This is a genomic window from Aeromonas sp. QDB11 (assembly GCF_027705265.1).
Lineage (GTDB): Bacteria > Pseudomonadota > Gammaproteobacteria > Enterobacterales > Aeromonadaceae > Aeromonas > Aeromonas allosaccharophila.
Genome location: NZ_JAPDBM010000003.1, coordinates 1 through 55,656, shown reverse-complemented (window position 1 = coordinate 55,656; position 55,656 = coordinate 1). Strand labels below are relative to the sequence as shown.

Below are 55,656 nucleotides of genomic sequence, written 5' to 3'. Positions count from 1 at the left end.
TCATTCAAGGAGAGTCTGAGCGCCATGGCGGTGGCTGATGCCATCGAGGCCGGTTTCAAGCAGGTGCTGCCGAACGCCACCTACGTCAAATTACCGATGGCCGATGGCGGCGAAGGCACGGTGCAATCGCTGGTCGATGCCACCGGTGGCCGCATCCTGCCGGTCGAAGTGACCGCCCCGCTCGGCAACAAGGTGCAGGGCTTCGTCGGCCTGCTGGGTGATGGCGAGCGTGCCGTCATCGAGATGGCCGCCGCCTCCGGCATCCATCTGGTGGCGCCCGAGCAGCGCAATCCGCTGCTCACTTCCAGCTTCGGGACCGGTGAGCTGATCCTGGCCGCGCTGGAGATGGGAGTGAAGCACCTGATCCTCGGTATTGGCGGCAGCGCCACCAATGACGGCGGTGCCGGCATGATCCAGGCGCTCGGCGGCAAGCTGCTCAAAGCCGATGGCTCTGCCATCGAGCTGGGCGGTGGTGGTCTCGCAGAGCTCGCGATTATCGATCTGAGCGGTCTGGATCCGCGCCTGAGCGATCTGGTTATCGAGGTGGCGTGCGATGTGAACAACCCGCTGTGCGGCCCGAAAGGTGCATCTGCGGTGTTTGGCCCGCAAAAAGGGGCTACTCCCGAGATGGTGGCACAGCTCGATGCCAACCTCTCCCGTTACGCTGACTGCATCGAGCAGGCGCTCGGCAAACAGGTGAAGGATATTCCGGGGGCGGGCGCCGCCGGTGGCATGGGCGCCGCGCTGGTTGGCCTGCTTGGTGCCGAGCTCAAGCCCGGTATCCAGATCGTCATCGAAGCCCTGAAACTGGCCGAGGAAGTGGCCGATGCGGATCTGGTCATCACCGGTGAAGGGCGCATCGACAGCCAGACCATCCACGGCAAGACGCCAATCGGTGTCGCACGCTGTGCCAAGCAGTTCGGCAAGCCGGTGATCGGCATCTCCGGCTGTCTGACCGACGATTGCGGTGTGGTACACGAGCACGGGCTGGACGCGGTATTCGCCGTGGTCAACCGCGCCATGTCCCTGCCGGAGGCGTTGGCCACCGCCAGCATCAATATCGAGCTGACCGCGCGCAACGTGGCCGCGCTCTATCGGTTGCCCCGCTGATATTTGGGTCGATGCCTGCTACCCGGGCATCGACCATCCCTTGCCCCGTGAGGGGGCCTTTCTCATCAGATGAGAAATCCGGTTGCCCTTAGCACTTTTCGCCGACCCTTCGAGGTCGGCTTTTTTGTCTCCTTCGCGTTCCCCGTATCCTGCCCTGTCACTGGTTTCTATAGGCGCATCTCTCCCTTTACGGCATAGTGGTCGTACCAAGTACAAGGAGAGACGCATGTTCCTGCTGACCCTGGGGGTTGCGCTGTTTACCCTGATCCATCTCTACCCCTGTTTTGCCGTGGCCCATCGGGCACGGCTGCGCGAGCGGCTGGGTGAGAATCGCTACAAGGGGCTCTTCTCCCTGCTGGTGTTTGTCGCCATCGCCTGCATCATCGCCGGCTGGCGGTCGGCCAGCGCCTTACCGCTCTACTTCCTGCCGGATTGGGGGCCGATGACCATGACGGTGATGATGCCCTTTGCGCTGATCCTCTTCTTCTCCGGTCAGGGGTCCAACCATCTGCGCCGTTGGCTGGTGCATCCCCAGCTGCTCGGCACCCTGCTGTGGGCGGTGGCTCATCTGCTGGTCAACAGCGAGGCGCGATCCTTGGTGCTGTTTGGCGGCATCGGGCTCTGGGCGCTGGTGAGCATCGTCTGGATTTCGGTGCGGGAGTGGCAACAAGCACCGCGCCCGGCGGCGAACTGGACGGGCACCGGCATCAGCGTCGGGGCGGGCCTGGTGGCCACCGCGCTGCTGGTCTTCTGGGGCCACGGCTGGTTGACCGGCATTCCCCTGCATTGAGCGTGAACTGCAGGCTTGGTAACCGCGTATGATGGATAAAACAAAAGGAGTCTTGGCGATGAAATGGTTCACTCTGTTGCTGTTATTGGGTGCCGGTGCGGCCTCTGCGGCGTGCCCCGATTATTTCAATGTGGAGATGCGGGAGCTTAACAACTCTCAACGCCACAACCTCTGTCAGCTGACCGAGGGCAAGGTGGTGCTGGTGGTCAATACCGCCTCCTACTGTGGTTACAGCGGCCAGTTCCGCGATCTGGAGAAGCTCTACCAGAGCTACAAAGATAAAGGGCTGATTATTCTGGGTTTCCCCTCCAACGACTTCTGGCAGGAGGCGGGTAATGAGACCAAGACCGCCGAGGTATGTCGCCGCGACTATGGCGTCACCTTCCCGATGTTCAATCGGGTGGCGGTACGCGGCTCCGATGCGGTGCCGCTGTTCAAGGGGCTGGCGGCGGCCGCTGACGGGGATGAGCCGAACTGGAACTTCCACAAGTATCTGGTGGGGCGCGATGGCAAGCTGATCGCCAGCTACGGCGCCAACCAGAATCCGGCTGACGATCCCCTCAAACTGCAGATCACCCGGGCGCTGGGGCTCTGACCCTACCCCTTGGCGGGCGGCTCTGGAATAATGGGCGCCCGCCACTCACTCTGGTTATCTTGTGCTGCAACGTCTTCCCCAAATGGTCATTTTCGATGCGCTGGTGCGCGAGCAGGGGATCTCTGCTGCCGCCCGTCGTCTCGGGGTCTCCAAGTCCCATATCAGCAAGCAGTTGGCGCTGCTGGAGACCACCCTCGGCGCCCAGCTGGTGCAGCGTACCACCCGCCGCTTCGCCCTGACCGAGCTGGGGCAGGAGTATGCCCGTCATTGCCATGCGCTGGTGGCGGTGGCGCAGGAGGCGGACTCCATGATCGCCGAGCGGCGTGGCAAGGTGAGCGGTGTGCTCCATCTCGGGGTAGGCCAATCCTTCGGTCGTTTGCACGTCATTCCCCATCTCAAGGCGTTTCAGGACTGCTATCCCGAGCTGGAGCTGGAGGTCTAGCTGTTTGACCACAGAACCAGTCTGGTGGATGAGGGGCTGGATCTCTGGATCACCACATACGAAGACAAGCCGGAAGGACTGGTGGGGCAGCGGCTGGCCGACATCGGCTTCGTACTGGCGGCCTCGCCGGATTACCTGCTGAGCCACGGCACGCCGCTCCATCCGAAGGATCTGGCCCAGCACAACTGCATCACCTACCAGAGCCGGGAGCGCCGCTATCATCAGTGGGCGTTTCGTCAGGGCAAGGAGCGCCAGACGGTGCAGGTGGCGGGCAACTATCGGGTGGATATGGCGGAAGCGGTGCGGGATGCGGCGCTGGCCGGTCTCGGCATCGCCTATATCGCCAACTACCTGTTGGACAAGGAGCTGCAGAGCGGTCAGCTGATCCCGCTGTTGCCCCAGTGGCGGCCAAATCAGCAGATGGCGGTCCACGCCGTTTACGCCCGGCGCGAACATCTGGATCCCAAGATCCGTCTCTTCATCGATTTCCTCAAGGCTCGCTTTGGTCCAGAGCCCTATTGGGAGCAGCGGTTGACCCCCTGGCTCGGCGGTAAATTGTCCGGCAGTGAGGAATGATCGTTTCCATATAAAAACACTGGCTTTCGCGTGATACTAAAATTGAACCAAATCAGCCAGTTGGCGTAACCGATATCGTGAAAACGTTTTTTCTAACAGAGCTGTAACCAAGCAGACTTGCAGTGATGGGGGGAGAGGCGCAGAATCCGCGCCCATCTTTTGCCCCACCTGATGGAGTCCCTATGATTGCCCTGCTCGGCATCCTGAGTATCCTGGCGCTTGCCGTGATCTGCTCTGATAATCGTCGTCGTATCCCGCTGCGAACAGTTGGCCTTGCCCTCTGCCTGCAAGTCATGTTTGCCGGTCTGGTGCTCTGGCTGCCTGCCGGTCAGCACGTGCTGAACGGGGTCAGCGAAAGCGTCAGCAGCGTGATCGGTTATGGTCAGGAGGGGATTGCCTTCCTGTTCGGTGATCTGGCCAAGTTCAAACTGGGCTTCATCTTTGCCTTCAACGTATTGCCGGTCATCATCTTCTTCTCTGCGGTGATCGCCATCCTGTATCACATCGGCATCATGCCGCGGGTGATCGCCCTGCTGGGCGGTGGTCTGCAAAAGCTGCTGGGTACCGGTCGTGCCGAGAGTCTCTCCGCCACTGCCAACATCTTCGTCGGCATGGTGGAAGCGCCGCTGGTGGTCAAACCCTACCTCTCCAAGATGTCAGATTCCCAGTTCTTCGCGGTGATGAGCTGCGGCCTCGCCTCGGTCGCCGGCGGCACCCTGGTGGGCTATGCCAGTATCGGGGTTGAGCTGAAATACCTGATCGCCGCCGCCTTCATGTCGGCCCCTGCCGGTCTGGCGATGGCCAAGATTCTGGTGCCGCCTGAGGCTGAAGAAGTTGACCACTGTCAGGATGTAGAGATCCCCCGCGCCACCAACGTGATCGAAGCGGCGGCCGATGGTGCCATGTCCGGCCTCAATATTGCGGTGGCAGTCGGTGCGACCCTGCTGGCCTTCGTCGGCGTGATCGCCATGCTCAATGGCCTGCTCGGTTGGGCTGGCGGTCTGGTGGGGCTGGATCTGAGCTTCCAGATCATTCTGGGCTGGCTGTTTGCCCCCGTCTCCTGGCTGATCGGTGTGCCCTGGGAGCAGGCGCAGGCCGCTGGCGCCCTGATCGGCACCAAGATCGTGGTCAACGAGTTCGTCGCCTTTATCGGTCTGGTACAGGATCAGACCCTGAGCGAGTCGAGCAAGGCCATCGTGACCTTCGCCCTGTGCGGTTTCGCCAACATCTCCTCCATGGCGATCCTGATCGGCGGTCTCGGTTCCATGGTACCGGAGCGCAAATCCTTCATTGCCCGTTACGGCATGCGCGCCATTCTCTCCGGCGTGCTGGCGAACCTGATGAGCGCCTGTCTGGCCGGTCTGTTCCTCGCCCTGTAACGGACGGCGGCGCGGACTGGATGCAACAAGGGCGCCGCGATGGCGCCCTTGTCATATGGTTCAAAAGAAGCCCCTACCAAGGTCGGGGCTTCTTGTTGCTGCTCAGTCGACGTAGAAGGTCTGCTGGAAGGTGAGGTTCTGCTGCTGCCCACCGCCCATGATCTTCAGGGTGAACTGATAGGTATCTTCGTTGCGGTAGGGGAGGGTCGCCAGATAGTAGATGGCATCCCCCTCTTTTACCTCCTGAAAGCTCAGGGTGCGGATGGTGCCGGTCAGGTTCTTGGCCTCACCGGTGATCCCCACGGCTTGCGCCACTTTCTGCTTGTCCTGTACCGCGATATTGATGATGGCGTTGTAGCGGCTGCGCTCCAGTCCATACGCTTTGGCGACCTCGGGGGTGAGGAAGCTGGAGTTGAAGGCGTTGTAGTGCACCAGCCAGGGCCCCAGCTCCTTCATCTGTTCTGCCTTGAGCGGCAGGGTCATCAGCAGTGCCAGCAGGCCACTCATCCAGGCTGTTTTCATCTGTCATCCCTCTCATATCTACGGTTGGCGCGGGCCGAGTCATTCAGTCTTGCGCGTCATTCAGCAGTGCGCTCACTTCTTGCGGCAACTGTTTGGGGCTGTCGATGGCAACGGTTTTGTGCCGCCCCAGCTCGCCCCGCACTATGGTGACCTGTCCCTTGGCCACTTTGAACTGCTTGGCCAGAAACTTGATCAGATGGCTGTTTGCCTGGCCATCGACCGGCGGCGCCGTGATGGCCACTTTCAGCTCTTCGCCATGCAATCCGATGATCTGATCCCGACTCGCCTTGGGCTGGATCACCAGATGCAGTACCAGTTCATCCCCTTGTTGCAGGACGGCTGGCATCAAATCATCCACCACAGCTGGCCGAACAGGTCACCCAGCAGGTAGTTGATGGCTTGCAGGCCGATAAAGGCGACCAGTACCGAGAGATCCAGCCCGCCCAGTGCCGGCAGTACACGGCGGATAGGGGCGAGGAACGGCTCGGTCAGCTGGTGCATCACATATTCGATGGGGTTGCGGCCCTGGCTGACCCAGCTCAGGATGGCGCGGATCAGCAGTACCCAGAAGATCATCGAACCCGCTTTCTTCAGCACGGTCAGTGCGGCAAACAGGCTGATGCTGAGCCAGTCCGCCAGCAGCACGTTCATGCTCTTGAGCAGGGCCAGCTTGGCAAAGGCGATGACCAGCGCCAGCACCACGGAGGCGAGATCGATACCGCCAAAGCCCGGGATAACTCGACGCAGCGGGATCACCAGCGGATTGGTCAGCTTGACCACCATCTGGCTCATCGGGTTGTAGAAGTCGGCGCGGGCCCACTGCAGCCAGACGCGCAGCAGGATCACCATCAGGTAGAGATCGAAAACGGTGTTAATCAGAAAGTAAGCAGTATTCATCTGGGCTCCTGTTAGAAGAGGGTTTCCATTTCGGTGGCGCGAGCGACGGCCGCCTGCATGGCTTGCGCAGTCAGCGGCATCAGCCCCTGCTGCTGGAAGGTGTTGATGGCTTCGGCAGTGGTGCCGCCCTTGCTGGTCACCTGCTCACGCAGGGTTTGCAGCGCCAGCTCGGGGTTCTGCTCCACCATGGCGGCAGCGCCCAGCGCGGTCTGCTGCACCAGCAGGCGTGCCTGCTCGGGCGAGAAGCCCATCGCTTCGGCCTCTTCGGCGATGGCCTGCATAAAGAGGAAGAAGTAGGCCGGAGCACTGCCCGCCGCGGCGATGACGCCGTTGATGCCGGACTCCTGCTCCACCCAGAGGGTCTTGCCGACCGCCTGCATCATCTGCTCGGCAAACTCGCGATCGCGGGCTCTAATATGCTCGGGCGCATAGAGGCCGGTCATGCCAAGACCCAGCAGGGCAGGGGTATTGGGCATGGTGCGGATGATGCGGTCGTGGCCACCGGCCATCTCGCCAAGGCGCGCCACCTTGATACCGGCAGCGATGGAGATGAGCAACTTGCCCTCAAGGGAGCCCAGCTCGGCAACCAGCGCCGCCAGCATGCCAGCCATCAGCTGTGGTTTGACTGCCAGCACGATCACTTCGGCATCGCGGGCCGCCTCGGCATTACTCTGGGTGATGCGAATGCCGTGTTCGCTCGCCAGCGCCTCCAGCTTGGGGCGGCTGGGGTTGGCGGCCGTGATCTGTCCGGCGGGATAGCCCGCCTTGACCAGTCCGGCAATGATGCTGCGGCTCATGTTGCCCGCGCCGATAAAGGCCAGCGTTCTATGCTGCATCAGATGCTCCTGTAGCACATGGGTCGCGGTGAGGTGGGTGCTGCCTGCACCACCTGACGCCAGAATTCGGTGTTCCATCAAACGCTCCTGTTGATGAAGTCGTGGCAAGAGGCGGAGCTATCGGTTATCCGCTGGCCTTGCCTATGAGTAGTCACGGGCGCCGAAGATGGCGGTGCCGACCCGCACCATGGTACTGCCATGGGCAATGGCCAGCTCGAGATCTTCGGTCATGCCCATCGAGAGGGTATCGACGCTCGGGTATTGTCGCGCAAGCTCGGTGAACAGAGTCTGCATGCGGGTCATTTGGGCGGCCAGGACGGTCTCGTCACTGGTGTGTTCGGGAATGGCCATCAGCCCCCGCAGCACCAGTCGGTCACTGTGGGAGACCAGCTCGGCAAGGCGGAAAATCTCTTGTTCCGACGTTCCGGATTTACTGCTCTCTCCGCTAATATTGATTTGCAGACAAACATTTAGCGGTGCCATGCTGGCGGGACGCTGGTTGTTGAGGCGGTCGATCAACTTGTCCCGATCCACGCTCTGCACCCAGTCGAACCGTTCGGCGACCAGTTTGGATTTGTTCGATTGCAAAGGGCCGATAAAGTGCCACTCTATGTCGCAATATTCCGGCTGCTGGCGCAAGGTATCGATCTTGGTCGCCGCTTCCTGGGCGTAGGACTCGCCAAAGCAGCGCTGACCTGCGGCATGGGCGGCCATGACGGCCTCGACGGGCTTGGTCTTGCTCACGGCCAGCAGGCGGATCTGCTGCAGGTTGCGGCTCGCCCGTTCGGCGGCCTGGGCAATACGTTCCTTTACCTGAAACAGGTGCTGGGCAATCTGGTTCATATTTCGTTAGTGATCTTGTGATGGGAGAATGACAAGTCTATGGATATCACAGAGTTATTGGCTTTCAGTGTAAAGCATAAAGCCTCGGATCTACACCTCTCGGCCGGGGTTCCCCCGATGATCAGGGTTGATGGTGAGGTTCGCAAGATCAATTTGCCCGCCCTGGAACACCGGGAAGTGCATGCCCTCATTTATGACATCATGAACGACCATCAGCGCAAGGAGCTGGAGGAGAACTTCGAGGTCGACTTCTCGTTCGAGGTGCCCAATCTGGCCCGTTTCCGGGTTAACGCCTTCCAGCAGGCGCGCGGTTCCGGCGCGGTATTTCGTACCATCCCCAGCACGGTCTTGAGCCTCGAGGATCTTGATGCACCGGAGATCTTTCGCAAGATCTCCGAATACCCGCGCGGTCTGGTGCTGGTGACCGGCCCGACCGGTTCCGGCAAATCGACCACCCTGGCGGCCATGGTCAACTACATCAACGAGAACTTCCATCACCACATTCTCACCATCGAAGACCCCATCGAATTCGTCCATGAGAACAAGCGCTGTCTGGTGAACCAGCGGGAAGTACACCGCGATACCAAGAGCTTCAGCAACGCCCTGCGCTCGGCACTGCGGGAAGACCCGGACATCATTCTGGTGGGCGAGATGCGTGACCTCGAGACCATTCGTCTGGCCATGACCGCCGCCGAAACCGGCCACCTGGTGTTTGGCACCCTGCACACCTCGTCGGCAGCCAAGACCATCGACCGTATCATCGACGTCTTCCCCGGTGCGGAGAAGGACATGGTGCGTTCCATGCTTTCCGAATCCCTGCGGGCGGTTATCTCCCAGACCCTGCTCAAGCGTATTGGTGGCGGCCGGGTGGCGGCACACGAGATCATGATGGGCATTCCGGCGGTGCGTAACCTCATCCGTGAGGACAAGATCGCCCAGCTCTACTCGGTGATCCAGACCGGGATGACCCACGGCATGCAGACCATGGATCAGAGCCTCAAGCAGCTGGTGAGCCGCGGCGTGGTGGCATCCCTCGATGCCAAGGCCAAGGCCGTCGATCCCAACAGCGTTTAAGAGCGTCGAACCCAGGGAGGGATAAATGATGAATCTGGATGAATTGCTGACCGAACTGGTCGAACGAAAGGGCTCGGATCTGTTTGTGACGGTGGGCTCGCCGCCTACTCTCAAGGTCAATGGCCATCTGGTGTCGCTGGGGGGCGAGGCGCTCGACAAGAAGGGGGCGCTGACGCTGGTCAGGGATACCCTCAGCAACGATCACTTCGAGCGCTATATCCGCACCAAGGAGGCCAACTACGCCATCTATCGCGAGGCGCTTGGCCGTTTTCGGGTCAGCGCCTTCTGGCAGCAGGAGCTGCCCGGCATGGTGATACGTCGCATTGAGACCCGCATCCCCACCTTTGAAGATCTGCAACTGCCCAACATCTTGCAGGAGGTCGCAATGGCCAAGCGGGGGTTGGTGCTGTTTGTTGGGGCCACCGGGGCGGGTAAGTCAACCACTCAGGCGGCGATGATTGGCTATCGCAACCAGCATGCTGATGGCCACATTCTGACGGTGGAAGACCCGGTGGAGTTCGTCCATCAGCATGGCCGCAGTCTGGTGACCCAGCGTGAAGTGGGGATCGATACCGAGTCGTTCGATGTGGCGCTGAAGAGCTCGCTGCGTCAGGCGCCGGACGTGATCCTGATCGGCGAGATCCGAAGTACAGATACCATGGAGTTTGCCCTGCAGTTCGCCGAGACCGGTCACCTTTGCCTCGCCACTCTGCATGCCAACAACGCCAACCAGGCGCTGGATCGGATCCTCCATCTGGTGCCGCAAGACAAACACCGTCAGTTCCTGTTCGATCTTTCCTTCAACCTGAAAGCCATCGTTGCCCAGCAACTGGTGCCAAGCATGGATGGCAAGCGGCGTTTTGCCGCGTTCGAGGTGCTGCTCAATACCCCGCTTATCACCGACATCATCCGCAAGGGTGAGATGCACCGCCTCAAGGAGGTGATGACCAAATCCACCGAGCTGGGCATGCAGACCTTCGATCAGGCGCTGTTCAGCCTGTTCTGTGCCGGTCAGATTGGCTACAGTGAGGCCCTAGCTCACGCCGACTCGGCTAATGATTTGCGTCTGCAAATCAAGCTCTCTGGTCAGGATACGCTTGGCTCCGGTACGCTGGAGAATGTGACGCTGGATGAATGAATCATGGGGCCGACCTGCTGTTCGGCCCCTCGCCATAAAGGAACGTTATGCTGATTGTGGTTTCCCCGGCCAAGACGCTGGATTACGAGTCACCGCTGGTGACCCCCCGTTTCACCCAACCCGAGCTGCTGGATCACTCCGCCGAGCTGATTAGCCGGGCCCGCCAACTGAGCCCGGCTCAGATTGCTAGCCTGATGAAGATCAGCGACAAGCTGGCGGGCCTCAACGCCGCCCGGTTTGCGCAGTGGCAGCCAGATTTTACCTCTGCCAATGCCCGTCAGGCGCTGCTGGCCTTCAAGGGAGATGTCTACACCGGATTGGCAGTGGAGGATTTCAGCGAGGCCGATTTTGACTTCGCTCAGGCACACCTGCGGATGCTCTCCGGCCTCTACGGCGTGCTGCGCCCCCTCGATCTGATGATGCCCTACCGGCTGGAGATGGGGACCAGGCTCGACAATAGCCGTGGCAAGGATCTCTACCAGTTCTGGGGCGAGGTGATCACTCACCATCTCAATGAGGCGTTGGCCGCGCAGGGGGATGAGGTGCTGATCAATCTGGCCTCCGACGAGTATTTCAAGTCGGTACGGCCCAAGAGCCTGAAAGGGCGGATCGTCACCCCGGTGTTCAAGGATGAGAAGAACGGCCAGTTCAAGATCATCAGCTTCTACGCCAAGAAGGCGCGCGGCATGATGGCCCGCCACATCATCAAGCACCGTCTGACCGAGGTGGAGCAACTGACCGGTTTCAACGCCGATGGTTACTATTTCGTGCCGGAAGAGTCGGACGCCAGCACCCTGATGTTTAAACGCGCCGAAAATTAATTACAAAAAGAGGGAACCAATCTTTCGACCCGCGGGTCTGAATATGTGAATCCTCTGTTGTAAGCACTTTTTATTCGCCGACGTTTGATACGTCGGCTTTTTTATTGCCGTTTTTATTGTCCATCGATTGCCTTCGCCGGGCCTATGTGGTTCAGATAGACTCAAGACAGGGAGTGAGTTGTCGCGAGGTGAATATGGAACAGAAAAATGCCATTCGGCAGCTTGCCGTACCTTGGGCTCCGTCCCGCCAGCTACCGCCCGGTCTGGTTGTGGCAGAGCTGCATCAGGATCTCTGGAGTGACTCCCTGACCATCATGCTGGGACGGGCACGCAGTATCGATCTGCCCCCGCAAATCCTCTGTCGGGTCTATTTTCGTCACATCTATGCCCTGCGGGTGATCGAGGATTGCGATCTGGCCGAGGGGAAGGATAGCCATGCCATCGAAGAGCAGATCCAGCTCATTACCCCATCCCGTTTTGCCAGCTGGTTTCATCAGGAGTCGGACGGTCTGCATCTGGACGAAGATCTGCAGCACTATCGCATCTCGACCTGGGATTATTGCGCCGATGTGCTGACCTCCTCGGCGCCGGAACTGCAGTTCCTGCCCCAGAGCGAGTAGCCAGCGGTCACGCTAGAGGCGAAGGGGGATCCTTCGCCTCTTGTGTTTGTGGAGGTGTAGATCGTGCGATGCTCAGGTCACTCAGCCAGAGGGGGGGCCTGTTGCGTTGGCACAAAAAAAGCGCCTCAGAGGAGGCGCGGGGAAAAAGACAGATTGGAAGCGTCACATGGGTGCTACTTGAATCAGCGAATGAGCCGTGCCATTCAAGTATGAAGCCATCATGCCAAGCTCAATCTGAAGGTGTTCTGAGGCGATTCTTCATTTTATGTTCATCTTGTCAGTAAACACCGACCACTGGCTGAAAGCCTTTTCATTGCTGCGGCCAGAGGATGTGCAACTGGAGCATGAACCACACACAGGTTTACGGTGCCAGCTCGAATGCTGTGCCGGTCTGTTCCAGAGCCAGCAACCAGCGCTTGATGGGAATGCCGCCTGCATAGCCGGTCAGATCGCCGCGGCGTCCGATCACCCGATGGCAGGGCACTATGATGCTGAGCGGATTGCGCCCGTTGGCAGCGCCCACCGCTCGCACCGCCTTGGGATTGCCGATAGCCTGGGCAATCTCGAGGTAGCTGACGGTTTCGCCATAGGGGATATCGCACAAAGCGTTCCATACCGTTTGCTGGAACGGGGTGCCCCGAGCGGCCATGGGCAGGTCGAAGAGCTGCAACTTCCCGGCGAAATAGGCGTTGAACTGGGCAAGATAGGGTGCCAGCGCCTTGTCATCCTTTTGCCAGTCAGCTTGCGGCATGACGGGCCGCTCCCCGTGCATAAACTCGACGTGGCGCAGGCCATCCTGATCGATGGCGACCAGCAGGGGGCCGCGGGCGCTGTCGCAAAAACTGTATCTCATCGGCTGATATCCTTTGGAGGCTGGAGGCTCAGTCCAGAACCGGCTTGCCGCGGGCGGATTTGATATCCCCCTTGCGCTTTTTGGCATCGACTCGCTTGCGCTGGGAGCTTCGGGTCGGCTTGGTGGCATGACGAGCCTTGGGGCGCCAGGCTGCTTTCTTCAGCAACTCCACCAGACGGCTCATCGCCTCCTTGCGGTTCATGTCCTGGCTGCGATGGCTCTCGACCCGGATCATGATAAAGCCGTCGTGTACCCGGCTGTCGCTCAGCTTGTCGAGACCTTCTTTGTATAGCGGCGTCAGGCTGGGAGAGCTGCGGTAATCGAAGCGCAACCAGACGGCGGAGTCGGTCTTGTTGACGTGCTGTCCGCCGTTGCCCTGTGCCCGCATGGTCTGGAATTGCAGCTCATGCCAGGGAATCGTGACGCTGTTGGAGATAACTAACATGCTGTTTTGCTCTTGTTTGGTGCATACCCGCTGGCCGCTGCAGCATGGTGCCTCATTATGGGGCGCACTGGCCGGTTATGGGGATGTGCCTGGCGAATGGCGCTGGCATTAAACTCTATCTATATGAAATAAAACAATAAAAATACTTGGCATAAGAATTGAAACCCGATTCATGACACACCATGGATTGGGAGCAACCAGATGAAGCTGATTAGTGCGATTATCAAACCGTTCAAGTTGGACGATGTCCGCGAGGCTATTGCCAACCTGGGGGTGGAAGGGCTGACCGTGTCCGAGGTCAAGGGATTTGGCCGCCAGAAGGGACACACCGAATTATACCGGGGAGCAGAGTATCAGGTCGACTTCCTGCCCAAGGTGAAGCTGGAGATTGCCACCGCCGATGATAACGTGGAAGGGGTGATCGAGGCGATCTGCAAGGCCGCCTATACCGGCAAGATCGGCGACGGCAAGATTTTTGTCTACGACTTGCTGCAGGCGGTGCGCATCCGCACCGGCGAGAGTGACGACGAGGCGCTGTGATGAATTGCATCCGTGACGTGCAGATCTGCTGACCTTCCGACCTTGGGGAATCCCGATGGGGTGAGCGCTTATTGAAGCCTGATTAACAGGATGTGCTGGTCAGAAGAGGCCGGATGGGATTCCATCCGGCCTCTTTAATTTTATTGACGATTAAATATGTGAAGTACGATGGCGAGCGTTCTTGATCCGCTCATAAGATGTATGCAGAATGCAGAATGCAAACGGCAATCGTTATCACTCTGTATAGCTAATCAAGGAATGGATGATGAAAATGAAGATGTTGGCACTGGCTTTCTCTGCGTTGGCAGCTCAGTCGGCATTGGCGGCCGGGGAAGTGAATGTCTACTCCAACCGGCAGGATGAGCTGATCAAGCCCATCATCCAGCAGTTCGAGAAGGAATCGGGCATCAAGGTGAACGTGGTGTTCGCCAAAGAGGGGTTGAACGAGCGTCTGGAGCGGGAAGGTAAGCTCTCTCCGGCCGACCTGATGCTGACCGTCGATATCAGCCGTCTGACCGATCTGGTGGACAAGGGGCTGGTGCAGCCGGTGGATAGCAAGATCCTGCAGGAGAACATCCCTGCCATCTATCGTGATCCGGAGAACCGCTGGTTCGCCCTGACCACCCGGGTACGCGCCATCTACTCCAGCAAGGATCGTCTCGGCAAGCTCGACACTATCAGCTACGAAGATCTGGCCAAGCCTGAATTCAAAGGGAAAATCTGCACCCGCAGCGGCAAGCATGAGTACAATGTGGCGCTGGTCTCCTCGATGATTGCCCATCACGGCATGGCCGAGACCAAAACCTGGCTGGAAGGGGTCAAGGCCAACCTGGCGCGCAAGCCGCAGGGCAACGACCGGGATCAGGTCAAGGCGATCAAGGATGGTATCTGTGACGTGTCACTCGGCAACAGCTACTATCTGGGCGCCATGTTGAAGGATCCGGCGCAGAAGTCCTGGGCGGATGCGGTCTATATCAACTTCCCGAATCAGGCTGACCGCGGTGCCCACGTCAACGTGAGTGGCGTGGCCATGACCAAGTATGCCAAGAACAAGGCCGAGGCTCAGAAGCTGATGGAGTTTCTGGCAGGTGACACCGCCCAGCACATGTATGCGGACTTGAATGCCGAGTATCCGGTCAAGGCCGGGGTCGAGCCTTCCGCCATGGTCAAGTCCTGGGGCAGTTTCAAGTCTGACGCACTACCGGTCAGCGATTACGCCAAGCACCGCAAGGACGCCTTGCAGTTGCTGGATGAAGTGAAGTTCGACTTGTAATCAGATGGGGCCAACGGCCCCATCAACCTCTGTGGTCTCATGAAAAATTTTGGATGGATGACCGGCAGCTGGGCCATCGCCCTGCTGCTGGGTTTACCGGTTATTGCCCTGCTTTTCTCAGCCTTTTCGGCTGAGGGAGATCTCTTTCGCCACCTCGCCGATACCGTGCTACTCGACTATCTGGCCAATACCCTTGGGCTGGTGGTCGGCGTGGTGCTGCTCAGCCTGCTGTTTGGCGTGCCTACCGCCTGGCTGGTGGCCATGTGTCAGGTGCCGGGGCGCCGTGCCCTGCAGTGGGCCTTGATGCTGCCAATGGCCATGCCCTCCTATATCGTTGCCTACGTCTATACCGACCTGCTCGACTACTCGGGCCCGCTACAGGCCGGGTTGCGCGCACTCTTTAGCTGGAACAGTCCTACCGATTACTGGTTTCCTGCCATTCGCTCCCTCGGCGGCGCCGCCTGGGTGCTGGCGCTGGTGCTGTTTCCCTATGTCTATCTGCTGACCCGCGCCTCCTTTCTGGAGCAGTCGGTCAGCCTGATCCACTCCAGCCGCTTGCTCGGTTGTACCCCCTGGCAGAGCTTTCGCCGCCTCAGCCTGCCGCTGGCGCGCCCCGCCATCATGGTGGCGGTATCGCTGGTGGCGATGGAGACGTTGGCTGACTTCGCCACCGTTCACTTCTTTGCCATCAACACCCTGACCACAGCGGTCTACGACACCTGGCTCGGCTATGGCAGTCTGGCCACCGCGGCCAAACTCTCCTGTCTGATGCTGCTGGCGGTGGTGTTGTTGATCGCGCTGGAGCGCCGCTCGCGCAGTCGGCAGCAGGTGTTCCAGAAGTCCATGGGCCATGAGCAGCCGCTGCGCTATCCGCTCAAGGGGATTCGCCGCGCTCTGGCCGGTCTCTGGTGCTGGGGGCTGGTGCTGGCCGGTTTCGCTCTGCCGTTCGTCATCCTGCTTGACTACGGTGTGCGCTACTTCGAGTTGTCGTGGACGCCGGAGTTTGTTCGCTTTGCGGGTAACAGTCTGCTCATCTCGGCGCTGACCGCGCTATTGGCGATGGGGATCGCCCTGCTACTCGGTTTCTTCCGCCGCCTCGATGGCGGGATCAAGAGTCTGCTGCCTCTGCGCATCGCCGCCATGGGTTATGCCATGCCGGGCACCGTGCTGGCCATCGGGGTGCTGGTGCCGCTTACCGCCCTCGATTTTTCCATCAACGATCTGGCCGAGTGGCTGGGGCGTCAGGGACCGGGGTTGCTGCTGACCGGCACCATCACCGCTATCGTGTTTGGCTATCTGGTGCGCTTTGTGGCCATCGCCATCGGCTCGGTAGAGAGCAGCATGGGCAAGATCTCCCCCAGTCTCGACATGGCGGCCCGATCCCTGGGGCAGGGAGATGGCGGCATGCTGCGGCGGGTTCATCTGCCGCTGGTGCGCCGTGGTCTGTTTGCCGGTGCCATGCTGGTGTTCATCGAATCCATGAAGGAGCTGCCCGCGGCGCTGCTGCTGCGGCCGTTCAACTTCGATACCCTGGCGACCCACGTCTACCAGTTTGTCTCGGACGAGATGCTGGAGCGCGGCGCGCTGGGGGCCATCGTCATCGTGCTGGTGGGGCTGTTGCCGCTGATCTGGGTCAACCGCAGTCTGGACAGTCCGGGCCACTGAGTCGCCACGTCGGCCAATGAAATTGCATGCGGTGTGCTGATCCGAAAGGGTGCGCACCGCCAGAAACGAGAGGAAGTCAGCCTTGTCCTGTTTGCAGGTTGAAAATGTCAGTTGCCGTTACAACGGTCGCAATGTGCTGGAGCAGCTGTCCCTGACGGTGGCAGACAACGAGATCGTCTGTTTGTTGGGGGCGAGCGGCTGCGGCAAAACCACGCTGCTCAAGGCCATCGCCGGGCTACTGCCGCTGGCTGATGGCACTATTCGCCTCGGCGATACTCTGCTCGACGGGCCGGGTGCCAGCGTGCCGCCCGAGGCGCGCAATATCGGGATGATCTTTCAGGATTACGCCCTCTTCCCCCACCTGACGGTGGCCGACAACGTCGGCTTCGGTCTGACCCGGCTCGATCGCAGTGCCCGCCAGCAGCAGGTGGACGAGGCGCTGGCGCTGGTCAATCTGCAGGGGCTCGGGGATCGCTATCCGCACCAGCTCTCCGGCGGTCAGCAGCAGCGGGTGGCCATCGCCCGGGCGCTGGTCTGCAAGCCGCGGCTGATGCTGCTGGATGAGCCCTTCTCCAACATCGATACCCAGGTGCGGATGAAGCTGATCCTCGAGATCCGCGCCCTGCTCAAGCAGCAGGGGATCGGCGCCATCTTCGTCAGCCACAGCAAGGAGGAGGCGTTCGCCTTCGCCGATCGGCTGGCGCTGTTTCGCGCCGGTCACATCGAGCAGGTGGGTCAGCCGGAGCAGCTCTATCGCCGCCCGCAAAACCGCTTCGTGGCGGAGTTTCTCGGCGGGGTCAACTATCTGGCCGCCGAGGTGGTGGATAGCCACTGTGTGCAGACGGCGCTCGGGGTCATCTGTGGCAGCGAACCCCACGGCCGGGCGATGGGCGAGCAGTTGCAACTGATGCTCAGACCCCAGCAACTGCTGCTGGAGAGCGCCGCAGAGGGCGAGCTCAAGGTGGTGGAGCAGCAGTTCCTCGGCCACCATTGCCGGGTGCTGTTCGAGTGTGGCGATCTGCAGCTGGAGGCGAGCATTGGCGAGCCCCTTGAAGGGATGCGGGCACGGATCAAGGTCGCCCCTCATGGACTGGTGTTGTTTGACCCTTTGCCCTGAACGCGTGATATCGTCGTGAAATCAAAGAACTGGAACAACTCTGGTTTATAATCGCGCAACGCAAATAGCCCGTAACGCTAACGCCTACTCAGGGGAGAGATATATGAAAGCCCAAGCCGGGATCTGCGCAGAGCCGAATCTGCACGCCCTCTATCTGATGTTCAATCGCACCGGCGATGCCGCCGAACTGGTCGGCCGTCTGGCCAAACTGCCCGCCCTGTGGCAGGCGGTCGCCGCCGATTTCCCCGATGCCGGTTTCAGCGGTCTGGTTGCCGTTGGCGCCGATGCCTGGGATGGTCTCTACCCTGCCGCCCGTCCGCCCCAGTTCCGCAGCTTTATGGCGCAATCCGCCAACGGTCAGGAAGCGCCCAACACCCCGTTTGATCTCTTTATTCAGCTGCGCGCCGATCGGGTGGATGTACTGCACCACGCCGGTCACCGCGTGATGGCGCTGCTGGCTGGACTGGTCGAGCTGGCCGAAGAGGTGCGCGGTTTCCGCAATCTGGATTTCCGTGACCTGACCGGTTTCGTTGACGGCACCGAGAACCCGCAGGATGAGCACCGTGCCGAAGTGGCGCTGCTGGCCGAGGGCGAGTTTGCCGGTGGCTCCTACATCCACGTTCAGCGCTGGGTACACGCCATGAGTGACTGGGAGAAGCTGGCGCAGAAAGAGCAGGAAGACATTATCGGTCGTACCAAGCCCGACAACATCGAGTATGAGTCTGCCGCCAAACCGCTGACCGCCCACATCAAGCGGGTCAACCTCAAGACGCCGAAAGGGGAGTCCATGGAGATCCTGCGCCAGAGCATGCCCTGGGGCACCATGACCGAGCAGGGGCTCTACTTCATCTCCTGCTGCCGCACTCCGCAGCACTTCAACGCCATGCTGGCCAGCATGTACAAGGGGGAGGGTAGCCACTTCGACCACCTGCTGCGCTTCACCAAGGCGGTGACCGGTGCCGCTTTCTTCGCCCCATCGGAGGGTTTTCTGATGGCGCAGGGCAAATAAGCCCGCCTGACGAAGCTGCAGAAAACAAAAATCCCGGCCTTGGCCGGGATTTTTCGTTCTGGCTTGACCGCTATGACGCGGTAGCGGCCATTATGGCGTCTGTTCGAACAGCTCGAGGGCGGAGAGGTAGAGTTCTTCGATATCGGTGTCGCTGGTCGGGGTGATGAAGATGGTGTCATCACCGGCGATGGTGCCGAGGATCCCCTCTGCCTTGCCGAGGGAGTCGAGCAGGCGGGCGATCAGCTGGGCTGCTCCCGGGCTGGTGTGGATCACCACCAGTGCGCCGTTGTGATCGACGTCCAGCACCAGATTCTTGAGCGGGCTGGAGGTGGTGGGCACGCCCAGTTCCACTGGCAGGCAGTAGACCATCTCCATCTTGGCATTGCGAGTGCGAACGGCGCCGAAGCGGCTCAGCATGCGCGATACCTTGGACTGGTTGATGTTCTCGAAGCCCAGCTCTTGCAGGGCGGTGACGATTTCTGCCTGGGAGCCAAAGCGCTCTTCTTTCAGCAAGGCTTTAAAGGCCTTGGCCAGTTTTTCTTGCTTGTCGTTGTGTTTCATCTTGGTCTCACGAATGAGGAGGTGTGGCGGCCTGTGCGATACAGGCGGCAGATACGAACAGCGGGGCCATTTTGCATTCATATGCCGTTTTTTGCAAGGAAGCGGCGCTTGTTCTGCATATTGATTCAAAAATGGCTTGCATCAACCTTTATTAGGGATAGAATCGGGATGAAATTTTGAAAACTTATTCAATTTGGCTGTATGGGTATTGAATTAATAGGTATCGAGAAGTCCTGGCACAAGGTGCCGGTTCTGCAACAGGTCAGCTTTCGGACATCCCCCGGTGAAACCTTGGTGTTGCTGGGCCCGAGCGGTGCTGGTAAGAGTTCCCTGCTACGGATGATGAACCTGCTGGATACCCCGGATGCGGGTGTTCTGCGGATTGGCGAAAGTGAATTTTCTTTCCCGAACTCCCTCTCTGCTGCCGAATTCAACCGCCAGTCCCAACTGCTGCGTCGCAAGGTGGGGATGGTGTTCCAGCAGTACAATCTCTGGCCACATCTCACTGTGATGGAGAATCTGATTGAAGCGCCGGTCAAGGTGCTCGGCATGAGCAAGGAGGCCGCCATCGAGAAGGGGGCCTACCTGCTGGCCCAGCTGCAACTGGCCGACAAGCGCGATGCCTGGCCTGCCCGTCTCTCCGGCGGTCAGCAGCAGCGGGTGGCCATTGCCCGTACCCTGATGATGGACCCGGAAGTGCTGCTGTTTGACGAGCCGACAGCTGCCCTCGATCCCGAGATCACCAAGGAGGTGGCCGAGATCATCCGCAACCTGAGCCAGACCGGCATTACCCAGGTGGTGGTGACCCACGAGGTCGACTTTGCCCGCAAGGTGGCCAGCCAGGTGATTTATCTGGAGAAGGGGCGGATCATCGAATCCGGCACCGCTGCCATTTTCCAATCCCCGCAAACCAGCCGGTTTGCCGAATTCTTGATGCATTGATATTGAATCGATAAGGAAGCTGTCATGAAAAAGAGTCTGTTGTTGGTTGCTGCCATGGGCCTGTTGAGTACCTCCGTCATGGCCAAAGAGATCAAGTTCGCCACCGAGGCCACCTACGCGCCGTTCGAATACCTGGATGACAAGAACGAGTTTCAGGGTTTTGACATCGATCTGGCCCGTGCCATCTGCGAGCAGGCCAAGCTGGAGTGCAGCTTCCACAACCAGGCCTTTGACAGCCTGATCCCCAGCCTCAAATTCCGTCGCTATGATGCCGCCATTGCCGCCATGGACGTAACCCCTGAGCGCTCCGCGCAGGTCGATTTCTCTGACATCTACTACGAGAACTCGGCAGTATTCGTCGCCAAGAAAGGGGCCTTCAAGGGGCCGGAAGAGATGGTAGACAAGACAGTCGGCGTGCAGAACGGTACCTCTCACCAGTCCTATCTGGTGGATAACTGGGTGAGCAAGGGCCTGCTGACCGTGCCGTACGCCAGCTACCAGAGCGCCTTCCTCGACATGATGAATGGTCGTACCGACGGTGTGTTTGCCGATACCGCCGTTGCTGCCGATTGGCTGAAGCAGCACAAGGAGTATGCGGTGGTGGGTGCGCCAGTGACCGATGCCAAGTACTTCGGTACCGGCTTTGGCATCGCGGTCGCCAAGGGCAATCAGGAGCTGCTGACCCAGCTGAACAAGGGGCTGGCCGAGATCAAGGCCAACGGCACCTATCAGAAAATCTTCGACAAATACTTCGCGCAGTAAGCCATGTTGAGCCTGTTGTTGGATGCAGCCTGGATGACCCTCGGGCTGGCCTTGGCATCACTGGTCGGGGGCATGGTGTTGGCACTGGCGTTCAGTGCCGCCGAGCTCAGCAAGCAGCGTGCGCTGGTGTGGCCGGTGGCCACCCTGACCACGCTGATCCGTGGCCTGCCCGAGTTGCTGGTGGTGCTGTTCATCTACTTCGGCTCGACCCAGGTGCTGTTCCTCATCACCGGCGAGTATGTGGAGTTCAGCCCGTTCGCCTGCGGCGTGCTGGCGCTCTCCCTGCTGTTTGCCAGCTATGCGACCCAGACCCTGCGGGCGGCGCTCAATGCGGTGCCTGCCGGGCAGCGGTTGGCGGCGATGGCGCTCGGTCTTGGCAAGGGCCACATCTTCTTTCGTATCGTGCTGCCGCAGGCGTGGCGTCACGCCCTGCCGGGCCTCGGCAACCAGTGGCTGGTATTGCTGAAAGATACCGCGCTGGTGTCGCTGATCGGGGTGAACGAGATGATGCGTCAGGCGCAGATGGCCTCGGCCAGTACCTATCAGCCCTTCACCTGGTATGCCGCTGCGGCCCTCATCTATCTGGCTATCAGTCTGGTGAGCGAGTACGGCCTCGGGCTCGCTGCCCGCTACACCCGCCGCTACGGAGGCTAACCGATGCAAGAGTATCTCGTCACTTTGCTGGGCGGTCTGGTCACCACGCTGGAGCTGACCCTGTTCAGCCTGCTGCTGGGGATAGCTCTGGCGGCCCTGATGACCTGGGTGCTGGAGTTGCGCCTGCCGGTGGCGACCCAGCTGGTACAGTTGTGGGTGCTGATCTTTACCGGTACGCCGCTACTCATTCAGATCTTCCTGATTTACTACGGGCCGGGGCAGTTCGAGTGGCTGAAAGCCAGCCCGCTCTGGCCGCTGCTCAAGCAGCCCTGGTTCTGCGCCGTGCTGGCGCTGGGTCTCAACACGGCGGCCTACTCCACCCGGTTGTTCAAGGGGGCGCTCGATGCCATCCCGGCCGGTGAGGTGGAAGCGTGCCGGGCGCTGGGTTTCTCCTCCGGGCAAACCCTCTGGATGAAGGTGCGCCACGCGGCCCGTCATCTGGTGCCTGCCTACTCCAACGAGGTGATCCTGGTGCTCAAGGGGAGTTCCCTCGCCAGTACCATCACCATCATGGACATCATGGGGCTGGCGCAGGGGTTGAATGCCCAGACCTACGATACCCTGGCGGTGTTCGGGGTGGCTGGCGGGCTTTATCTGGCGATGAACGGATTGTTAACAATTGGTTTTCGCTGGTGTGAAAAACGGGCGTTGGCATTTCAATCCTGAAACCTTCATAACTACCTCTTTATGGTAAGGAGAAGTGCAGAAAAACTGTGCTTCTCCTCCAACTTTTTGTATTTCCCTCCAATTTTTGCTCCCGCGTGTTTCGTGGCTCACAGAACCCGTGACTGCAACTGTTATCAGATTGTTTTTTATGGGGGGATCCATTAAGGTTGGGCGCACAACAAGAAACAACCTTAAACCTACGCTTAAACATGGAGTTGATCATGAAAGTTGCCGTTCTGGGTGCCGCTGGTGGCATCGGTCAAGCCCTCGCTCTGCTGTTGAAAAACCGTCTGCCGGCTGGCTCCGAGCTGAGCCTGTATGACATCGCCCCGGTCACCCCGGGTGTGGCCGTTGACCTCAGTCATATTCCTACCGACGTCGCCATCAAGGGCTTCTGCGGTGAAGATCCGACTCCTGCGCTGGTTGGGGCCGATGTGGTGCTGATCTCCGCCGGTGTGGCACGCAAGCCGGGGATGGATCGCTCCGACCTGTTCAACATCAACGCCGGTATCGTCAAGAATCTGGTCGAGAAGTGTGCGGCCACTTGCCCGAAAGCACTGATCGGCATCATCACCAACCCGGTCAACACCACTGTGGCCATCGCCGCCGAAGTGCTGAAGAAAGCCGGTGTCTATGACAAGCGTCGTCTGTTCGGTGTCACCACCCTGGACGTGATCCGCGCCGAGACCTTCGTGGCCGCCGCCAAAGGGCTGAACATCGACAAGGTACGCGTCAACGTGATCGGTGGTCACAGTGGCGTGACCATTCTGCCGCTGCTCTCCCAGATTGAAGGAGCCTCCTTCACTGCTGAAGAAGTAGCTGCCATGACCAAGCGCATCCAGAATGCCGGTACCGAAGTGGTGGAAGCCAAAGCCGGTGGCGGTTCTGCGACCCTATCCATGGGTCAGGCGGCTTGCCGCTTCGGTCTCTCCCTCATCAAGGGTCTGCAGGGCGAAGCCAACGTCATCGAGTGTGCCTACGTGGAAGGCAACGGCGAGCACGCCACCTTCTTCGCGCAGCCGGTACTGCTGGGCAAGAACGGCGTCGAAACCGTACTGGATTACGGCAAGCTGAGCGCGTTCGAGCAGGAAGCGATGGAAGGCATGCTGGCTACCCTGAAAGCCGATATCCAGCTGGGTGTCGATTTCGTCAAGTAAGCGGGTCAACCGTGCCAACAAGGGAGCTTCGGCTCCCTTTTGTATTGATGAGATCCGCCCGGCAGGCTAAGGGGATGGGGGTTGGTGCCGATAACAGAGTGCAGCAGGAGATCCTTATGATGAAACCCCTTACCCTTCTCGTTCTTGTCGGTGCATTCAGCGCGCCCCTCTATGGCGCCGAGGCGGTATCGGCTGCCGTATCGAGCGATGCGCCAGCGGTCACTGCCTCGACACCGACCGCAAGCAGTGCTGTGGTGGCAACGGCGCCTGTCTCTGCTGCTACGCCTGCGCCCTCTGAGGCTGCCCCCGTCTTGCTCCCGGCCGAGCCGGCCACACCGGTCGCCAGCAGTGGCGAGGGAGCCGCACCGCTGCCACAACCGGTGGAACCCGCTGCTGCGGTTGCACCTCCCGCGCCACTGGCCGCTGGCGAGTTGCAGGCGGTGCCACTCTATCGTCAGGACGAGCTGCTCAACTGGATTGAGCAGGGGCGTCATCTCACTCAGGTTAAGCAGGATCGCTGTCAGCTGACTCAGGATATCGAAGCGCGTGCCTCGGTGATGAAGATCCCGGCCTATCAGTACCTCTGGGGGGATATGCTGGCGTGGGGCGTCTGTACCAAGCCCAATGCCGAACTCGGAGTGCAATATATGTGGGAGGCGGCCAATCAGGGGTTGGCGCCGGCGCTGGAGCAGCTGGGTCGCTACTACTGGAAAGGAACTATGGTGCAGAAGGATCTGGTGCGAGCCGAGACCCTGATGCGCGAGGCGGCCAGCCTCGGTTTTCTGCGGGCCCGCATCGAGTGGGTCGAGATGCTGCTGCAGGGGATGGGCAGTCCGCTCGATTATGAGGATGCCTACCGTTGGCTCCATGGCGCAGTCATCGGTGACAAGGCGCTGCACCAGAAGGCGGCGAGTCTGCTCAGCCGTCTTGGCAACCGGATGCCGGCCAACGTGGTGGCCCGCGCCAAGGCGATGCACTGATCCAACAAAATGACCCACAGATCTGCATCTGTGGGTCCGGTTCCAGCCGCCGTGCCATGACAGGCCGGAACCTTCCTCCGTTATATGGCCGTCCGCGCCTTAGAGATCTTGATGGGGGCCAAAAACTTCATAATGGAGCTGATCGGCCGGCACCCCCGCCGCCAGCAGCTGCCGCTTGATCTCCTGCATGAAGCCGAGGGGGCCACAGAAGTAATAGTGAGCCTCTGGCGTGATGCGTTCCTTCACTGCGGTCAGATCCATGGTGCCGGAAAGGTCGTAATCTTCGCCCGGCACATCACTGGCCTCCGGCTCCCGATACCAGACCCGGCTCAGCAAGTTGGGATGCTGGCGGGATTTTTGCTGAATATCCTCCCGGAAGGCGTGCACTGCGCCCTGTTCGCAGGCGTGCAGCCAGGTGATATCGGCCTGATGGCCGCTTGTCAGCAGCTGGTTGAGCATGCTCATCATCGGCGTCACGCCAACACCGGCGGAGAGCAGTACCACCGGGGTCTGGCTGTCGGCTTTCAGGTAGAAATCGCCAGTGGGGGGCATCACCTCGATCTTGTCGCCCGCCTGCAGGTGATCGTGCAGCAGGTTGGAGACCTGACCCTGCGGCTCGCGTTTGACGCTGATGCGGTAATCCTGCCCGTTGGGGGCATCGGAGAGGGAGTACTGGCGGATCTCCTGATATTCGAGCTCGGGGTGAACCAGCTTGATGCTGAGGTATTGGCCCGGTTTGAAGTCCAATACCGGCTTGCCATCTTCCGGCGCCAGCAGAAAGGAGGTGATGATGGCGCTCTCGGCCCGCTTCTCCTTGATGATGAAGCTGCGGGTACCTTGCCAACCGCCATCCTGATTGGCCTTTTCCTGATAGATCTCCCGCTCGCGGCCGATGAAGATGTCGGCCAGCACGCCATACGCCTTGCCCCATGCCTCCAGCACCTCGTCGGTGACCGCACTTCCACCCAATTCTTTGAGCGTGGCCAAGAGATTACTACCTACAATGTGATATTGTTCCGGCTGGATCAGGAATCCGGTATGTTTGTGCGCAATCCGCTCGACCGCACCGGCGAGTGCCCCCAGATTGTCGATATTCCTGGCGTAAGCTGCGACCGCATTGAACAGGGCCAGCGGCTGGCCGCCGCTGCGTTGATGGGCCAGATTGAAGATATCTTTCAGCTCCGGGTTATGGCTGAACATCCGTTGATAGAAGTGCTGGGTAAGGGCCGGACCTGCCGATTCGAGCAGCGGAATGGTGCTTTTGATGACGGCAACGGTGGTTTGATCTAGCATAGGGGCCTCATTCTAATTGAACATATAAAATGTCATTTAATAAGTGGCATCCTAGATGTTTATTTGATTTGAATCAATACTCCACTTTTCGCATTGCGCTAATCAGGTTTTATGAGACTAACCAGTTATACAGATTTCGGATTGAGAGCCCTGCTCTATCTTGCCACCCTGCCGGAAGGGGAGTTGTCGAGCGTTGCCAAGGTATCGGCCCTGTATGGCGTTTCCCGCAACCACATGGTGAAGGTGGTCAATCAGCTGGTGAAGCTGGGCTATCTGCAATCCCAGCGGGGCAAGAATGGCGGTATTCGCATGGCTTGCGATCCGGCCACCATCAATATCGGGCAGGTTATCCGTGCGCTGGAAGGCAATCTGGACGGGATCGACTGCGGCTCGCCCGTTTGCCATATCGTCTCGGTCTGCCTGCTCAAGAGTGCGCTGCGAGAGGCGATGGATGCATTTTTGGCGGTGATGGACAGCTATACGCTGCAAGACCTGCTGGCCAACCGTGACGAGTTGCAACGGGTCTTCGGCGAGTTGATCCCGACCCTGGTGCTGGAGCCGGATGACGAAGACGAACAATGAAAATGAGCAATAGAAAAGGGCTGCCACTGGCAGCCCTTTTTCAATGTTGTGAATCCGTATCAGCTCGGTAAGATGCCGGCATGATCCGCGCCATCTTCACCATGTTGTTCTCCACATCGAGGATTTCGATAGGATAACCGGCCAGTCGGATCCCGATGTTGGGCTGGGGGATCTCCTCCAGATATTCGAGGATCAGACCGTTGAGGGTGCGCGGGCCGTCGATGGGCAGGTGCCAGTTCATCTCCTTGTTCAGCTCGCGCACACTGGCCGAACCTTCCACCAGAAACGTGCCGTCCGGCTGGGGGTGGATCTCGTCGCTCGGCGCTGGCGTCATGGAGGTGGTGAAGTCGCCCACGATCTCTTCCAGAATGTCGTCCAGGGTGATCAGCCCCTGAATATCGCCATACTCATCGACGATCAGGCCGATCCGCTCCTTGTTGCGCTGGAACTTGGCCAGTTGCACGTTGAGCGGGGTGCCTTCCGGAATGAAGTAGATTTCGTCCACTTCCCGCAACAGACTCGATTTGTTGAACAGATCCCGAGCTACCAGTCTAAGGGCATCGCGCGCGTGTAAAAAGCCGACAACGTCGTCGATATTGTCGCGATAGAGCAGGATTTTGGTGTGGGCGCAGTGAGCCAGCTGACGCTGGATGCTCTTCCAGTCATCGTTGATGTCGATGGCGTAGATATCGCTGCGCGGCACCATGATGTCCTCGACCAGCATCTTGTCGAGATCCAGGATGCTGAGCAGCATCTCCTGATGACGCTTGGGGATCAGGTTGCCTGCCTCGTTGACGATGGTGCGCAGCTCCTCGGTGTTGAGGGAGTCATCCTTGTTGGGATTGATCTTCAGCATCTTGAGCAGGCCGCTGGTGATACCGTTGATCAGCCAGACCAGCGGCGAGAGCGGTACCATCAATCCCTTGAGGATCCAGGAGGCGGGATAGGCGATCTTCTCCGGGAACATGGCGGCCAGGGTCTTGGGGGTCACTTCACCAAACACCAGCACCACCAGGGTCAGGCCGAAGGTGGCGATGGCGACGCCGAGATCACCAAACAGCCGGATGCAGACGATGGTGGCGATGGCGGAGGCGAGGATATTGACCAGATTGTTGCCGATCAGGATCAGCCCCAGCAGGCGATCGGGGCGGGCGAGCAGTTGCTCGACGCGGCGTGCGGCTTTGTGTTTGGTCTGTGCCAGATGCCGCAGCTTGTAGCGGTTGATGGACATCAAACCGGTTTCGGAACTGGAAAAAAAAGCGGATAGAAGGATCAAGATAACGAGGACAATCAGTAATGTGCTCGTTGAGATGCTGTCCAAAAAGGGCTCCTGTTGGATGGTGTGAAGAAAAGAGTAGGGGTCAGCTCAACAACACTTCTTTGACGAAGCGGCTGCCAAAGTAGGCAAGAGTCAGGATGACGCTGCCAATCAGACTAAGCGTGATGACTTTGCGGCCGCGCCAGCCATAGGTGTGATGACCCCACAGCAACAGCACGTAGACACACCAGGCAAGAATGGAGAGCACCGCCTTGTGGGATTTGCCCTGGGCGAACATGTCTTCGAGGAAGAAGAGGCCGGAGGCGATGGAGAGGGTCAGCAGCAGCACCCCCGCAGAGATGAGCTGGAACAGCCGTTTCTCCACCGTCATCAGTGGTGGCATGGCTGGCAGATTACTGATTTTTCTAGACTTAAGTTGCTTGTCCAGACAGGAGAGCTGCAGCGCAAACAGACAGGCGATCATCAATACCGAGTAGGCCATCAGCGCGAGGCCGATGTGCAGCAACAGCTGGGGATGGGCCTCCAGATGGGTGATATAGCGACCCGGGATCAGGGCACTGGCTGCCAGCAGCAGGGCCGAGAAGCTGTAGACCACCGGCAGCAGGATCCAGCCGTTGAAGCGGCGGGTGACGCAGGTCATGAAGCAACTGATGATGAGACTCACCAGCGAGGCTACGTTGAGCATGCTCAGGTTCTGGCCGGAACTCTGCAATACCTCTGAGCCAAGGGCGCTGGCATGGGCGATCAGGGCCAATCCGATACAGGCAAACAGGGAGCGCTGTCCCACCGGCTTGGCGCTCAGTAACAGATGCAGGGAGGCGATGATGGCCAGCAGATAAAACGCCAGGGCCAGAACAGAGATTACGATCATAACCAGGTCGTTGTTGCACAAGCTTTTGAGGGTAAGAGGGGCAGTATACCTTGCACGAGAAGTGCTCGCCAGTTGTGCAACGGTCGATCTGCCCATATATAGGGAGAAGGTCCCTGCTGCTGCGGTGCGGTGAATAATCGTCCTCGCGCCCGCTCTGGGTTATAATGCCCCCAATTTATTACGCCAAGAACCGGAATCCGTCATGTTTGAGAATTTGACTGAACGACTCTCGCGCACCTTGCGCAATGTCAGTGGCCGTGGTCGCCTGACCGAAGAGAACATCAAGGAAACCCTGCGCGAAGTCCGCATGGCGCTGCTCGAGGCGGATGTCGCCCTGCCGGTAGTGCGTGATTTCGTGGCGCGCGTCAAAGAGCGCGCAGTCGGGCAGGAAGTGGCCAAATCCCTGAGCCCGGGCCAGGCATTCATCAAGATTGTGCACGGTGAACTGGTCACCGTGATGGGGGAGGCCAACGAACAGCTCAACCTGGCTGCCCAGCCGCCTGCGATCATCCTGATGGCCGGTCTGCAGGGTGCCGGTAAGACCACCACGGTCGGCAAACTGGCCAAACTGCTCAAAGAGCGTAGCAAGAAGAAAGTGCTGGTGGTCAGTGCTGACGTCTATCGCCCTGCGGCGATCAAGCAGCTGGAGACCCTGGCTAGCGACATCGGGGTCGACTTCTTCCCGAGCGACGCCAGCCAGAAGCCGGTCGACATCGCCACCGCCGCCATCGATCAGGCGCGCAAGAAGTTCTATGACGTGGTGATCGTCGATACCGCCGGTCGTCTGCACGTCGACAGCGAGATGATGGCCGAGATCCAGCATCTGCACGCCACCATCAAGCCGGTCGAAACCCTGTTCGTGGTCGATGCCATGACTGGTCAGGATGCCGCCAACACCGCCAAGGCGTTTAACGAAGCGTTGCCGCTCACCGGTGTGATCCTCACCAAGGCGGATGGTGACGCCCGTGGTGGTGCCGCGCTGTCGGTGCGCCACATCACCGGCAAGCCGGTCAAGTTTATCGGTATGGGTGAGAAGACTGACGCGCTGGAGCCATTCCACCCGGATCGTCTCGCCTCCCGCATCCTCGGTATGGGCGATGTGCTCTCCCTTATCGAAGAGGTTGAGCGCAACGTCGATAAAGAGAAAGCGGCCAAGCTGGCCAGCAAGGTAAAGAGTGGTAAAGGCTTCGATCTGGAAGATTTCCGCGAGCAGCTGGCCCAGATGCGCAACATGGGCGGCATGATGGGGATGCTCGACAAGTTGCCCGGCATGTCCGGCTTGCCGGATAACGTGAAAGATCAGATGGATGACAAGCTCACTGTACGGATGGAGGCGATCATCAGCTCCATGACGCCCAAGGAGCGTGCCCACCCCGATCTCATCAAGGGTTCCCGCAAACGCCGTATCGCTGCAGGCTCCGGCATGCAGGTGCAGGACGTGAACAAGCTGCTCAAGCAGTTCACCGAGATGCAGCGCATGATGAAAAAAATGTCCGGCAAGGGCGGCATGCGCAAGATGATGAGCCAGATGAAGAACATGATGCCCCCCGGTTTCGGTGGCGGCCGCGGCCCGTTCTGATCCGGCCTGCGTGTTGATGGGGGTCTGCAGCGGCAGGCCCCTTTTCATTGCGGTTCTGCGCAAAAAATGGCTGGCTTGGTTGCAATTATTACGAATCCAAGTAGAATTACGCGGCTTATTTTAAGCTAGGGTCCGCGTGTTTGCGGGCCTTGTTCATTAGATGTTAATGAGGACGATATGGTAACCATTCGTTTACAACGTGGTGGCGCGAAAAAGCGTCCGTTTTACCAGGTAGTAGTTTCTGACAGCCGTTGCGCCCGTGACGGTCGCTTCATCGAGCGCGTTGGTTTCTTCAACCCGGTTGCTGCTGGTTCTGCTGAAAAGCTGAACCTGGACCTGGCTCGTATCGAGCATTGGGTTGCTACTGGTGCCGCTGTTTCTGACCGCGTTGCCAAGCTGATCAAAGACGCTAAAAAAGCTGCTTAATCAGCCAAACGGTAAGGAGTTAAGGTGGAAAAACCTATAGTTCTGGGCACCCTGGGTACCGTTTATGGCATCAAGGGCTGGCTTAAAGTGAACTCCTTCACCGATGTTGCCGAAGCGATTTTCGATTACAACCCCTGGCTGATTAATCAGAACGGGGCGTGGCGTGAAATTCGGGTTTCATCCTGGAAACGTCACAACAAGGGTCTGATCTGCAAACTCGATGGTATCGATGTGCGCGAGGATGCCCTGGCATTGACCAATGTCGAGATTGGCGTACCCGCCGATCTGTTGCCTGCGTTGCCTGAAGGTGAGTTCTACTGGCGTGACCTGATTGGTTGCTCCGTGGTGACCACCAAGGGATACGACCTGGGCAAGGTGACCGAATTGATGGAAACCGGCTCCAACGATGTGTTGGTGGTTGAGGCCAATGTAAAAGATGCCTTTGGTGCAAAGGAGCGGTTGATTCCGTTCCTGGAAGAGCAGGTGATCAAGAATATTGATCTGACTGCTCGAACAATCGAAGTTGATTGGGATCCTGGTTTCTAGTTTCCCGCGCTAACACGGGTGCCGGAGGTTTCTTATGTGGATTGGGGTCATTAGCCTCTTCCCTGAAATGTTCCGAGCCATTACCGAGCACGGGGTAACGGGTCGGGCCGTCAAGAGTGGCCTGCTGCAGATTGAGTGCTGGAACCCCCGGGAGTTTACCCACGATAAACACCGTACGGTCGATGATCGTCCTTATGGTGGTGGGCCCGGCATGTTAATGATGGTTCAGCCGCTGCGTGACGCGATTCATGCAGCCAAGCAAGCGGCGGGAGACGGGGCGAAAGTCATCTATCTCTCTCCTCAGGGACGCAAGCTGACTCAAGCGGGCGTAACCGAGTTGGCGACGAATCAGAAACTGATTCTGGTAGCCGGTCGATACGAAGGTATCGATGAACGCGTGATACAAACCGAAGTCGACGAAGAGTGGTCTATCGGGGATTACGTGTTAAGTGGTGGCGAGTTGCCTGCCATGACCCTGATCGATGCGGTTTCGCGTCTGGTCCCTGGGGTTTTGGGCGATCAGGCCAGTGCCGAGCAAGACTCCTTTACGGATGGCTTGCTGGATCATCCCCACTATACTCGGCCGGAGGTGTTGGATGGATTGGCGGTGCCCGAGGCGCTGACAAGCGGCAATCACGAAGTGATTCGACGCTGGCGTCTCAAGCAATCGCTCGGACGAACCTGGCAAAGAAGGCCGGAACTTATTAACAACCTAGCTCTGACTGACGAGCAAGAATCACTTCTTGCCGAGTATGTCCGCGAAGTGCGTGACAGCGTTAAGTAGAGTTTTCAGTTTATCCTAGGTAAGGAAAGACAATGAGCAAGATTATTCAGCAGCTTGAACAAGAGCAACTGCGTACCGACATCCCGGCTTTTGCCCAGGGCGACACTGTACGTGTTCAAGTTCGTGTTAAAGAAGGTGGTAAAGAGCGTCTGCAGGCTTTCGAAGGCATCGTTATTGCCAAGCGTAACCGCGGTCTGCACTCTGCTTTCACCGTTCGCAAGATCTCCAACGGCGAAGGTGTTGAGCGTGTATTCCAGACTCACTCTCCGCTGATCCACAGTGTAGAACTGAAGCGTCGTGGTGATGTTCGCCGCGCCAAACTGTACTACCTGCGCAACCTGTCCGGCAAAGCTGCTCGTATCAAAGAGAAGCTCAACTAATTCGATTCGAATTGGTGTCGGTATGTCGGCAAATAGCTCGACAGGTAGTGAAAAGGCTCGCCAATGGCGAGCCTTTTTTGTATCCGTCTATTGGCTATCTGGGAGCCGTTACTGGATGACCCGAACTACCGAGTTGTCTCGCCCGAAGGGGCCTGGTACATAGTCATCTGCTGCCCAGTCATTCTCGTAGAGGGTCTCCCCTGCCGGGGTGATGAGCTGGTAGCAATATTCGAAGTAACCCGGGCCATCGGTTGGCAGATTGAGGGTGGCTTTGAACTCGCCGCTCTTCATGCGCTTCAGCTCGACCGGTTGCCACTGGGTGAACTCGCCGATCAGCATCACCTGCTCCGCGCCTGCGGCGGCCTCCTTCTCTACGGCGAAGGTCACCTTGACCTCGGGCTTGGACTTTAAAAACTGTTTGATCAGTGGCATGACGCCTCCTTGTCTGTGAGTTAAAAATGGCTCCTGTCTATTTTTATACCATCATATGACAAAGATGTTGATAAGGCAGATCAAGTCGGCAAGGCAAAATAGCGTTGCAGCAGGCTGTGGGTGAAGTCGATCTTGAGATAGAAGCCGCGCGGCAGGGTCATGATGGGTTGACCATCGCGACCGATGGCCCGCGTCAGCGCCTTGTTGTTGGCAGCCTTGGGCCGCAGTTGCATCACCTGGCCGTGGCGTGCGCTGATCTGCTCCACTTCCCCCAGCACAATCATGTCCATCAGCTCCTCCCAGTCCTGACGCAGTAGCCGATCTTCCTCTTCATTCGGGCTCCACATCAGCGGCATACCGACCCGCCGCTCGCCAACCGGGATCTCGCGACTGCCTTCCACCGGGATCCAGAGTACCCGGGAGAGCTTGTTGCGCACGTTTGACTCCTCCCAGCGCTGGCCGCTGACGCCGATCAGCGGGGCGACGCAGACGAAGGTGGTTTCCAGCGGTTTGCCCTGAGGATCCACGGGGATCGTCTTGAGTTCGATCCCCAGCTCCGGGAAGTCCTGTTCCGGCTTGCTCCCTGCGCTGGCCCCCAGTTGCAGCTCGATCAACTGACCGACCCACCCCTTGTCACGGCGCAGATCGTTGGGCACCGCGACGCCAGCCTCGGCGGCCAGCTGCGCCAAGGTGAAGCCAGCCATGGCATAGGCGCGGCTCAATAACTCCTGCTCGGATTGGGGATTGCTTGGCATAGTTGGCTCCATCTTGCTCGCCATAGTCTAACAGGGGAGGATCCCGAGAAGGATCGCTGTTTTTATAACCGATCCTGAGTGGATAAGATCAAATGCAGAGAATTTGGGGGCTATCAGCTCATCGTGATGATTTTAAAGGGTTTTGTCTGTTTTGTCGAGCCGGGATCCTGGCCTGGTTTGACCTCGAAATAGTTGTCCAAGGGTTTGTGCATGATGTTACACACAGTTATCCACAGAAATCTTGGATAAGTGGATGAAAGTGGGTGGCGTCGCTGATATGTTACAAAAAATTGTGAATGCCACCCCATTTTTACCGGGTAAACGGGGTAGATATTGTGCCACTCCTGTGGATAATTTCGCCGCGGTGGATCTTTGAGCAGTTGAAGTTGTTCACAATCTGGATCATGGATCTGGCTCTTTGATGGACATGGATCTAGATCCAGTCGTTTTGATTCAACTATATGTATAGTAATGTTTTTTTGTCTTTTCGCCTGCGGGGTTGCGCGGGAGAACGCTTTTTGCGTACAGTTTAAAAGTACTGTATATACCCGTTTGCTAACAGCTTTATGCACAGCCTGGGTGGGCAACTTGGGGGTGCGGATCCTTGGATTTGTTTATAAGTATGTTTGAAATTGAAAGTTATTCATGAAACAGGGGATTCACTCCTTGTTTGCTGCCACGGAGTGAATGTGGAACAATCTCCTTATAGATTCAGCCTTTATAAGGTGATCACGTGATTGATGGCGACGGATTTCGTCCCAATGTCGGTATCGTGATCTGTAACCGTGAAGGACAAGTGTTGTGGGCTAAACGCTATGGGCAGCACTCCTGGCAGTTTCCGCAGGGGGGGGTTGATGATGGTGAAACGCCAGAGCAGGCCATGTATCGAGAGCTGTATGAGGAGATTGGCCTCAAGCCCGAAGATGTGACCATCATGGCCACCAGTCGTAACTGGCTAAAGTACCGTTTACCCAAACGTCTTGTCCGCTGGGACAGTTCACCGGTCTGTATTGGCCAAAAGCAAAAATGGTTCCTGTTACAACTTGGTCCGGGCAGGGAATCGCGGATCCAGTTCGGCTGTCATGGCCATCCCGAATTTGACGACTGGCGTTGGGTCAGCTTCTGGTACCCGGTGCGTCAGGTCGTCTCGTTCAAGCGGGAGGTTTACCGCAGGGTCATGAAAGAGTTTGCCCCGCTGGCGATGCCGGTGCCGGCAGTGCAGGTCAACAAGAAGGATGGGCGGCGCAACCGCGCCCGTTAAGGAGCACAGATTAGTTGTTAACGGAACTGAGACGTATCGTCGAGAGCATGGCCGAGGCCAATACCCTCGAGCAGGCCTTGCAGGCATTGGTGAGCCAGACCCGGCACGCCATGGCAGTGGACTGCTGCTCCGTCTATGTCTCGGAACCCGAGGTGCGCCGCTATCGCCTGGCGGCTACCGACGGCTTGGCCCCGTCCGCGGTCGGCAAGGTGACCCTGCCCTACGAGCAGGGCATCGTCGGTCTGGTCGGTCAGCGGGAAGAGTTGATCAACCTGGCTGATGCCCCCGCACACCCCAGCTTCAAATTCCTGCCCGATGTGGCCGAAGAGGCGTTCCGCTCCTTCCTCGGGGCCCCCATCATGCATCAGCGTCAGGTGGTCGGCATTCTTGTGGTGCAGCAGAAGGAGAGTCGCCGCTTCGATGAGGGGGAAGAGTCCTTCATGGTCACCCTGGCGGCCCAGCTGGCGGCGCGGATTGCCCAGGCGCAGGCCAAGGGGTGGTTGCAGAAGACCGACTGGAGCAAGCCGCTGCGCGGTATTGCCGGTGCCAGCGGCATCGCCATGGCCAAGGCCTGGGTGTGGCGGCCCCGCAAGGCGCTCTCGTCCATTACCCCGCGCAAGGATGAAGACCATGCCAGCCAGCTGGCGCGGCTGGAGCTGGCCGTGGAGGAGGTGCGTCACGACTTGGAGAGTTTGGCGCTGCGTTTTCGCGAGAGCTACAGCCAGGATTCGGTGGCGATCTTCGATATCTATCTCCATCTGCTCAGCGATCCCGGCTACATCAAGCCCATTCGCAACAAGGTGAGCAAGGAGCACTGGACTGCGGTATCTGCGGTCAAGCTCATCAGTGATCGCTTGATCGAGCAGTTCAAGGGGATGAAGGATCCCTACCTGCAGGAGCGCTCCACTGACGTGAAGGATATTGCCCAGCGGCTGATCAGCCGACTGGTGCAGAATGAACCGGAACATATCTCCATCGGCGAGCCGGTGGTGCTGGTTGCCGACGAGGTGACTGCTACCATTCTGGCGGAAGTGCCCCGCGAGTATCTGACCGGGGTGGTCTCGCTCAAGGGGGGGACCAACTCCCACGCGGCCATTCTGGCCCGCGCCATGGGGGTGGCCGCCATCATGGGGGTTGATCTGCCCCTTGGTGACATCGGTGGTCGCATGCTGGTCGTCGATGGCTATAGTGGTGATCTCTTCATCGAGCCCAATCAGGTGATCCTGACCGAGTATCGTCAGCTGCTGAGCGAAGAGCGGGCGCTCGATACCCTGGTGCGCAGCGTCGACAACCAGCCTTCGGAGACGGCGGACGGCACCAAGGTCTCCCTGCTGCTCAACGCCGGTCTCAGTGCCGATACCGAGATCTCCCTCAATCAGCTGGCGGACGGGGTCGGTCTCTATCGCACCGAGATCCCCTTTATGCTGCAGGAGAGCTTCCCCTCCGAGTGGGAACAGACTGCCCGCTATCGCGGCATTCTGGAGACCTACCGCAACCGGCCGGTCTGCATGCGGACGCTGGATGTGGGCGGCGACAAGCCGTTACCCTATTTCCCCATCGTCGAGGAAAACCCCTTCCTTGGCTGGCGGGGGATCCGGATCACCCTGGATCACCCCGAACTGTTTCTGGTGCAGCTCAAGGCGATGCTGAGGGCCAGTGAAGGGCTGGACAATCTGGCCATCATGCTGCCGATGATCAGCAGCGTCAGCGAAATCAAAGCTTCCCGTCGTCTGCTGGATCAGGCATGGCGGGAAGTGTCGGAAGAGGCGGCGAGCCGCGATGCGGTGATCCGCTACCCCAGCCTCGGGGTGATGATCGAGGTGCCCTCAGCCCTCTTTATCTTGCCGGAGATGGCGCCGCTCATCGATTTCTGGTCGGTGGGCAGTAACGACCTGACCCAGTACCTGCTGGCGGTAGATCGCAACAATTCCCGGGTCGCCAACATCTATGATGCCTTCCATCCTGCGGTGATCCGCGCCCTGCAACAGCTGGTTGATGCTTCCCACCGTTACCAGAAGCCGGTGTCGGTGTGTGGCGAGCTGGCCGGTGATCCGGTCGGTGTATTGCTGCTGCTTGCCATGGGCTATCGCCGCTTCAGTATGAACACCCACAACATCGCCCGGATCAAGTACGTGCTGCGTCAATCCACCCTGAGCGAGTTGACCGAACTGATGGCCGATGGCCTCAAACATGACAACCCCCATGTACTGCGCGGCCTGTTTGCCCGCTATCTGGAGGAGCATGGTTTGGGCGGTTTGCTGCGAGCCGGTCATAAATCGAAACAGAGTGATTGATAATCATGCCTTGTCCCTGCTGACGAATGATCGGAAAATGCGGCTTTTATTTTGACTGGGGCCGCATATGCAGCACGATGGATATTGGGTTTTCTCGCAGATTGATCCCGTAGCATTCAGTTTGGGACCACTATCGGTACGCTGGTATGGTCTCATGTACCTGTTCGGTTTCGCGTTTGCCATGTGGCTTGCCGGCCGTCGCGCCGATGCGCCGAACAGCGGCTGGACCCGCAACGAGGTGTCGGATCTGCTGTTCTACGGTTTCCTCGGGGTGATCCTTGGTGGCCGTGTCGGTTACGTGCTGTTCTACAACTTCGATCTCTTCCTCGCGGATCCCACCTATCTGTTCAAGATCTGGACCGGCGGTATGTCGTTCCACGGTGGGTTGATCGGGGTGATCACCGCGATGATCTGGTTTGCCCACAAGACCAAGCGCCACTTCTTCACCGTGGCCGACTTTGTGGCACCGCTCATTCCGTTTGGTCTCGGCGTTGGCCGGATCGGCAACTTCCTCAACGGCGAACTGTGGGGCCGGGTCACCGATGTGCCGTGGGCCATCATCTTCCCGGAGGCCGGTCCAGAGCCGCGTCACCCCTCCCAGCTCTACCAGTTCGCCTTGGAAGGGGTAGTACTGTTTATCATCCTCAACCTGTTCTGGCGCAAGAACCCGCCGCGCGGCGCCATCTCCGGCATGTTCCTGCTGTTCTACGGCCTGTTCCGCTTCCTGGTGGAGTTTGTGCGCCAGCCGGACAGCCAGCTTGGTCTCTATTTCCAGGAGATCAGCATGGGCCAGATCCTCTCCACCCCGATGATTATCGCCGGAGCCCTGATGATTTGGGTTGCCTACAAGCGTCCACAGTTGTTCGGTAATGCCGTGAAGGAGGCGAAATAATGCGAGCTTATCTCGACCTGATGCAGAAGATCCTCGATGAGGGCACCGTCAAGTCAGACCGTACCGGCACCGGTACCGTCTCCCTGTTCGGCCATCAGATGCGCTTCAACCTGGCGGAAGGTTTCCCGCTGGTGACCACCAAGAGGTGCCACCTGCGCTCCATCATTCACGAGCTGCTCTGGTTCCTCAATGGTGATACCAATACCGCCTATCTGAAGGAAAACGGCGTCAGCATCTGGGATGAGTGGGCCGATGAGAATGGCGATCTGGGGCCGGTTTACGGTGCTCAGTGGCGCTCCTGGCCTGCGGCCGACGGGTCTGTCATCGACCAGATCCAGAAAGCGGTGGATGACATCAAGCACAACCCGGATTCGCGCCGCATCATCGTCTCCGCCTGGAACGTGGGCGAGCTGGACAAGATGGCGCTGGCCCCCTGCCACGCCTTCTTCCAGTTCTATGTGGCGGACGGCAAGCTCTCCTGCCAGCTCTACCAGCGCAGCTGTGATGTGTTCCTCGGCCTGCCGTTCAACATCGCCAGCTACGCCCTGTTGACCCATATGATGGCCCAGCAGTGCGATCTGGAAGTGGGTGACTTCGTCTGGACTGGTGGTGATGTGCACCTCTACTCCAACCACATGGAGCAGACTGCGCTGCAGCTCTCCCGTGAGCCGCGCCCGCAGCCGACCCTGGTGATCAAGCGCAAGCCGGACTCCATCTTCGACTACAAGTTCGAGGATTTCGAGATCGAGGGTTATGACCCCCATCCCGGTATCAAGGCGCCCGTCGCCATCTGATAGCAAGGCGCCTCAGGGCGCCTTTTTTATGCAGCTAAATAATTGAAAATTCATTTCATTGATTAAGAAGACGGTAGCCTGAGACGAGGCAAAACCTGCTTATAGCAGGTATGTTCTATTTTGCCTTCGGTTTTTTCGTTGTGTTGAGCAGCAAGAAACGATTTTCCATTGGTTGTTGCAGGATATAGACTCAAATCAAAGCAATGCGGTGGAAAATTTAACCATGAGTGACGTAATCAAAAAGTTCCTGAAGCTGGAGGCCGCCTCCGGAATTATTCTGATCATGGCTGCCATGCTGGCAATGATTTTAGCCAATACCGCGCTGGCTGGCGGGTATCAGGCATTTCTCGACACGCCGGTGCAGGTGCGCATCGCGGCCCTCGACATCAACAAGCCGCTGCTGCTCTGGATCAACGATGGCTTCATGGCGATCTTCTTCCTGCTGGTTGGTCTGGAAGTGAAGCGTGAAATGCTGGAAGGGGCGCTTTCGACCCGGGTTCAGGCGACCTTCCCGGCCATTGCAGCGGTGGGCGGCATGCTGGCGCCGGCCTTGATCTACGCCTTTTTCAACTATTCGGACGACGTGGCGCGCGCTGGCTGGGCCATTCCGGCTGCGACCGATATCGCCTTTGCCCTCGGGGTGATGGCGCTGCTCGGCAAGCGGGTGCCGGTGAGCCTGAAAGTATTCCTGCTGGCGTTGGCCATCATGGATGACCTCGGTGTCATCATCATCATCGCGCTCTTCTATACCCAGCAGTTGTCGCTGGAGGCGCTGGCCATCGGTATTCTGGCAACCCTCACCCTGCTCTGGATGAATCGCCGTGGTGAGGACAGGATCAGCCTCTACATGCTGGTCGGTCTGGTGCTCTGGGTGGCGGTGCTCAAGTCTGGTGTCCATGCGACCCTGGCGGGTGTGGTGGTGGGCTTTATGGTTCCGCTGAATGGCAAGCGTTACGCCTCGCCGCTCAAGTATCTGGAGCACAAGTTGCACCCCTGGAGTGCCTATCTGATCCTGCCGCTGTTTGCCTTTGCCAACGCCGGGGTATCGCTGGAGGGGATTGGTCTCTCCTCCCTGCTGAGCCCGGTGCCGATGGGGATCATGCTGGGGCTGTTTATCGGCAAGCCGCTCGGGGTGTTCACCATCAGCTGGCTGTCGGTCAAACTGGGCATCGCCCAGTTGCCGCCCGGGGTCAACTTCATGCAGATCTTTGCGGTCAGCATCCTCTGTGGCATCGGGTTTACCATGTCGATGTTTATCGCGTCGCTCGCCTTCGAGCACGGTGGGCTGGATTACGGCAGCTACTCTCGCCTCGGGATCCTGGTGGGCTCCACCATGGCGGCGGTAGTCGGCTATCTGGCCTTGCGCATGGCCCTTCCCAAGGGTGAAGGGGAACAGAGTACGGAGGGACTATGAAGCTACATACAGGGTTGTTGATGCTGTTGCTGAGCCCCGCGGCATGGGCCGGCGGGCTGGAGGATTGCAAGCAGGACGCCGCCTCGGCGAACTGCTCCGCCTATCTGAACGGAGTGGTCGATAGCGCCCTGCTGCTGGGTGACAAGCAGGCCAAGGCGCGCTTTGGCGAGACCTTCTCCGAGCGGGCGCTGAGCAGCCGGGCTGGCGAGCGGGTCAAACACTCCAACAAGCGTTATTGCGCTGACCGGATGCCCGAAAAGGTACGCCTCAAGGCCAGCCTGATGGAGCAGTTTGGCGCGAACAAGGTTGACTCGGTCAGCGACATGTATGACATTCTGGCGGTTGAACTCAGCTGCTACCGGAGTCCGCGCACCGCGGGAACCCCATCGGATGTCACACCTTAACTACAACCACCTTTACTATTTTTGGATGACTCAGAAGAAGGGCTCCGTTACCCAGGCAGCGGAAGCCCTTTTTTTGACCCCGCAAACGGTCACTGGCCAGATCAAGCTGCTGGAGCAGCGCCTCGGCGGCAAGCTGCTCAAGCGCAAGGGGCGCTCGCTCGAGGCAACCGAGCTGGGCCAGCTGGTATTTCGTTATGCCGACAAGATGTTCAGCCTCTCCTACGAGATGCTCGATATCGTCAACTATCGCAAGGAGAGCCAGATCCTGTTCGACGTCGGCATCGCCGATGCCCTCTCCAAGCGCCTTGCCAGCCGCGTGCTGCTTTCTGTTATTCCGAATGATGGCTCCATCCACCTGCGCTGCTTCGAGTCGACCCACGAACTACTGCTGGAGCAGCTGAGCGAGCACAAGCTCGACATGATCCTCTCCGACTGTCCGGTAGACTCCAGCCAGCATGCGGGGCTGCTCTCCAAACGGCTGGGCGGCTGTGGCGTCAGCTTCTTCTGCAAGGCGCCGCTGCCCGAAAAGCCCTTTCCCGCCTGTCTGGAGGAGCGCAAGCTGCTGATCCCCGGTCGTCGTACCGCCATGGGGCGTCAACTGACTCAGTGGTTCGAGCAGCAGGGGGTTTCTCCCAGCATTCTTGGCGAGTTCGATGATGCCGCCTTGATGAAGGCGTTTGGCTTCTTCAATCAGGGCATCTTCATGGCTCCTACCATTTATCGGGAGGAGATCCTCGAGGGGGAGGGGGTGATGCTGATCGGGGAGACCCAGGATCTGATGGAGGAGTATTACGTCATCTTTGCCGAGCGGATGATCCAGCATCCGGCGGTGAAGCGGGTCTGCGAGAGCGATTTTAGCTTTCTCTTTTCCGGGCAGGAGAACTTCTCCGCCATCCAGCCGGCCACCCTGTCGTTTTAAAACGACCCGTCACCACGTATCATCGGCGATGAGTGGCAGAGGAGAGATGTGATGCAACTTGAAGAGATGGAAGCCAATGCGAGTAAAGCGGTGGCCTTGCTCAAGGCGCTGGCCAACGAACGGCGGCTGTTTATTCTGTGCCAGTTGCTGGAGCGGGAGCTGTCGGTGGGGGAGCTCAACGAGCGATTGGGATTGAGTCAGTCGGCCTTGTCACAGCATCTGGCGCTGTTGCGGCGGGATGAACTGGTGACGACGCGCAAAGAGGCCCAGACGGTCTACTATTCGCTGCGCAGCCATGAGGTGCGTGAAATGATCAGTTTGCTGCATCGACTCTATTGCAGCGCAGATAAATAAAAAACCGGCACTAAGGCCGGTTTTTTCAGCTTTGATCAGCAGAAGCTGATTAAGCCATAGCTTTGATCTGGGCAGACAGGCGGCTCTTGTGACGAGCAGCTTTGTTCTTGTGGATCAGGCCTTTGGTCGCCATACGATCCATGATCGGCTGAGCAACAGCGAAAGCGGCAGTCGCGGCAGCTTTGTCGCCAGAGGCGATAGCAGCGATGACTTTCTTCAGGTAGGTACGGGTCATGGAACGACGGCTGGCGTTGTGCTGACGGCGTTTTTCTGACTGAAGAGCGCGCTTCTTAGCAGATTTGATGTTAGCCAAGGTAAAACTCCTAAAACTGTCTTAGCGAGTGTATTGAAAAGGCCCGGAAATATGCCCTTCCAACCACATAATGTCAAATGATTTGTGCAAATAAACACCGCCTCCCGGTGGTGTGTCAGTAGGGAGACGGTTAAACTGTCGGCCGATTCTAGCAGCATTCTTTTCATTCTGACAGTTCCAGAGGCCTCGTCTTGAGTAAGAAATTGATCAAATCCGGCATGATAGTGTCCGGAATGACGCTGGCATCCCGCGTAATGGGCTTGGTTCGCGATGTGGTCATCGCCAATCTGCTCGGTGCCGGGGTGGCCGCAGACGTCTTCTTCTTTGCCAATCGCATTCCCAACTTTCTGCGTCGTCTGTTCGCCGAAGGTGCCTTCAACCAGGCCTTTGTTCCCGTAATGACGGAGTACAAGAAAAATGGCGACGAGGGGGAAGTGCGTGAATTGCTGGCCGCGGTGGCAGGGACGCTGGGGGGCATAGTGACGGTAGTTACCCTGCTCGGGGTACTGGGGTCGGGTGTGCTGACCGCACTGTTTGGCTGGGGCTGGTTCTGGGACTGGTTGCACGGCGGCCCTGCGGCCGAGAAGTTCGAGCTCGCCAGTCTGATGCTCAAAATCACCTTCCCCTACCTCTGGTTCATCACCTTTACCGCCATGGCGGGGGCCATCCTCAACACCTTTGGCCGCTTTGCGGTCTCGTCGTTCACGCCGGTGTTTCTCAACATCACCATGATTGCCGCGGCCTGGTGGATTGCGCCGCTGATGGACAAACCGGAGATCTCGCTGGCGATTGGTGTCTTTTTGGGCGGTTTGGTGCAGTTTTTGTTCCAGTACCCCTTTTTGCGCCAAATCAACATGCTGGTGTGGCCCAAGTGGGGATGGCATCACCCGGGAGTGGTGAAGATCCGCACCCTGATGATCCCGGCCCTGTTCGGGGTCTCGGTCAGCCAGATCAACCTGCTGGTCAACACCATGCTCGCCTCCTTCCTGGCGACCGGTGCCATCAGCTACCTCTACTACTCGGATCGCCTGCTGGAGTTCCCCCTCGGCCTGTTTGCGGTGGCCATCAGTACCGTGATCCTGCCTGCGCTGGCGAAAAAGCATGTGGATGCCGATCCGGCCGATTTCTCCCGTACCATGGATTGGGGGGTACGGATGGTAATGCTGCTCGGCCTGCCCGCCATGATCGGCATTGCGGTCATGCGCGAACCCATTTTGCGGGTGCTGTTTATGCGCGGCGAGTTTGGCCTGCATGAAGTGGCCATGTCGAGCGCCAGCCTGCTGGCATCCACCACCGGTCTGCTCTCTCTGATGCTGATCAAGGTGCTGGCACCCGGCTATTACGCCCGTCAGGATACCAAGACGCCGGTGCGGATCGGGATGATGTCGATGGCGGCCAACATGGTCTGCAACCTCCTCTTCATCTATCCGCTCGGTTACGTGGGTCTGGCGTTCTCGACCGCCTGCTCGGGTACCCTGAATGCGGCATTGTTGTTCAAGGGGTTGTACCAGCAGAGCGTCTATCGCCCCTCCCGCCATACCGGGGTGTTCTGCCTCAAACTGCTGGTCGCCAGTGTGCTGATGGGGGGCGTGCTCGCCTACCTGTCGCCGGATCTGGCCCAGTGGGGCGCATGGAGCATGGGCAAGGCCAGTTTGCAGCTGACCATGCTGCTGTCGCTGGGGGCTGCGGTCTATGCCGTGGTGTTGCTGCTGCTGGGCATTCGGCCGCGTCACCTTAAATCGGGGCAGCAGTCGTCGTGACCTTGCGGCGCCATGGGGAGAGTGCCTCATGGCGCCACGGGGTGCGGGATTGGGCCCGGATAGTTGAAATCAGGCTATGAGGGCTGACCCTGCCTGCTGCCTGATATATAATCCGCCGATTTCCATGGCAGCAACGCACAAGGCACTGATGGAGCTTATTCGCGGCATTTACAATCTCAAGCCCCGTCACCGGGGATGTGTATTGACCATTGGCAACTTTGATGGGGTACATCAGGGTCACCATGCGGTATTGGCACGTCTCAAGGAGAAAGCGGCCCAGCTGGGATTGCCCGCCTGCGTCATGCTGTTCGAACCGCAGCCGCTGGAGCTTTTTGCCGGCACGGCGGCGCCCGCCCGGCTGAGCCGGTTGCGGGAGAAGTATGAAGCGCTTCGGGGGCTGCAGATCGACCGCATGCTCTGCGTGCGCTTCAGCCATCGCTTTGCCGAGCAAGCGGCTGCGACCTTCATCGAGCAGTTGCTGGTGGAGAAGCTCGGGGTTCGCTATCTGGTGGTTGGCGACGATTTTCGCTTCGGCAAGGGGCGGGAAGGGGACTTCCACCTGCTGGAAGAGGCGGGCCATCGCTTCGGGTTCGAGGTGATCAGTACCCAGAGCTTCCAGCTCGAACGGCAGCGGGTCAGCAGCACCCTGGTGCGCGAGGCCCTTAAGGCGGGCCGGATGGCGGAAGTGGAGCTGATGCTTGGCCGTCCCTATACCATCAGCGGACGGGTGGCCCACGGCGACAAGCTGGGGCGCACCATAGGTTTTCCCACCGCCAATCTGGCCCTCAAGCGCCAGGTGATCCCGGTCGGTGGCGTGTTTGCGGTGGAAGTGATATGTTCCGGCAAGACCTTCCCCGGTGTAGCCAATGTGGGTGTACGGCCGACCTTGAGCGGTACACAAGCTAGATTGGAAGTACATCTATTTGATTTTTCTGGTGATCTATATGGTCAGCAGGTCAAGGTGCTGCTTCGCCACAAGCTGCGCGAAGAGCAGAAGTTTGCCTCTTTCATTGCCTTGAAAGAGCAGATCGAACGAGATGCCCTGGCGGCCCGAGCCTGGTTCGGGCTGCCACAATTCAATTTACCCAGCACTCTTTTAGAAAAGAAGGGAACCCAGGACTGATGAGCGACTATAAACACACCCTGAATCTTCCGGAAACCGAGTTTCCGATGCGTGGCGATCTGGCCAAGCGCGAACCCAACATGCTGAAACGTTGGTACGATCAGGATCTCTACGGCGCTATTCGCCGCGCCAAAGCGGGCAAGCCTTCTTTCATTCTGCATGATGGCCCCCCCTATGCGAACGGCAACATTCACATCGGTCACTCGGTCAACAAGATCCTCAAAGACATCATCATCAAGTCCAAGGGCCTCTCCGGTTTCGATTCCCCCTATGTGCCGGGTTGGGATTGCCACGGTCTGCCTATCGAACTGAAAGTTGAAGGCATGGTTGGCAAGCCGGGCGAGAAGGTTTCCGCTGCCGAATTCCGCGCCGAGTGCCGCAAATACGCCAAGACCCAGATCGAAGCGCAGAAGACCGACTTCATCCGTCTGGGTGTGCTGGGCGACTGGGAACATCCCTACCTGACCATGGATTTTGGCACCGAAGCCAACATCATCCGCTCCATGGCCAAGATCGTTGAAAACGGCCACCTGCACAAAGGCTCCAAGCCGGTGCACTGGTGTACCGATTGTGGCTCCGCGCTGGCTGAAGCCGAAGTGGAGTACTACGACAAGAACTCTCCCTCCATCGATGTGCGTTTCAAGGCCGTCGATGAGGCAACCGTTGCCGCCAAGTTTGATTGCGCCGAAGGCCACACCGGCAAGGGCCCGATCTCTGCGGTGATCTGGACCACTACCCCGTGGACCCTGCCAGCCAACCGTGGCATCGCCATGCACGCCGACCTCGACTATGCGCTGGTGCAGGTGGAAGGCGAGAACCCCGAGCGCCTGATCATGGCCGCCGAGCTGGTCAAGGACGTGATGGATCGTGCCGGTATCGAGCAGTTCCACAATCTGGGCTACGCCAAGGGCGCGGCACTCGAGCTGCTGCGATTCAACCACCCCTTCTACAGCTTCGACGTGCCGGTGGTGCTGGGTGATCACGTCACCCTGGATGCCGGTACCGGCGCCGTCCACACCGCCCCTGGCCACGGTCAGGAAGACTTTGTGGTCGGTCAGAAGTACGGTCTGGAAGTGGCCAACCCGGTTGGCAGCAACGGCGTCTACCTGCCGGATACCGAACTGTTTGCCGGCCAGCACGTATTCAAGGCCAACGCCTCCGTGGTCGAGGTGCTGACCGAGCGTGGCGCCCTGCTGCATCACAAGGTGTTCAACCACTCCTACCCGCACTGCTGGCGTCACAAGACCCCGATAATCTTCCGTGCCACCCCGCAGTGGTTCATCAGCATGGAACAGAAGGGTCTGCGCCAGCGTGCGCTGGAAGAGATCGAGCGTATCGAGAAGGATGGTATCAAACAGCACGGCCAGAGCGGCTGGGTACCGGCCTGGGGTAAAAACCGTATTCAGGCGATGGTCGAGAACCGTCCTGACTGGTGTATCTCCCGTCAGCGTACCTGGGGTGTGCCTATCTCCCTGTTCGTCCACAAAGAGACTCAGGCGCTGCACCCGGAATCCGTGCGCCTGATGCACGAAGTGGCCAAGCGGGTCGAGCAGTCCGGCATCCAGGCATGGTGGGATCTGGACAAGGCCGAGCTGCTGGGCAGCGATGCCGACATGTACGACAAGGTGCCTGACACCCTGGACGTCTGGTTCGACTCCGGTTCAACCCACTCCTCCGTGGTTGATGCCCGTCCCGAGTTCAATGGCAACCCGGCCGACATGTATCTGGAAGGCTCTGACCAGCACCGCGGCTGGTTCATGTCCTCTCTGATGATCGGCGTGGCGATGAAAGACAAGGCCCCGTACAACCAGGTGCTGACTCACGGCTTCACCGTGGATGGTCAGGGTCGCAAGATGTCCAAGTCCATCGGTAACGTGGTCAGCCCGCAGGACGTAATGAACAAGCTGGGCGCCGATATCCTGCGTCTGTGGGTCGCGAGCACTGACTACACCGGTGAGATGACCGTCTCCGACGAGATCCTCAAGCGCTCCGCCGATGCTTATCGTCGTATTCGCAACACCGCCCGCTTCCTGTTGGCCAACCTGAACGGCTTCAATCCGGCGACCGACATGGTTGCTCCTGCCGACATGGTGGTGGTGGATCGCTGGGCTGTCGGTCGTGCCAAAGCGGTACAGACCGAGATCATGGCGGCGTTCGACGAGTACAACTTCCACGGCGTGACCCAGAAGCTGATGCAGTTCTGCTCCATCGAGATGGGCTCTTTCTATCTGGATGTCATCAAGGATCGTCAGTACACCGCCAAGGCTGACAGCCTGGCCCGTCGCTCCTGCCAGACCGCGCTCTATCACATCGCCGAGGCCATGGTGCGCTGGATGGCGCCGATCATGAGCTTCACCGCCGATGAAATCTGGGCACTGCTGCCGGGTGAGCGCGGCGAGTTCGTCTTCACCGAAGAGTGGTACGACGGCCTGTTCGGTCTGGAAGCGGGTGAAACCCTCAACGACGATTTCTGGGCCGAGATCCTCACCGTGCGTGGTGAAGTGAACAAGGCGCTGGAAGTGGCCCGTGGCGAGAAGCGTATCGGCGGCTCCCTGCAGGCTGAGCTGACCCTGTTCGCCAAGCCGGAGCTGGCTGCGCGCCTGAACGCCCTGGCCGATGAGCTGCGCTTCGTGCTGCTCACCTCCAAGGCCAAGGTGGTGGTGGCTGACACTGCGCCGGAAGGCTCTGTGGCGACCGAGCGTGATGACCTGTGGCTGAGCGTGGCCCAGTCTGCTGCTGCCAAGTGCGACCGCTGCTGGCACCATGTGGAAGACGTGGGCACCATCGCGGGTCACGAAGAGATCTGTGGTCGCTGTGTCACCAACGTTGAGGGTGACGGCGAAACGCGTCAATTTGCCTGATGAACATGACTCAACATAAAAGCGGCCTGCGTTGGCTGTGGCTGGCGGTGCTGGCCTTTGTACTGGACCAGGCGAGCAAGCTCGCCGTGGTCAAGTTGCTGCCATTTGGTTACCCGGGGGTGGAGATCACCCCCTTCTTCAATCTGGTTCACGTCTACAACAAGGGCGCCGCATTCAGCTTTTTGGCTGATCAGGGGGGCTGGCAGCGCTGGTTCTTCGCAGTGCTCGCCTTTGCCATTTGTGGATTGCTGATCCACTGGCTGCGCAAGCAGTCGGTGACCCAGCGTTGGAGCGGTATCGCCTATTCACTCATCATCGGCGGCGCCCTTGGCAACGTCTTTGATCGACTGGTGCTGGGTCATGTGGTCGATTTCCTCGACTTCTACTGGCAGCGTGCGCACTGGCCGGCATTCAACCTAGCCGACAGCTTTATCTTTATCGGGGCCGCCATGATTGTGTTGGACGGTTTCCGTGGTGAGAAAAAGGAGCAGGCATGAGCCAGCAGATCACCGCTAACAGCAGCGTGTTGTTCCACTTCTCCATCAAGCTGGAAGATGGCTCGGTTGCCGACAGCACGGCGCTGCACGGCAAGCCGGCCCGCCTGCGGATGGGCGATGGCAGCCTGACTCCCACCTTCGAGCAGTGCCTGCTGGGCCTGTGCGAAGGGGAGAGCAAAAGCTTCACTTTGGCGCCGGAAGAGGCCTTTGGTCTCTCCAATCCCGACAACATCTACCATCTCGACCGTGCCAAGTTTGGCGCCGATGTGGAGCCAAAAGTCGGCACCATCATCCTGTTCGATCAGCCCAACGGCAGCGAACTGCCGGGTATCATCCGGGCGGTAGCCGGGATGTCGGTCACGGTCGATTTCAACCACCCGCTGGCCGGTCATACCGTCACCTTCGAGGTGGAGATCCTGGGCGTTGATGATGAGGAGAAGGTGCACTAATGGATATTCTGCTCGCTAACCCTCGCGGTTTTTGTGCCGGTGTCGATCGCGCCATCAGCATTGTCGAGAGCGCGCTGGAGAAGTTTGGCGCCCCCATCTATGTCCGTCACGAAGTGGTACATAACCGCTATGTGGTGAACAAGCTGAAGGAGGCGGGGGCGGTCTTCGTCGAGGAGCTCGATGAGGTGCCGGATGACAGCATCGTCATCTTCTCCGCCCATGGCGTGGCCAAGACGGTGCGCGAGATGGCCAAATCCCGCGCCCTCAAGGTGTTCGATGCTACCTGCCCGCTGGTGACCAAGGTGCACATGGAGGTTCATCGCGCCAGCCGCAAGGGCTCCGAGGCTGTGCTGATCGGGCACGCCGGTCACCCCGAGGTGATCGGGACCATGGGGCAGTATGAGAATCGCGAAGGCGGCATGTATCTGGTGGAGACACCGGAAGATGTGGCCAAGCTCAAGGTGAAGAATCCGGATGACCTCTGCTTTGTCACCCAGACCACCCTGAGCGTGGATGAGACCTCTGACGTCATCGATGCGTTGCGCAAGCACTTTCCCAAGATCCAGGGGCCGCGCAAGGACGATATCTGCTACGCCACCCAGAACCGTCAGGATGCGGTGCGGGAGATGGCGGGGTTGGTGGACGTCATGCTGGTGGTGGGGTCTCGCAACTCCTCCAACTCCAACCGTCTGCGCGAGCTGGCCGAGAAGGTGGGCGCCAGCGCCTATCTTATCGACGATGCGTCGATGATTGAGGCAAGCTGGCTGGAAGGGGTGAAGGCGATCGGCGTGACTGCCGGCGCTTCGGCACCCGAGGTGCTGGTGCAATCCGTCATCACGCGCCTGCGCGAGCTGGGTGGCAAGGTAGTCGCCGAGCATCCCGGCCGTGAAGAGAACGTAGTCTTTGAGGTTCCTCCCGAACTTAGAATAATTTGAGTGCAGCCAGGAAGGCTTAAGAATAAAGTGTGTTAATAATGACGCCGAGTTTGTTCTAGTGACAGGCTCGGCGTTAAACTTATAAAGCAGTCAGTCACCAAGGATGGGATATGATTGGATACTCTCGTGGCTTTTCTCTTATTGAGCTGATGATTGTCGTCGCCATCGTGGCGATCCTCGGCACCATCGCCTACCCCTCTTATCAGCAATATGTGCTGCGCAGTCACCGTGTCGAAGCCAAGGCCATGTTGTTGAATGCGGCCAATCGGCAAGAAACCTATTTTATGGATTTCAATCAGTACGCATCTTCTGCTGCGGCACTTGGTATTAGTAGTGCGTCTGAGACCGGTTTGTATCAATTGTCCATTGCCGTATCAGGCAACACCTACACCTTGTCAGCCAGTGCTGGCGCGACGACTGCCCAGGCCAAGGATACCGATTGCACGGTGTTTTCCATTAATCAGATGGGCATCAAAAGTGCCTCTGGTACAGCTAGCAATAGCTGCTGGGAATAGCCTATGGCCATTCATGCTCCTTCACATCAGAGAGGATTCAGCCTGCTGGAAGTAATGATCACCGCAGTGATCCTGTCATTGGGGCTGCTCGGTCTGGTTGCTTTGCAAACCCATTCCAAATTTGCCAGTTACGAAGCTCGCCAGCGCACTATTGCCAGCTGGCTGGCTAACGATATGGTCGAACGAGTACGGATAAATCGTGACAGCTGGAGTGCTACAGGCGCTGTGACGGTTAATCTGGCCGCTAATTTACCCCGACCTACATGCGCAGCAGCAGATGGCACTATCAGTGCGTGTAGTGCGGCAGATTTACGTAATGCCGACCTGCACTATTGGCAGCAGGCCTTGTTGGGAGCAAGTGTGACGGGGGCGGCCTCCGCATTGAACTCGCCGGTCGGTTGTGTGGTGAGGCGAGCCAATAATGTGCTGGCGGTCGGGATCTTCTGGGCTGGCAAACAAGATATATCCGATGGGGGGGCGGCCGGTGCGGCAGCAACCTTGATTAATGAGTGTCAATTGTCAACGGTCAACAATCTTGCGAGGCGTCAGTTTATTCTGACGACCACCTTATGAAATCCCGCGGTTTCACTCTGGTCGAGTGGCTGGTCGCCATGGTGCTCGGTCTATTCCTCTTGGCCGGGGTATTCACTGTTTTTGTTATGTCTCGCTCAAGCTCTGAAGATGCATTTGATCAAAGCGAATTACAGGAAAATGGTCGATTAGCCATTCGGCTGATTAGCCAGGATATAAAATGGGCGGGCTTTTTTGGGGCTTATACCGGCCAGTCGACACAAGTTGGATCCTCTCTGACCCTCAGTGCTGGCAGTATTATTCCTGCCAGTAGCGATTGTCTGGATGAGCGTTCTGTGGGGAGTTTGCCATCAAATGCTGGTCCCATCAGAGGGCTATGGGTCAGTCGGGTATCAGCCAGCAAAGGGCTTGCCGGGTTTGCTTGTATTCTCGCGGCTGATCGGGTGGCAAATAGCGATGTAATTAGCATCAAGCGATTGGTGGGGCGTCCTATACCAGCATCAGAGGGATTGGATGCAAACCGCTTTTATATGGCAGCCAATAGTCAGGAAGCGAGAGTCATCAAGGGGAGCGAAACCCGACCACTATTTGGCGCTAATAATGAGAGCCAAGTCTGGGAATACCAGCACTATATTTATTATCTGTCGCAAGAAGATGGCATTCCTGTTTTGCGCAAGCGCTATTTGACCGTCAATGGTGGTTCTTCTCTGATTGGTGGCGCCATGGCTGAAGGGGTTGAACATATGGTGCTGATGTATGGTGTTGACGACTCCTTGATCCCTGACGGACGTATCGACCGATATATGTCAACGGATCAGATGACAACGCAGCGGTGGAATGAAGGGCGAGTATTGGGCGCCCGACTCTTCTTACTGATTAGATCCGATCGGGAATCAAGTCGCTATAAGAATAACAATAGCTATCAACTCGGTAATATTACGGTCAATGGTGGCGGTGATGGTTATCGCCGTCTGCTATTGGAGAGCAGTATTGCGCTACGCAATCAACAAATTGCCACCCGAGGTGGAACATGAGAACGGTTAAAAAACATCAGGGTGTGGCATTGATAGTCGCACTGGTCATTCTGGTTCCTTTGACGCTGATTGCCGTAGTCGTCATGCAGTCCAGCGGTATGAGTCTGAAAATGGCCAGTTCTAGCGCCAGTTTGCAACGAGCAGAACACGAAGTTGAAGGTACCCTAGAGTCTGCATTGGGTGACACTTCTCTCTCAACACAAATTGCAACGCAGGCTATTGGCACTTCAGCTGCAATCGGTACGACCACTCCTGCGACCACCCTGACAATCAATACCGAAAGTGTATGCAAACGTAAATTTGAAGCCAGTAGCCAGAATGTAACACCAGCCTGTCGTTATGCTGAAGCGACCACATCCAGTGCTTATGGCAAAGTGAATAGCCAAATGATCTTTACTGCCGGGGTAGAACAACCCTTGCTCAGTGCCAATTAGGGGGCAGAATATGAACATCAGGAACTGTGTACTAACAAGCTTGCTGGTGTTGTGTAGTGGAATATCCAGCACATCTTTGGCTGTGGGCACTGGTTATTCAGATGATACCGAGTTATTTATTTACGATTTTGCAAAGGCGGGGGACTTCCGGCCTAAAGTGCTTTTTATATTCGATAACTCTGGCAGTATGGCTGACACTACCTTGATGGCAAAAGAGGAATATGATCCGGAATTTACTTATCCAGCTTTGTCATCTGATGATGGAAGTAATGATTATATCTACTTCACTACAGGAACACCGCCAAAAACGCTCAACTCAAGCAATTCAAAGCGATTTCTGAAAAATAAAAACGCATGCGCAACCTCTGATGCAACTTTGAATTCGTCAGGCGCGTTCACTTCAATTTTTTGGAACTATGTTGTTACGGGTACAAGTAATGCAAATAGGAAAGGAAGTTGGTTGCAATTAAACTCATATATGCAAGATACGATTAATCTGGTGGATTGCAAACAGGACTTTAATGAAAAGAATGTTAGCAATGCTGGGTTTACAAACACATATCAATCTGTGTCAGGGACAACTACAGGCTACCCAATAAATACGTCTGGTACAGTTGCCGTGGTATCAAAGCCTTGGTCTGTCACAGCAACCACTTCGCCAGCAAATAATAATGACCTTAATCTTACCCTATACACCGCAAATTACCTGCGTTGGTATTATGCACCCAACACAATACCTACTACGAGACTTAATGTTGCCAAGCAGGCACTGAGAGAGCTAGTTCGGACAACCCCTGCTGTTGATTTTGGCTTGGCCGTATTTAACTATAATGATAGTAGTGGTAGGAATGGTGGTCGTATTATTCGAAGTATTATTGGGAATGACGCTATATTGAGTGGCGGAAAAACTGGTGCGCAAGATATCATTGATAAGGCTAATAGTTTAAGTTCAGATACATGGACGCCTTTATGTGAGACTATGTATGAAGCATATCGTTATTTTGGTGGTGGCGACGTGTATTTTGGTGATGATGATTCCAATCGTAATCCAAAGCGAGATCCTAATGCTGAGGTGTCGACTGGTAAATATAAATCACCTTACGATAAATGCTCAAATAATGGTTATGTTATATATATGACTGATGGTGCTCCAACCTATGATTCTGCTGCCGATAATTTGGTTAAGGGATTGTTGAATGGTTCTACTGACCCTAATAAACCAAGCTATAGCGGCACCGTTGGTTATGGCTCAGCTTATAATAAAGAGCAGAGTTATCTAGCTGCTTTGGCTGGATATATGAAGAATAATGATGTAAATACATCTGCGACTGGTAAGCAGACGGTCACTACCTTTACCGTAGGTTTCGGTGATGAGGCTATCACGGGGGCTGGAACATTATTGGCAGAGACTGCTCGCCGTGGTGGTGGTAAATATTATCCTGCCACCGATGCGACTCAGTTGAACGAGGCGTTGAAGTCTTCATTATTAGCGATTTTAAAAATGAACACCTCACTTGTCTCGCCAGCAATTGCCACCAATAACTTTGACCGTACTCGTAGCCTGAATAATATTTACTATGCCATGTTTGAACCGGGGGCTGGCCCGAGATGGAAAGGGAATCTGAAAAAGCTGGCTTTAGCCCCTGAAAAAGGATATGTGGTTGATCAAAGTGGTATGCCTGCGATCGCTAGCGACGGGACTATTCTTGAAGCTGCGATAACCTTCTGGTCCTCAACCAGCGATGGCAACAAGGTTGCTGAGGGGGGGATACAAGAGATGTTGGCAGCGAAAACTAATCGTAATATTTATATGATTCCGCCTTCCACAAGCACCACAAATGCATTAATCGCATTTAGCAAGTCTAACCTTGAAAGTATGGCGGGTGGGGCGACTCAGTTACGCACAGTAATGAGCCTCAATAGCACTGATAACATGGATGATCTGCTTAATTGGGTCAAGGGGGGGGATGCTTTTGATGAAAATCAGGATGGAAGCAAAACGGATATTCGGGAGCATATTCTTGGTGATCCTCTGCATTCTCGGCCATTAGTGATCAACTATGGTTGTACAAAGTTAACAGGACAGACATCGTGCACACCTGACCTGCGAATCGTGATGGGAACCAATGCTGGCTTCTTGCATATGTTCAAAGACAGCGGTACCACCGTTGATGAAAGCTGGGCCGCCATGCCTTATCAATTTATCGCTAATCAGAAAGCGTTGCGAGAGAACCTGGATTCATCGGTGCATCTCTATGGAGTGGATTCATCACCTACCGTGCTGGTCAATGAGCAAGTTAAAGATGGTCATATCAAGTCGTCACAAGGTGATAAGGTATGGTTATTTACCGGGTTACGGGGCGGTGGCAAGGCCTATTATGCTTTGAATATATCCAATCCGGATTCTCCCTCGCTGATGTGGCGGTTGGACAAAAATAGTGCTGGCTTTGGCAGGCTCGGTGAAACCTGGTCGATCCCTGAGGTAGCTTTTATCCCCGGGTATTACACAGAAACCGCTGGTAAAAAAAACTATAAGCCTGTTCTGATATTCTCTGGGGGGTATGACCAATCAAAGAGCTATTTGGGGCAAGGGGTTGAAGACAGTGAAGGGTTGGGTATTTATATCGTTGATGCTGAAGCTGGTACTCTGTTGTTCAGCTTCACTCCGGATGCAACTAGTGCAACGAACAAGCAGGTTGCAGGCATGGTTTACAGCATGCCAGGCTCGGTCTCTGTACTGGACAGTGATGGGGATGGTCTTACAGATCGGATCTACGCAGGCGATACCGGTGGTCAGATCTGGCGTATCGATTTGAAAGGAACAGATAAACCCAAGTGGACGGCCATCAAGTTCGCCAGTTTGGGGAATGCTCATTTGAGTGGAACAGCCAAAAAGTTGGAAGATGATCGCCGTTTCTTTACTCAACCTGTATTGGTACGCACCATCAACAAAGGTTGGAAATATGATGGTACAAATTATCTCTACAGTGAACGCCCGTTTGATGCCGTGTTGATAGGAAGTGGTGATCGCAATCGTCCTTCTTCGGAAGCAATAACCCAAAATGTGTATGTGATGTTACGTGACTACAATGTCAATCCGACCTTGTTTGGCGCAACATCAGAACCTTCGGTACCATCAAGTATCACGTTGAGCGATCTCTACGATGTGACCAGCGATCCATTTATCGGTTTGAATGAAGATCAGATCGTAAATACAACCAAGGCTTTGACCAGCAAGTTGGGATGGAAATTCTGGCTCAATGAAAGTGGTGAAAAATCAATGGGGGCTGGTTTGGTGTTGCAAGGAAAGCTCTATTTCACTTCTTTCCTGCCTCAGGTTCAGGACTTCCAGCAATGTACGATTCAATCAATCGGTGCCATGCGTCAGTATATGATTGATATGCATTACGGTACATCATTCAAATATGTGCTGGATAGCAACAATCAGGAAGTTATTCAGCGTTACGTTGAGGTGCAAAATAAGGTCGCTGATGATCTGGTTATTCATGGTGGGGATGATGGGCGGATCAGGATTATAGGTGGTGCTCCGGGCAAGGAGGTCATCCTCACGGATGATGGAAAGGGAGAGCCTGAACGTTGTACCAGGGCCGACGCATGATCATTCTTTGCGCTAGTTGATCAAGTATCGATCAGTTGAGCGGCGCCAAGTACGATTTT

The 55,656-nt window shown here is 57.7% G+C and carries 58 protein-coding genes and 1 pseudogene (1 of these 59 only partly in view); 45 read left to right on the top strand and 14 right to left on the bottom strand.

The features are described 5' to 3' along the window. The 5 genes and pseudogenes from OKC40_RS01765 to OKC40_RS01745 all read left to right on the top strand — a co-directional run. Positions 1–1,110: the 3' portion of a glycerate kinase gene (locus tag OKC40_RS01765; protein ID WP_270793929.1), read on the top strand. 24 nt of this gene lie to the left of the window's left edge; the window shows 1,110 of its 1,134 coding nt (coding positions 25–1,134); its start codon lies beyond the left edge, outside the window; its stop codon occupies positions 1,108–1,110. A 226-nt stretch (positions 1,111–1,336) separates the two neighbouring features. Continuing rightward, positions 1,337–1,900, top strand: a complete 564-nt coding sequence (locus OKC40_RS01760; RefSeq protein WP_270793928.1) for an NnrU family protein — start codon at positions 1,337–1,339, stop codon at positions 1,898–1,900. 58 nt (positions 1,901–1,958) lie between these two features. After that, positions 1,959–2,495, top strand: coding sequence for a glutathione peroxidase (locus tag OKC40_RS01755; protein ID WP_005340333.1), 537 nt, complete (start codon positions 1,959–1,961; stop codon positions 2,493–2,495). Positions 2,496–2,577: 82 nt separating this feature from the next. Beyond that, positions 2,578–3,513, top strand: a pseudogene (locus OKC40_RS01750) (LysR family transcriptional regulator). A gap of 182 nt (positions 3,514–3,695) precedes the next feature. Beyond that, positions 3,696–4,892, top strand: coding sequence for a NupC/NupG family nucleoside CNT transporter (locus tag OKC40_RS01745; protein ID WP_075113898.1), 1,197 nt, complete (start codon positions 3,696–3,698; stop codon positions 4,890–4,892). A 102-nt stretch (positions 4,893–4,994) separates the two neighbouring features. Here the strand turns inward: OKC40_RS01745 and OKC40_RS01740 are convergent, their stop codons facing one another. The 5 genes from OKC40_RS01740 to OKC40_RS01720 form a co-directional block, all read right to left on the bottom strand. Next, on the bottom strand, positions 4,995–5,414 hold the full coding sequence (locus OKC40_RS01740) for a DUF4426 domain-containing protein (protein WP_058053918.1): 420 nt from the start codon (positions 5,412–5,414) through the stop codon (positions 4,995–4,997). Positions 5,415–5,457: 43 nt separating this feature from the next. Further along, positions 5,458–5,760 (bottom strand): DUF167 family protein YggU, encoded by a 303-nt coding sequence (gene yggU / locus OKC40_RS01735; protein ID WP_058053919.1) that lies wholly within the window; start codon positions 5,758–5,760, stop codon positions 5,458–5,460. Continuing rightward, positions 5,760–6,311 (bottom strand): YggT family protein, encoded by a 552-nt coding sequence (locus OKC40_RS01730; RefSeq protein WP_042011910.1) that lies wholly within the window; start codon positions 6,309–6,311, stop codon positions 5,760–5,762. The genes yggU and OKC40_RS01730 overlap by 1 nt, the downstream gene beginning before the upstream one ends. Before the next feature lie 11 nt (positions 6,312–6,322). Further along, positions 6,323–7,147 (bottom strand): pyrroline-5-carboxylate reductase, encoded by an 825-nt coding sequence (gene proC, locus OKC40_RS01725; RefSeq protein ID WP_270793972.1) that lies wholly within the window; start codon positions 7,145–7,147, stop codon positions 6,323–6,325. A gap of 141 nt (positions 7,148–7,288) precedes the next feature. After that, positions 7,289–7,990 (bottom strand): YggS family pyridoxal phosphate-dependent enzyme, encoded by a 702-nt coding sequence (locus OKC40_RS01720; protein WP_270793927.1) that lies wholly within the window; start codon positions 7,988–7,990, stop codon positions 7,289–7,291. Between the two features lie 39 nt (positions 7,991–8,029). Between OKC40_RS01720 and tapT the strand changes: the two genes are divergently transcribed. The 4 genes from tapT (at position 8,030) to OKC40_RS01700 (ending at position 11,643) form a co-directional block, all read left to right on the top strand. After that, positions 8,030–9,064 (top strand): type IVa pilus ATPase TapT, encoded by a 1,035-nt coding sequence (gene tapT / locus OKC40_RS01715; RefSeq protein WP_042063177.1) that lies wholly within the window; start codon positions 8,030–8,032, stop codon positions 9,062–9,064. 28 nt (positions 9,065–9,092) lie between these two features. After that, a complete protein-coding gene (gene tapU, locus OKC40_RS01710) occupies positions 9,093–10,202 on the top strand; it encodes a type IVa pilus ATPase TapU (RefSeq protein ID WP_270793971.1) in 1,110 nt (369 codons plus the stop codon). Positions 10,203–10,249: 47 nt separating this feature from the next. Further along, positions 10,250–11,023: a peroxide stress protein YaaA gene (yaaA, locus tag OKC40_RS01705; protein WP_270793926.1), complete on the top strand. Its 774-nt coding sequence runs from the start codon at positions 10,250–10,252 to the stop codon at positions 11,021–11,023. A gap of 194 nt (positions 11,024–11,217) precedes the next feature. Beyond that, positions 11,218–11,643 (top strand): hypothetical protein, encoded by a 426-nt coding sequence (locus OKC40_RS01700; protein ID WP_042063174.1) that lies wholly within the window; start codon positions 11,218–11,220, stop codon positions 11,641–11,643. Positions 11,644–12,004: 361 nt separating this feature from the next. On the opposite strand, the gene OKC40_RS01695 is transcribed toward OKC40_RS01700, so the two are convergent. After that, complete coding sequence (locus tag OKC40_RS01695) at positions 12,005–12,496, bottom strand: methylated-DNA--[protein]-cysteine S-methyltransferase (protein WP_270793925.1); 492 nt, start codon at positions 12,494–12,496, stop codon at positions 12,005–12,007. 28 nt (positions 12,497–12,524) lie between these two features. Then, positions 12,525–12,941, bottom strand: coding sequence for an alternative ribosome rescue aminoacyl-tRNA hydrolase ArfB (arfB, locus tag OKC40_RS01690; RefSeq protein WP_075113904.1), 417 nt, complete (start codon positions 12,939–12,941; stop codon positions 12,525–12,527). A gap of 201 nt (positions 12,942–13,142) precedes the next feature. Between arfB and glnK the strand changes: the two genes are divergently transcribed. The 5 genes from glnK (at position 13,143) to OKC40_RS01665 (ending at position 18,545) form a co-directional block, all read left to right on the top strand. Then, a complete protein-coding gene (glnK, locus tag OKC40_RS01685) occupies positions 13,143–13,481 on the top strand; it encodes a P-II family nitrogen regulator (RefSeq protein ID WP_005341406.1) in 339 nt (112 codons plus the stop codon). A 265-nt stretch (positions 13,482–13,746) separates the two neighbouring features. Beyond that, entirely contained in the window at positions 13,747–14,754 is a 1,008-nt protein-coding gene (locus OKC40_RS01680; RefSeq protein WP_270793924.1) for a Fe(3+) ABC transporter substrate-binding protein, read from the top strand. A gap of 39 nt (positions 14,755–14,793) precedes the next feature. Further along, positions 14,794–16,419 (top strand): ABC transporter permease, encoded by a 1,626-nt coding sequence (locus OKC40_RS01675; protein ID WP_270793923.1) that lies wholly within the window; start codon positions 14,794–14,796, stop codon positions 16,417–16,419. An 82-nt stretch (positions 16,420–16,501) separates the two neighbouring features. Then, the gene (locus OKC40_RS01670) at positions 16,502–17,536 is read left to right on the top strand and encodes an ABC transporter ATP-binding protein (RefSeq protein ID WP_270793922.1); all 1,035 of its coding nucleotides are present in this window, start codon (positions 16,502–16,504) and stop codon (positions 17,534–17,536) included. Between the two features lie 103 nt (positions 17,537–17,639). Beyond that, on the top strand, positions 17,640–18,545 hold the full coding sequence (locus tag OKC40_RS01665) for a Dyp-type peroxidase (protein WP_064338814.1): 906 nt from the start codon (positions 17,640–17,642) through the stop codon (positions 18,543–18,545). Between the two features lie 90 nt (positions 18,546–18,635). On the opposite strand, the gene argR is transcribed toward OKC40_RS01665, so the two are convergent. Next, on the bottom strand, positions 18,636–19,106 hold the full coding sequence (argR, locus tag OKC40_RS01660) for a transcriptional regulator ArgR (RefSeq protein ID WP_005340378.1): 471 nt from the start codon (positions 19,104–19,106) through the stop codon (positions 18,636–18,638). 201 nt (positions 19,107–19,307) lie between these two features. On the opposite strand from argR, the gene OKC40_RS01655 reads away from it, so the two are divergent. The 6 genes from OKC40_RS01655 (at position 19,308) to OKC40_RS01630 (ending at position 24,267) form a co-directional block, all read left to right on the top strand. Beyond that, positions 19,308–20,048 carry an ATP-binding cassette domain-containing protein gene (locus OKC40_RS01655; RefSeq protein ID WP_005357971.1) on the top strand — a complete coding sequence of 247 codons (741 nt, stop codon included), beginning with the start codon at positions 19,308–19,310 and terminating at the stop codon, positions 20,046–20,048. 24 nt (positions 20,049–20,072) lie between these two features. After that, the gene (locus OKC40_RS01650) at positions 20,073–20,810 is read left to right on the top strand and encodes a transporter substrate-binding domain-containing protein (RefSeq protein ID WP_019445594.1); all 738 of its coding nucleotides are present in this window, start codon (positions 20,073–20,075) and stop codon (positions 20,808–20,810) included. A gap of 3 nt (positions 20,811–20,813) precedes the next feature. Beyond that, complete coding sequence (gene artQ, locus OKC40_RS01645; RefSeq protein ID WP_270793921.1) at positions 20,814–21,464, top strand: arginine ABC transporter permease ArtQ; 651 nt, start codon at positions 20,814–20,816, stop codon at positions 21,462–21,464. A gap of 3 nt (positions 21,465–21,467) precedes the next feature. After that, positions 21,468–22,130, top strand: a complete 663-nt coding sequence (gene artM / locus OKC40_RS01640; RefSeq protein WP_058053931.1) for an arginine ABC transporter permease ArtM — start codon at positions 21,468–21,470, stop codon at positions 22,128–22,130. Between the two features lie 221 nt (positions 22,131–22,351). Further along, positions 22,352–23,287, top strand: a complete 936-nt coding sequence (mdh, locus tag OKC40_RS01635; RefSeq protein ID WP_069554449.1) for a malate dehydrogenase — start codon at positions 22,352–22,354, stop codon at positions 23,285–23,287. 380 nt (positions 23,288–23,667) lie between these two features. Further along, complete coding sequence (locus OKC40_RS01630) at positions 23,668–24,267, top strand: tetratricopeptide repeat protein (protein ID WP_410487625.1); 600 nt, start codon at positions 23,668–23,670, stop codon at positions 24,265–24,267. Positions 24,268–24,366: 99 nt separating this feature from the next. Here OKC40_RS01630 and hmpA read toward each other — a convergent pair whose 3' ends face one another. Beyond that, entirely contained in the window at positions 24,367–25,560 is a 1,194-nt protein-coding gene (gene hmpA / locus OKC40_RS01625; protein ID WP_270793920.1) for an NO-inducible flavohemoprotein, read from the bottom strand. A 111-nt stretch (positions 25,561–25,671) separates the two neighbouring features. On the opposite strand from hmpA, the gene OKC40_RS01620 reads away from it, so the two are divergent. Beyond that, a complete protein-coding gene (locus tag OKC40_RS01620; protein WP_042059661.1) occupies positions 25,672–26,142 on the top strand; it encodes an Rrf2 family transcriptional regulator in 471 nt (156 codons plus the stop codon). A gap of 40 nt (positions 26,143–26,182) precedes the next feature. Here OKC40_RS01620 and OKC40_RS01615 read toward each other — a convergent pair whose 3' ends face one another. Together OKC40_RS01615 and OKC40_RS01610 are read right to left on the bottom strand one after the other, a co-directional pair. Continuing rightward, on the bottom strand, positions 26,183–27,463 hold the full coding sequence (locus tag OKC40_RS01615) for an HlyC/CorC family transporter (RefSeq protein WP_042059662.1): 1,281 nt from the start codon (positions 27,461–27,463) through the stop codon (positions 26,183–26,185). Between the two features lie 40 nt (positions 27,464–27,503). Continuing rightward, positions 27,504–28,292 carry a cytochrome C assembly family protein gene (locus OKC40_RS01610; protein WP_270793919.1) on the bottom strand — a complete coding sequence of 263 codons (789 nt, stop codon included), beginning with the start codon at positions 28,290–28,292 and terminating at the stop codon, positions 27,504–27,506. A gap of 202 nt (positions 28,293–28,494) precedes the next feature. Here OKC40_RS01610 and ffh point away from each other — a divergent pair, with 202 nt between their 5' ends. The 5 genes from ffh to rplS all read left to right on the top strand — a co-directional run bounded on the left by ffh (position 28,495) and on the right by rplS (position 32,007). Beyond that, positions 28,495–29,871, top strand: a complete 1,377-nt coding sequence (ffh, locus tag OKC40_RS01605) for a signal recognition particle protein (protein ID WP_033135516.1) — start codon at positions 28,495–28,497, stop codon at positions 29,869–29,871. Positions 29,872–30,048: 177 nt separating this feature from the next. Next, complete coding sequence (gene rpsP, locus OKC40_RS01600; protein ID WP_042059663.1) at positions 30,049–30,297, top strand: 30S ribosomal protein S16; 249 nt, start codon at positions 30,049–30,051, stop codon at positions 30,295–30,297. Positions 30,298–30,321: 24 nt separating this feature from the next. Continuing rightward, positions 30,322–30,843: a ribosome maturation factor RimM gene (gene rimM, locus OKC40_RS01595; protein WP_042059665.1), complete on the top strand. Its 522-nt coding sequence runs from the start codon at positions 30,322–30,324 to the stop codon at positions 30,841–30,843. A gap of 34 nt (positions 30,844–30,877) precedes the next feature. Next, a complete protein-coding gene (trmD, locus tag OKC40_RS01590) occupies positions 30,878–31,627 on the top strand; it encodes a tRNA (guanosine(37)-N1)-methyltransferase TrmD (RefSeq protein WP_005340400.1) in 750 nt (249 codons plus the stop codon). 32 nt (positions 31,628–31,659) lie between these two features. Beyond that, positions 31,660–32,007 (top strand): 50S ribosomal protein L19, encoded by a 348-nt coding sequence (gene rplS, locus OKC40_RS01585; RefSeq protein WP_005313505.1) that lies wholly within the window; start codon positions 31,660–31,662, stop codon positions 32,005–32,007. A gap of 108 nt (positions 32,008–32,115) precedes the next feature. Here rplS and OKC40_RS01580 read toward each other — a convergent pair whose 3' ends face one another. Together OKC40_RS01580 and mutH are read right to left on the bottom strand one after the other, a co-directional pair. After that, positions 32,116–32,439 (bottom strand): isoamylase early set domain-containing protein, encoded by a 324-nt coding sequence (locus OKC40_RS01580; RefSeq protein WP_005348910.1) that lies wholly within the window; start codon positions 32,437–32,439, stop codon positions 32,116–32,118. 80 nt (positions 32,440–32,519) lie between these two features. Further along, the gene (mutH, locus tag OKC40_RS01575) at positions 32,520–33,194 is read right to left on the bottom strand and encodes a DNA mismatch repair endonuclease MutH (protein WP_042059668.1); all 675 of its coding nucleotides are present in this window, start codon (positions 33,192–33,194) and stop codon (positions 32,520–32,522) included. Between the two features lie 733 nt (positions 33,195–33,927). On the opposite strand from mutH, the gene rppH reads away from it, so the two are divergent. The 8 genes from rppH to OKC40_RS01535 all read left to right on the top strand — a co-directional run bounded on the left by rppH (position 33,928) and on the right by OKC40_RS01535 (position 41,526). Further along, positions 33,928–34,455 carry an RNA pyrophosphohydrolase gene (gene rppH, locus OKC40_RS01570; protein WP_033135511.1) on the top strand — a complete coding sequence of 176 codons (528 nt, stop codon included), beginning with the start codon at positions 33,928–33,930 and terminating at the stop codon, positions 34,453–34,455. A 14-nt stretch (positions 34,456–34,469) separates the two neighbouring features. Then, positions 34,470–36,749: a phosphoenolpyruvate--protein phosphotransferase gene (gene ptsP, locus OKC40_RS01565; RefSeq protein ID WP_270793918.1), complete on the top strand. Its 2,280-nt coding sequence runs from the start codon at positions 34,470–34,472 to the stop codon at positions 36,747–36,749. A gap of 67 nt (positions 36,750–36,816) precedes the next feature. Continuing rightward, a complete protein-coding gene (lgt, locus tag OKC40_RS01560) occupies positions 36,817–37,641 on the top strand; it encodes a prolipoprotein diacylglyceryl transferase (protein ID WP_058058352.1) in 825 nt (274 codons plus the stop codon). Continuing rightward, the gene (gene thyA, locus OKC40_RS01555; protein ID WP_270793917.1) at positions 37,641–38,435 is read left to right on the top strand and encodes a thymidylate synthase; all 795 of its coding nucleotides are present in this window, start codon (positions 37,641–37,643) and stop codon (positions 38,433–38,435) included. The genes lgt and thyA overlap by 1 nt, the downstream gene beginning before the upstream one ends. A 223-nt stretch (positions 38,436–38,658) precedes the next feature. Further along, the gene (gene nhaA / locus OKC40_RS01550) at positions 38,659–39,849 is read left to right on the top strand and encodes a Na+/H+ antiporter NhaA (RefSeq protein ID WP_234604415.1); all 1,191 of its coding nucleotides are present in this window, start codon (positions 38,659–38,661) and stop codon (positions 39,847–39,849) included. Beyond that, the gene (locus tag OKC40_RS01545; protein WP_270793916.1) at positions 39,846–40,253 is read left to right on the top strand and encodes a hypothetical protein; all 408 of its coding nucleotides are present in this window, start codon (positions 39,846–39,848) and stop codon (positions 40,251–40,253) included. Before nhaA ends, OKC40_RS01545 begins: the two co-directional genes overlap by 4 nt. Further along, positions 40,240–41,172 (top strand): transcriptional activator NhaR, encoded by a 933-nt coding sequence (nhaR, locus tag OKC40_RS01540; RefSeq protein ID WP_270793915.1) that lies wholly within the window; start codon positions 40,240–40,242, stop codon positions 41,170–41,172. The genes OKC40_RS01545 and nhaR overlap by 14 nt, the downstream gene beginning before the upstream one ends. A 51-nt stretch (positions 41,173–41,223) precedes the next feature. Beyond that, positions 41,224–41,526: an ArsR/SmtB family transcription factor gene (locus OKC40_RS01535; protein WP_013724128.1), complete on the top strand. Its 303-nt coding sequence runs from the start codon at positions 41,224–41,226 to the stop codon at positions 41,524–41,526. Positions 41,527–41,575: 49 nt separating this feature from the next. On the opposite strand, the gene rpsT is transcribed toward OKC40_RS01535, so the two are convergent. Beyond that, the gene (gene rpsT / locus OKC40_RS01530) at positions 41,576–41,839 is read right to left on the bottom strand and encodes a 30S ribosomal protein S20 (protein WP_005308808.1); all 264 of its coding nucleotides are present in this window, start codon (positions 41,837–41,839) and stop codon (positions 41,576–41,578) included. Positions 41,840–42,030: 191 nt separating this feature from the next. On the opposite strand from rpsT, the gene murJ reads away from it, so the two are divergent. The 11 genes from murJ (at position 42,031) to OKC40_RS01475 (ending at position 55,597) form a co-directional block, all read left to right on the top strand. Next, positions 42,031–43,599, top strand: a complete 1,569-nt coding sequence (gene murJ, locus OKC40_RS01525) for a murein biosynthesis integral membrane protein MurJ (RefSeq protein WP_270793914.1) — start codon at positions 42,031–42,033, stop codon at positions 43,597–43,599. A 148-nt stretch (positions 43,600–43,747) separates the two neighbouring features. Beyond that, positions 43,748–44,722, top strand: coding sequence for a bifunctional riboflavin kinase/FAD synthetase (gene ribF, locus OKC40_RS01520; protein WP_270793969.1), 975 nt, complete (start codon positions 43,748–43,750; stop codon positions 44,720–44,722). Continuing rightward, on the top strand, positions 44,722–47,583 hold the full coding sequence (gene ileS / locus OKC40_RS01515; RefSeq protein WP_270793913.1) for an isoleucine--tRNA ligase: 2,862 nt from the start codon (positions 44,722–44,724) through the stop codon (positions 47,581–47,583). The genes ribF and ileS overlap by 1 nt, the downstream gene beginning before the upstream one ends. After that, a complete protein-coding gene (gene lspA / locus OKC40_RS01510; RefSeq protein WP_005340447.1) occupies positions 47,583–48,080 on the top strand; it encodes a signal peptidase II in 498 nt (165 codons plus the stop codon). Before ileS ends, lspA begins: the two co-directional genes overlap by 1 nt. Further along, complete coding sequence (fkpB, locus tag OKC40_RS01505; protein WP_042059691.1) at positions 48,077–48,529, top strand: FKBP-type peptidyl-prolyl cis-trans isomerase; 453 nt, start codon at positions 48,077–48,079, stop codon at positions 48,527–48,529. Before lspA ends, fkpB begins: the two co-directional genes overlap by 4 nt. Beyond that, positions 48,529–49,464 (top strand): 4-hydroxy-3-methylbut-2-enyl diphosphate reductase, encoded by a 936-nt coding sequence (gene ispH, locus OKC40_RS01500; RefSeq protein ID WP_270793912.1) that lies wholly within the window; start codon positions 48,529–48,531, stop codon positions 49,462–49,464. Before fkpB ends, ispH begins: the two co-directional genes overlap by 1 nt. Before the next feature lie 110 nt (positions 49,465–49,574). Continuing rightward, the gene (locus OKC40_RS01495; RefSeq protein ID WP_042059696.1) at positions 49,575–49,979 is read left to right on the top strand and encodes a type IV pilin protein; all 405 of its coding nucleotides are present in this window, start codon (positions 49,575–49,577) and stop codon (positions 49,977–49,979) included. A 3-nt stretch (positions 49,980–49,982) separates the two neighbouring features. Beyond that, a complete protein-coding gene (gene pilV, locus OKC40_RS01490; RefSeq protein ID WP_042059698.1) occupies positions 49,983–50,552 on the top strand; it encodes a type IV pilus modification protein PilV in 570 nt (189 codons plus the stop codon). After that, positions 50,549–51,544, top strand: a complete 996-nt coding sequence (locus OKC40_RS01485; RefSeq protein WP_234604388.1) for a PilW family protein — start codon at positions 50,549–50,551, stop codon at positions 51,542–51,544. Before pilV ends, OKC40_RS01485 begins: the two co-directional genes overlap by 4 nt. Further along, positions 51,541–51,978, top strand: coding sequence for a type IVa pilus pseudopilin TppD (tppD, locus tag OKC40_RS01480; RefSeq protein ID WP_270793911.1), 438 nt, complete (start codon positions 51,541–51,543; stop codon positions 51,976–51,978). Before OKC40_RS01485 ends, tppD begins: the two co-directional genes overlap by 4 nt. A gap of 10 nt (positions 51,979–51,988) precedes the next feature. After that, positions 51,989–55,597, top strand: coding sequence for a pilus assembly protein (locus tag OKC40_RS01475; RefSeq protein ID WP_270793910.1), 3,609 nt, complete (start codon positions 51,989–51,991; stop codon positions 55,595–55,597). Positions 55,598–55,656: the final 59 nt, after the last annotated feature.

Bases quoted from the DNA above. Each gene is read 5' to 3' on its own strand.
- OKC40_RS01760 (WP_270793928.1), top strand. From the start codon at position 1,337: ATGTTCCTGCTGACCCTGGGGGTTGCGCTGTTTACCCTGATCCATCTC.
- OKC40_RS01755 (WP_005340333.1), top strand. From the start codon at position 1,959: ATGAAATGGTTCACTCTGTTGCTGTTATTGGGTGCCGGTGCGGCCTCT.
- OKC40_RS01745 (WP_075113898.1), top strand. From the start codon at position 3,696: ATGATTGCCCTGCTCGGCATCCTGAGTATCCTGGCGCTTGCCGTGATC.
- OKC40_RS01740 (WP_058053918.1), bottom strand. From the start codon at position 5,414: ATGAAAACAGCCTGGATGAGTGGCCTGCTGGCACTGCTGATGACCCTG.
- yggU (WP_058053919.1), bottom strand. From the start codon at position 5,760: ATGCCAGCCGTCCTGCAACAAGGGGATGAACTGGTACTGCATCTGGTG.
- OKC40_RS01730 (WP_042011910.1), bottom strand. From the start codon at position 6,311: ATGAATACTGCTTACTTTCTGATTAACACCGTTTTCGATCTCTACCTG.
- proC (WP_270793972.1), bottom strand. From the start codon at position 7,147: ATGCAGCATAGAACGCTGGCCTTTATCGGCGCGGGCAACATGAGCCGC.
- OKC40_RS01720 (WP_270793927.1), bottom strand. From the start codon at position 7,990: ATGAACCAGATTGCCCAGCACCTGTTTCAGGTAAAGGAACGTATTGCC.
- tapT (WP_042063177.1), top strand. From the start codon at position 8,030: ATGGATATCACAGAGTTATTGGCTTTCAGTGTAAAGCATAAAGCCTCG.
- tapU (WP_270793971.1), top strand. From the start codon at position 9,093: ATGAATCTGGATGAATTGCTGACCGAACTGGTCGAACGAAAGGGCTCG.
- yaaA (WP_270793926.1), top strand. From the start codon at position 10,250: ATGCTGATTGTGGTTTCCCCGGCCAAGACGCTGGATTACGAGTCACCG.
- OKC40_RS01700 (WP_042063174.1), top strand. From the start codon at position 11,218: ATGGAACAGAAAAATGCCATTCGGCAGCTTGCCGTACCTTGGGCTCCG.
- OKC40_RS01695 (WP_270793925.1), bottom strand. From the start codon at position 12,496: ATGAGATACAGTTTTTGCGACAGCGCCCGCGGCCCCCTGCTGGTCGCC.
- arfB (WP_075113904.1), bottom strand. From the start codon at position 12,941: ATGTTAGTTATCTCCAACAGCGTCACGATTCCCTGGCATGAGCTGCAA.
- glnK (WP_005341406.1), top strand. From the start codon at position 13,143: ATGAAGCTGATTAGTGCGATTATCAAACCGTTCAAGTTGGACGATGTC.
- OKC40_RS01680 (WP_270793924.1), top strand. From the start codon at position 13,747: ATGAAAATGAAGATGTTGGCACTGGCTTTCTCTGCGTTGGCAGCTCAG.
- OKC40_RS01675 (WP_270793923.1), top strand. From the start codon at position 14,794: ATGAAAAATTTTGGATGGATGACCGGCAGCTGGGCCATCGCCCTGCTG.
- OKC40_RS01665 (WP_064338814.1), top strand. From the start codon at position 17,640: ATGAAAGCCCAAGCCGGGATCTGCGCAGAGCCGAATCTGCACGCCCTC.
- argR (WP_005340378.1), bottom strand. From the start codon at position 19,106: ATGAAACACAACGACAAGCAAGAAAAACTGGCCAAGGCCTTTAAAGCC.
- OKC40_RS01655 (WP_005357971.1), top strand. From the start codon at position 19,308: ATGGGTATTGAATTAATAGGTATCGAGAAGTCCTGGCACAAGGTGCCG.
- OKC40_RS01650 (WP_019445594.1), top strand. From the start codon at position 20,073: ATGAAAAAGAGTCTGTTGTTGGTTGCTGCCATGGGCCTGTTGAGTACC.
- artQ (WP_270793921.1), top strand. From the start codon at position 20,814: ATGTTGAGCCTGTTGTTGGATGCAGCCTGGATGACCCTCGGGCTGGCC.
- artM (WP_058053931.1), top strand. From the start codon at position 21,468: ATGCAAGAGTATCTCGTCACTTTGCTGGGCGGTCTGGTCACCACGCTG.
- mdh (WP_069554449.1), top strand. From the start codon at position 22,352: ATGAAAGTTGCCGTTCTGGGTGCCGCTGGTGGCATCGGTCAAGCCCTC.
- hmpA (WP_270793920.1), bottom strand. From the start codon at position 25,560: ATGCTAGATCAAACCACCGTTGCCGTCATCAAAAGCACCATTCCGCTG.
- OKC40_RS01620 (WP_042059661.1), top strand. From the start codon at position 25,672: ATGAGACTAACCAGTTATACAGATTTCGGATTGAGAGCCCTGCTCTAT.
- OKC40_RS01610 (WP_270793919.1), bottom strand. From the start codon at position 28,292: ATGATCGTAATCTCTGTTCTGGCCCTGGCGTTTTATCTGCTGGCCATC.
- ffh (WP_033135516.1), top strand. From the start codon at position 28,495: ATGTTTGAGAATTTGACTGAACGACTCTCGCGCACCTTGCGCAATGTC.
- rpsP (WP_042059663.1), top strand. From the start codon at position 30,049: ATGGTAACCATTCGTTTACAACGTGGTGGCGCGAAAAAGCGTCCGTTT.
- trmD (WP_005340400.1), top strand. From the start codon at position 30,878: ATGTGGATTGGGGTCATTAGCCTCTTCCCTGAAATGTTCCGAGCCATT.
- rplS (WP_005313505.1), top strand. From the start codon at position 31,660: ATGAGCAAGATTATTCAGCAGCTTGAACAAGAGCAACTGCGTACCGAC.
- OKC40_RS01580 (WP_005348910.1), bottom strand. From the start codon at position 32,439: ATGCCACTGATCAAACAGTTTTTAAAGTCCAAGCCCGAGGTCAAGGTG.
- mutH (WP_042059668.1), bottom strand. From the start codon at position 33,194: ATGCCAAGCAATCCCCAATCCGAGCAGGAGTTATTGAGCCGCGCCTAT.
- lgt (WP_058058352.1), top strand. From the start codon at position 36,817: ATGCAGCACGATGGATATTGGGTTTTCTCGCAGATTGATCCCGTAGCA.
- thyA (WP_270793917.1), top strand. From the start codon at position 37,641: ATGCGAGCTTATCTCGACCTGATGCAGAAGATCCTCGATGAGGGCACC.
- nhaA (WP_234604415.1), top strand. From the start codon at position 38,659: ATGAGTGACGTAATCAAAAAGTTCCTGAAGCTGGAGGCCGCCTCCGGA.
- OKC40_RS01545 (WP_270793916.1), top strand. From the start codon at position 39,846: ATGAAGCTACATACAGGGTTGTTGATGCTGTTGCTGAGCCCCGCGGCA.
- nhaR (WP_270793915.1), top strand. From the start codon at position 40,240: ATGTCACACCTTAACTACAACCACCTTTACTATTTTTGGATGACTCAG.
- OKC40_RS01535 (WP_013724128.1), top strand. From the start codon at position 41,224: ATGCAACTTGAAGAGATGGAAGCCAATGCGAGTAAAGCGGTGGCCTTG.
- ribF (WP_270793969.1), top strand. From the start codon at position 43,748: ATGGAGCTTATTCGCGGCATTTACAATCTCAAGCCCCGTCACCGGGGA.
- ileS (WP_270793913.1), top strand. From the start codon at position 44,722: ATGAGCGACTATAAACACACCCTGAATCTTCCGGAAACCGAGTTTCCG.
- lspA (WP_005340447.1), top strand. From the start codon at position 47,583: ATGAACATGACTCAACATAAAAGCGGCCTGCGTTGGCTGTGGCTGGCG.
- fkpB (WP_042059691.1), top strand. From the start codon at position 48,077: ATGAGCCAGCAGATCACCGCTAACAGCAGCGTGTTGTTCCACTTCTCC.
- ispH (WP_270793912.1), top strand. From the start codon at position 48,529: ATGGATATTCTGCTCGCTAACCCTCGCGGTTTTTGTGCCGGTGTCGAT.
- OKC40_RS01495 (WP_042059696.1), top strand. From the start codon at position 49,575: ATGATTGGATACTCTCGTGGCTTTTCTCTTATTGAGCTGATGATTGTC.
- pilV (WP_042059698.1), top strand. From the start codon at position 49,983: ATGGCCATTCATGCTCCTTCACATCAGAGAGGATTCAGCCTGCTGGAA.
- OKC40_RS01485 (WP_234604388.1), top strand. From the start codon at position 50,549: ATGAAATCCCGCGGTTTCACTCTGGTCGAGTGGCTGGTCGCCATGGTG.
- tppD (WP_270793911.1), top strand. From the start codon at position 51,541: ATGAGAACGGTTAAAAAACATCAGGGTGTGGCATTGATAGTCGCACTG.
- OKC40_RS01475 (WP_270793910.1), top strand. From the start codon at position 51,989: ATGAACATCAGGAACTGTGTACTAACAAGCTTGCTGGTGTTGTGTAGT.